Source organism: Cupriavidus lacunae, assembly GCF_003353055.1.
GTDB lineage: Bacteria > Pseudomonadota > Gammaproteobacteria > Burkholderiales > Burkholderiaceae > Cupriavidus > Cupriavidus lacunae.
In genome coordinates this window covers 1-56,860 of record NZ_QKWJ01000029.1, presented here as the reverse complement: position 1 = coordinate 56,860, position 56,860 = coordinate 1, and the positions used below count along the sequence as shown (strand labels likewise).

51 protein-coding genes (1 of these 51 cut by a window edge) are annotated in these 56,860 nt (G+C 63.9%); 25 read left to right on the top strand and 26 right to left on the bottom strand.

Annotated elements, in window-relative coordinates; translation table 11 throughout:
* From DN412_RS22065 to DN412_RS22035, 7 genes are all read left to right on the top strand, one after another.
* Positions 1 to 1,220, top strand: partial view of a trifunctional serine/threonine-protein kinase/ATP-binding protein/sensor histidine kinase gene (locus DN412_RS22065; RefSeq protein WP_161564027.1) — the final stretch only. Its footprint begins 4,336 nt before the window's first position; only the last 1,220 of its 5,556 coding nucleotides appear in the window; its start codon lies beyond the left edge, outside the window; the stop codon is at positions 1,218 to 1,220.
* 189 nt (positions 1,221 to 1,409) lie between these two features.
* Positions 1,410 to 2,690 carry a c-type cytochrome gene (locus DN412_RS22060; RefSeq protein ID WP_115213524.1) on the top strand — a complete coding sequence of 427 codons (1,281 nt, stop codon included), beginning with the start codon at positions 1,410 to 1,412 and terminating at the stop codon, positions 2,688 to 2,690.
* Positions 2,687 to 3,178, top strand: coding sequence for a (2Fe-2S)-binding protein (locus tag DN412_RS22055; RefSeq protein WP_115213523.1), 492 nt, complete (start codon positions 2,687 to 2,689; stop codon positions 3,176 to 3,178). Before DN412_RS22060 ends, DN412_RS22055 begins: the two co-directional genes overlap by 4 nt.
* Positions 3,175 to 5,445: a xanthine dehydrogenase family protein molybdopterin-binding subunit gene (locus DN412_RS22050; protein WP_115213522.1), complete on the top strand. Its 2,271-nt coding sequence runs from the start codon at positions 3,175 to 3,177 to the stop codon at positions 5,443 to 5,445. The genes DN412_RS22055 and DN412_RS22050 overlap by 4 nt, the downstream gene beginning before the upstream one ends.
* Positions 5,446 to 5,489: 44 nt before the next feature.
* Entirely contained in the window at positions 5,490 to 6,635 is a 1,146-nt protein-coding gene (locus DN412_RS22045; protein ID WP_115213521.1) for an FAD binding domain-containing protein, read from the top strand.
* A 208-nt stretch (positions 6,636 to 6,843) separates the two neighbouring features.
* On the top strand, positions 6,844 to 8,046 hold the full coding sequence (locus tag DN412_RS22040) for an MFS transporter (protein ID WP_208647631.1): 1,203 nt from the start codon (positions 6,844 to 6,846) through the stop codon (positions 8,044 to 8,046).
* A 40-nt stretch (positions 8,047 to 8,086) separates the two neighbouring features.
* Positions 8,087 to 9,199, top strand: a complete 1,113-nt coding sequence (locus DN412_RS22035; RefSeq protein ID WP_115213520.1) for an alkene reductase — start codon at positions 8,087 to 8,089, stop codon at positions 9,197 to 9,199.
* 221 nt (positions 9,200 to 9,420) lie between these two features.
* Here DN412_RS22035 and DN412_RS22030 read toward each other — a convergent pair whose 3' ends face one another.
* Together DN412_RS22030 and DN412_RS22025 are read right to left on the bottom strand one after the other, a co-directional pair.
* On the bottom strand, positions 9,421 to 9,645 hold the full coding sequence (locus DN412_RS22030) for a hypothetical protein (protein ID WP_115213519.1): 225 nt from the start codon (positions 9,643 to 9,645) through the stop codon (positions 9,421 to 9,423).
* A 138-nt stretch (positions 9,646 to 9,783) separates the two neighbouring features.
* A complete protein-coding gene (locus tag DN412_RS22025) occupies positions 9,784 to 10,983 on the bottom strand; it encodes an FAD binding domain-containing protein (protein ID WP_115213518.1) in 1,200 nt (399 codons plus the stop codon).
* 256 nt (positions 10,984 to 11,239) lie between these two features.
* Between DN412_RS22025 and DN412_RS22020 the strand changes: the two genes are divergently transcribed.
* Entirely contained in the window at positions 11,240 to 11,899 is a 660-nt protein-coding gene (locus DN412_RS22020; protein ID WP_115213517.1) for a DsbA family protein, read from the top strand.
* 62 nt (positions 11,900 to 11,961) lie between these two features.
* Here the strand turns inward: DN412_RS22020 and DN412_RS22015 are convergent, their stop codons facing one another.
* Together DN412_RS22015 and DN412_RS22010 are read right to left on the bottom strand one after the other, a co-directional pair.
* On the bottom strand, positions 11,962 to 12,876 hold the full coding sequence (locus DN412_RS22015; protein WP_115213516.1) for a LysR family transcriptional regulator: 915 nt from the start codon (positions 12,874 to 12,876) through the stop codon (positions 11,962 to 11,964).
* 146 nt (positions 12,877 to 13,022) lie between these two features.
* Complete coding sequence (locus DN412_RS22010; RefSeq protein WP_115213548.1) at positions 13,023 to 13,988, bottom strand: TIGR03571 family LLM class oxidoreductase; 966 nt, start codon at positions 13,986 to 13,988, stop codon at positions 13,023 to 13,025.
* 236 nt (positions 13,989 to 14,224) lie between these two features.
* Between DN412_RS22010 and DN412_RS22005 the strand changes: the two genes are divergently transcribed.
* The 6 genes from DN412_RS22005 (at position 14,225) to DN412_RS21980 (ending at position 20,054) form a co-directional block, all read left to right on the top strand.
* Entirely contained in the window at positions 14,225 to 14,704 is a 480-nt protein-coding gene (locus DN412_RS22005; RefSeq protein WP_115213515.1) for a VOC family protein, read from the top strand.
* Entirely contained in the window at positions 14,701 to 15,924 is a 1,224-nt protein-coding gene (locus DN412_RS22000; RefSeq protein WP_115213514.1) for an FAD binding domain-containing protein, read from the top strand. Before DN412_RS22005 ends, DN412_RS22000 begins: the two co-directional genes overlap by 4 nt.
* Before the next feature lie 36 nt (positions 15,925 to 15,960).
* Positions 15,961 to 16,320, top strand: coding sequence for a DUF485 domain-containing protein (locus tag DN412_RS21995; protein ID WP_115213513.1), 360 nt, complete (start codon positions 15,961 to 15,963; stop codon positions 16,318 to 16,320).
* Positions 16,317 to 17,954, top strand: a complete 1,638-nt coding sequence (locus DN412_RS21990; RefSeq protein WP_115213512.1) for a cation acetate symporter — start codon at positions 16,317 to 16,319, stop codon at positions 17,952 to 17,954. The genes DN412_RS21995 and DN412_RS21990 overlap by 4 nt, the downstream gene beginning before the upstream one ends.
* A 120-nt stretch (positions 17,955 to 18,074) precedes the next feature.
* A complete protein-coding gene (locus DN412_RS21985; protein WP_078200256.1) occupies positions 18,075 to 18,749 on the top strand; it encodes a TetR/AcrR family transcriptional regulator in 675 nt (224 codons plus the stop codon).
* Positions 18,750 to 19,199: 450 nt separating this feature from the next.
* Positions 19,200 to 20,054, top strand: coding sequence for a helix-turn-helix transcriptional regulator (locus DN412_RS21980; RefSeq protein WP_115213511.1), 855 nt, complete (start codon positions 19,200 to 19,202; stop codon positions 20,052 to 20,054).
* 27 nt (positions 20,055 to 20,081) lie between these two features.
* Here the strand turns inward: DN412_RS21980 and DN412_RS21975 are convergent, their stop codons facing one another.
* The 3 genes from DN412_RS21975 to DN412_RS21965 all read right to left on the bottom strand — a co-directional run bounded on the left by DN412_RS21975 (position 20,082) and on the right by DN412_RS21965 (position 23,000).
* The gene (locus tag DN412_RS21975; RefSeq protein WP_115213510.1) at positions 20,082 to 21,230 is read right to left on the bottom strand and encodes an acetamidase/formamidase family protein; all 1,149 of its coding nucleotides are present in this window, start codon (positions 21,228 to 21,230) and stop codon (positions 20,082 to 20,084) included.
* Between the two features lie 67 nt (positions 21,231 to 21,297).
* Positions 21,298 to 21,948 carry a c-type cytochrome gene (locus DN412_RS21970; RefSeq protein WP_244222737.1) on the bottom strand — a complete coding sequence of 217 codons (651 nt, stop codon included), beginning with the start codon at positions 21,946 to 21,948 and terminating at the stop codon, positions 21,298 to 21,300.
* Between the two features lie 29 nt (positions 21,949 to 21,977).
* Positions 21,978 to 23,000 carry a Bug family tripartite tricarboxylate transporter substrate binding protein gene (locus DN412_RS21965; protein ID WP_115213509.1) on the bottom strand — a complete coding sequence of 341 codons (1,023 nt, stop codon included), beginning with the start codon at positions 22,998 to 23,000 and terminating at the stop codon, positions 21,978 to 21,980.
* Between the two features lie 244 nt (positions 23,001 to 23,244).
* On the opposite strand from DN412_RS21965, the gene DN412_RS21960 reads away from it, so the two are divergent.
* On the top strand, positions 23,245 to 24,018 hold the full coding sequence (locus DN412_RS21960; protein WP_115213508.1) for an alpha/beta fold hydrolase: 774 nt from the start codon (positions 23,245 to 23,247) through the stop codon (positions 24,016 to 24,018).
* Between the two features lie 70 nt (positions 24,019 to 24,088).
* Here DN412_RS21960 and DN412_RS21955 read toward each other — a convergent pair whose 3' ends face one another.
* From DN412_RS21955 to DN412_RS43470, 3 genes are all read right to left on the bottom strand, one after another.
* On the bottom strand, positions 24,089 to 24,595 hold the full coding sequence (locus DN412_RS21955) for a GlcG/HbpS family heme-binding protein (protein WP_115213507.1): 507 nt from the start codon (positions 24,593 to 24,595) through the stop codon (positions 24,089 to 24,091).
* A 168-nt stretch (positions 24,596 to 24,763) separates the two neighbouring features.
* Positions 24,764 to 25,816, bottom strand: coding sequence for a porin (locus DN412_RS21950; RefSeq protein WP_115213506.1), 1,053 nt, complete (start codon positions 25,814 to 25,816; stop codon positions 24,764 to 24,766).
* A gap of 325 nt (positions 25,817 to 26,141) precedes the next feature.
* Positions 26,142 to 26,282, bottom strand: a complete 141-nt coding sequence (locus tag DN412_RS43470) for a hypothetical protein (RefSeq protein WP_161564026.1) — start codon at positions 26,280 to 26,282, stop codon at positions 26,142 to 26,144.
* A 399-nt stretch (positions 26,283 to 26,681) separates the two neighbouring features.
* On the opposite strand from DN412_RS43470, the gene DN412_RS21945 reads away from it, so the two are divergent.
* The 3 genes from DN412_RS21945 to DN412_RS21935 all read left to right on the top strand — a co-directional run bounded on the left by DN412_RS21945 (position 26,682) and on the right by DN412_RS21935 (position 30,584).
* A complete protein-coding gene (locus DN412_RS21945; RefSeq protein WP_115213505.1) occupies positions 26,682 to 29,411 on the top strand; it encodes a UPF0182 family membrane protein in 2,730 nt (909 codons plus the stop codon).
* Between the two features lie 355 nt (positions 29,412 to 29,766).
* Positions 29,767 to 30,219 carry a PA2169 family four-helix-bundle protein gene (locus tag DN412_RS21940; protein WP_115213504.1) on the top strand — a complete coding sequence of 151 codons (453 nt, stop codon included), beginning with the start codon at positions 29,767 to 29,769 and terminating at the stop codon, positions 30,217 to 30,219.
* 62 nt (positions 30,220 to 30,281) lie between these two features.
* A complete protein-coding gene (locus DN412_RS21935; protein ID WP_115213503.1) occupies positions 30,282 to 30,584 on the top strand; it encodes a hypothetical protein in 303 nt (100 codons plus the stop codon).
* 152 nt (positions 30,585 to 30,736) lie between these two features.
* Here the strand turns inward: DN412_RS21935 and DN412_RS21930 are convergent, their stop codons facing one another.
* The 6 genes from DN412_RS21930 to DN412_RS21905 all read right to left on the bottom strand — a co-directional run bounded on the left by DN412_RS21930 (position 30,737) and on the right by DN412_RS21905 (position 36,069).
* Positions 30,737 to 30,964, bottom strand: coding sequence for a hypothetical protein (locus DN412_RS21930; RefSeq protein WP_115213502.1), 228 nt, complete (start codon positions 30,962 to 30,964; stop codon positions 30,737 to 30,739).
* A 158-nt stretch (positions 30,965 to 31,122) separates the two neighbouring features.
* Positions 31,123 to 31,800, bottom strand: coding sequence for an anti-sigma factor family protein (locus DN412_RS21925; RefSeq protein WP_115213501.1), 678 nt, complete (start codon positions 31,798 to 31,800; stop codon positions 31,123 to 31,125).
* Positions 31,793 to 32,413: an RNA polymerase sigma factor gene (locus DN412_RS21920; protein WP_115213500.1), complete on the bottom strand. Its 621-nt coding sequence runs from the start codon at positions 32,411 to 32,413 to the stop codon at positions 31,793 to 31,795. The genes DN412_RS21925 and DN412_RS21920 overlap by 8 nt, the downstream gene beginning before the upstream one ends.
* 144 nt (positions 32,414 to 32,557) lie before the next feature.
* Positions 32,558 to 33,079 carry a dethiobiotin synthetase gene (locus DN412_RS21915; protein WP_115213499.1) on the bottom strand — a complete coding sequence of 174 codons (522 nt, stop codon included), beginning with the start codon at positions 33,077 to 33,079 and terminating at the stop codon, positions 32,558 to 32,560.
* A 198-nt stretch (positions 33,080 to 33,277) separates the two neighbouring features.
* Complete coding sequence (locus DN412_RS21910; RefSeq protein ID WP_115213498.1) at positions 33,278 to 34,702, bottom strand: APC family permease; 1,425 nt, start codon at positions 34,700 to 34,702, stop codon at positions 33,278 to 33,280.
* Positions 34,703 to 34,908: 206 nt separating this feature from the next.
* The gene (locus tag DN412_RS21905; RefSeq protein ID WP_167471113.1) at positions 34,909 to 36,069 is read right to left on the bottom strand and encodes a hypothetical protein; all 1,161 of its coding nucleotides are present in this window, start codon (positions 36,067 to 36,069) and stop codon (positions 34,909 to 34,911) included.
* A 608-nt stretch (positions 36,070 to 36,677) separates the two neighbouring features.
* Here DN412_RS21905 and DN412_RS21900 point away from each other — a divergent pair.
* From DN412_RS21900 to DN412_RS21880, 5 genes are read left to right on the top strand one after another with little or no spacing between them, the layout of a single operon-like run.
* Entirely contained in the window at positions 36,678 to 37,931 is a 1,254-nt protein-coding gene (locus tag DN412_RS21900; RefSeq protein ID WP_115213497.1) for an aromatic ring-hydroxylating dioxygenase subunit alpha, read from the top strand.
* A 4-nt stretch (positions 37,932 to 37,935) separates the two neighbouring features.
* Positions 37,936 to 38,406, top strand: a complete 471-nt coding sequence (locus DN412_RS21895) for an aromatic-ring-hydroxylating dioxygenase subunit beta (RefSeq protein WP_078200272.1) — start codon at positions 37,936 to 37,938, stop codon at positions 38,404 to 38,406.
* 13 nt (positions 38,407 to 38,419) lie between these two features.
* On the top strand, positions 38,420 to 38,734 hold the full coding sequence (locus DN412_RS21890) for a non-heme iron oxygenase ferredoxin subunit (RefSeq protein WP_115213496.1): 315 nt from the start codon (positions 38,420 to 38,422) through the stop codon (positions 38,732 to 38,734).
* A gap of 19 nt (positions 38,735 to 38,753) precedes the next feature.
* Complete coding sequence (locus DN412_RS21885) at positions 38,754 to 40,007, top strand: NAD(P)/FAD-dependent oxidoreductase (protein ID WP_115213495.1); 1,254 nt, start codon at positions 38,754 to 38,756, stop codon at positions 40,005 to 40,007.
* Between the two features lie 36 nt (positions 40,008 to 40,043).
* Positions 40,044 to 41,423 carry an MFS transporter gene (locus DN412_RS21880; RefSeq protein WP_115213494.1) on the top strand — a complete coding sequence of 460 codons (1,380 nt, stop codon included), beginning with the start codon at positions 40,044 to 40,046 and terminating at the stop codon, positions 41,421 to 41,423.
* Positions 41,424 to 41,496: 73 nt separating this feature from the next.
* Here DN412_RS21880 and DN412_RS21875 read toward each other — a convergent pair whose 3' ends face one another.
* The 9 genes from DN412_RS21875 to DN412_RS21835 form a co-directional block, all read right to left on the bottom strand.
* Positions 41,497 to 42,399 (bottom strand): LysR family transcriptional regulator, encoded by a 903-nt coding sequence (locus tag DN412_RS21875; protein WP_115213493.1) that lies wholly within the window; start codon positions 42,397 to 42,399, stop codon positions 41,497 to 41,499.
* A 76-nt stretch (positions 42,400 to 42,475) separates the two neighbouring features.
* Positions 42,476 to 43,291: a TetR/AcrR family transcriptional regulator gene (locus DN412_RS21870; RefSeq protein WP_115213545.1), complete on the bottom strand. Its 816-nt coding sequence runs from the start codon at positions 43,289 to 43,291 to the stop codon at positions 42,476 to 42,478.
* 81 nt (positions 43,292 to 43,372) lie between these two features.
* A complete protein-coding gene (locus tag DN412_RS21865) occupies positions 43,373 to 44,635 on the bottom strand; it encodes an MFS transporter (protein ID WP_115213492.1) in 1,263 nt (420 codons plus the stop codon).
* An 81-nt stretch (positions 44,636 to 44,716) separates the two neighbouring features.
* On the bottom strand, positions 44,717 to 45,472 hold the full coding sequence (locus DN412_RS21860; RefSeq protein ID WP_115213491.1) for a maleate cis-trans isomerase family protein: 756 nt from the start codon (positions 45,470 to 45,472) through the stop codon (positions 44,717 to 44,719).
* A 23-nt stretch (positions 45,473 to 45,495) separates the two neighbouring features.
* Complete coding sequence (locus DN412_RS21855; protein WP_115213490.1) at positions 45,496 to 45,945, bottom strand: acyl-CoA thioesterase; 450 nt, start codon at positions 45,943 to 45,945, stop codon at positions 45,496 to 45,498.
* Positions 45,942 to 47,099 carry an FAD-dependent monooxygenase gene (locus DN412_RS21850; protein ID WP_115213489.1) on the bottom strand — a complete coding sequence of 386 codons (1,158 nt, stop codon included), beginning with the start codon at positions 47,097 to 47,099 and terminating at the stop codon, positions 45,942 to 45,944. Before DN412_RS21850 ends, DN412_RS21855 begins: the two co-directional genes overlap by 4 nt.
* Complete coding sequence (locus tag DN412_RS21845; RefSeq protein ID WP_115213488.1) at positions 47,096 to 47,965, bottom strand: VOC family protein; 870 nt, start codon at positions 47,963 to 47,965, stop codon at positions 47,096 to 47,098. Before DN412_RS21845 ends, DN412_RS21850 begins: the two co-directional genes overlap by 4 nt.
* 1 nt (position 47,966) lies before the next feature.
* Positions 47,967 to 49,667: an AMP-binding protein gene (locus tag DN412_RS21840; RefSeq protein ID WP_115213487.1), complete on the bottom strand. Its 1,701-nt coding sequence runs from the start codon at positions 49,665 to 49,667 to the stop codon at positions 47,967 to 47,969.
* Between the two features lie 86 nt (positions 49,668 to 49,753).
* Positions 49,754 to 50,941: an alpha/beta fold hydrolase gene (locus DN412_RS21835; protein ID WP_115213544.1), complete on the bottom strand. Its 1,188-nt coding sequence runs from the start codon at positions 50,939 to 50,941 to the stop codon at positions 49,754 to 49,756.
* A 485-nt stretch (positions 50,942 to 51,426) separates the two neighbouring features.
* Between DN412_RS21835 and DN412_RS21830 the strand changes: the two genes are divergently transcribed.
* Positions 51,427 to 52,650 (top strand): polysaccharide pyruvyl transferase family protein, encoded by a 1,224-nt coding sequence (locus tag DN412_RS21830; RefSeq protein ID WP_115213486.1) that lies wholly within the window; start codon positions 51,427 to 51,429, stop codon positions 52,648 to 52,650.
* 149 nt (positions 52,651 to 52,799) lie between these two features.
* Here the strand turns inward: DN412_RS21830 and oxlT are convergent, their stop codons facing one another.
* Positions 52,800 to 54,122 (bottom strand): oxalate/formate MFS antiporter, encoded by a 1,323-nt coding sequence (gene oxlT / locus DN412_RS21825; protein ID WP_115213485.1) that lies wholly within the window; start codon positions 54,120 to 54,122, stop codon positions 52,800 to 52,802.
* A 1,066-nt stretch (positions 54,123 to 55,188) separates the two neighbouring features.
* Between oxlT and DN412_RS21820 the strand changes: the two genes are divergently transcribed.
* Positions 55,189 to 56,712, top strand: a complete 1,524-nt coding sequence (locus DN412_RS21820) for a Fic family protein (protein ID WP_115213484.1) — start codon at positions 55,189 to 55,191, stop codon at positions 56,710 to 56,712.
* Positions 56,713 to 56,860 lie beyond the last annotated feature (148 nt).

Sequence of the window (56,860 nt, the reverse complement as noted above, 5' to 3'; positions counted from 1 at the left end):
AAACGCGCCTGCTGGAGCTGATCGCCGCGCAAGCCGCGATTTCGCTGCGCACTGCCCGTCTCTATGACGACCTGCTTACCGAAAACGAACGGCGGAAAAATATGGAGCGTGAATTGCGCGCCAGCGAGGCTTCGCTGGTCATGGGCGAGCGTGTGAGCCACACCGGCAGCTGGCGCTGGGACTTGCGCCAGGACCGTTTCTATTGCTCGGAAGAGCTACGGCGCATCTTTGAACTCGACCCCGCGCAGTGCGAGATCGCGTTCGAAGACTTCGTCGCACGCATGCATCCCGAAGACAGGGCCGCGGTACGCAAGGTGGTGGCGAACCATGTCGAACAGTGGCTGCCGATCCGCGTCGAGCATCGGATCATTCGAACCGATGGCTCCATACGCCACCTGGCAGCCGTGGGCGAGCCCATGCCAGCGGAAGACGGCACGCTCGAGTATGTCGGGACCGTCACCGATATCACTACGCGGCGCGAGGCGGAAGACGCGGTGCGCAGCGCACAGGCCGACCTGGCCCGCGTGACGCGTGCCACCACCGTGGGACAGCTTACCGCATCGATCGCGCACGAGATCAACCAGCCGCTGATGTCGATCGTCTCGAACGCCGGCGCCGGACTACGATGGCTGACGCGCCCCAACCCCGATCTTGCCAACGCCCGCGAAAGCCTGGAGGCCATTGCCAGCGACGGCCAGCGTGCCGGTGACATGATCCGCAGCTTGCAGTCGCTGACGCGCAATACGGCGCCCGTGCTTGGGCCGGTGGATATCCACGAGGCGGTGCGGCATATCCTGGTCATTTCGCGCAGCGAGATCGAACGCCGCCACATTGCCGTCAAGCTGGCGCTTCATGCCGAACACCCCACGGTGTTCGGCGACGGCATCCAGCTCCAGCAGGTGATCCTGAACCTGGTGGTAAATGCCCTGGAAGCGATGAGCGAGGGGAACGACCGCCCGCGTGAGATGCATATCGTCACGCGCATCGTCGACGGAGCCGCGCTGGAGCTGAGCGTGGCCGACACCGGCGTGGGAATCGGCGGAAACCTGCTCGAACAGGTCTTCCAACCGTTCTACACGACCAAGGCCAACGGCATGGGCATGGGGCTGGCGATCTGCCGGTCGATCATCGAAGGCCACAAGGGACAACTGCGAGCCGCGCCGCTGGTGCCGTACGGCAGCATGTTCGCGTTCACCATACCGATCCACGGCGGGGCCTAGCACGTCTGCGCCGCCCGTGGCGGAATCCACCAGCTAACGTGGTGCCACGTCGCCGGGGCTGCTAGTCGCCGGTCATCCAACTCATACCAAGGTGTGAAGGAGCACCCACCACCCGGCAATTGCTGACACCCCGCCCCGCCTCCTACGCTTCCCATCAACAAGGGTGCGAATTCACGGGAGGCCCGTACCATGAAGCTTCGATATCGATGGGCCCCCATGCTGGCCGTCGCCGGCGTCGTGGTCGCGGGCGTTGCGCTGACCCTGATGTGGGAGCGGGCGACTGCCCCCATCAAGCCACCCGCGCCGTCCTCATTCGACGGCCAGCTCACGCTGCGCGGTGCGCGTGTGGTAGCCCTGGGAGACTGCGCGGTCTGCCATACCGCCCGCAATGGCAAGCCCTATGCCGGCGGGCTGCCATTGTCGACGCCGTTCGGCACGCTCTACTCCACCAACATCACGCCCGATCCTGAAACCGGCATCGGCACGTGGTCGCTGGAAGCTTTTACGCGCGCCATGCGCCGCGGCATCTCGCGCGATGGCCATCAGCTCTATCCCGCCTTCCCGTATATCCATTACACGCGCATGTCCGACGCGGACATCGCTGCAGCCTACGCGTACCTGATGCGCCGCGACCCGGTGGTGGCCAAGGCGCCGCCCAACGATCTCGTCTTTCCGCTGAACTTCCGGCCGCTCGTGGCGTTCTGGAATGTACTGTTCCTGCGCACCGGCCCCGAAACCCCGGACAGCTCGCGCAGCGCGCAGTGGCATCGCGGACGCGAACTCGTGAATGGCCTCGGCCACTGCGCCGCGTGCCATACGCCGCTGAACCTCATCGGCGGCGAAACATGGGGCAAGGCCTTCGAGGGCGGTGTGATCGACGGCTGGGAGGCACCGCCCTTGACGCGCCTGGCGCATGGGCCGGTGCCGTGGACAGAGGCGCAGCTTGTCACATACCTGCGCACGGGCATTTCGTCCGCGCATGGCGCAGCCGCCGGGCCAATGCTTCCGGTCACGCAGGAGCTGGCCACGGTACCGCAGGCCGACGTGGAAGCGATGGTCGCCTATCTGTTCTCGCGGCAGACGCCGGCGTCGGCGGACAGCGGCGTTTCTAGCGTGCCGCCGGGGGACCAGGCGGCGATCCGGCGCGGCAGCGTGCTGTTTGCCGGCGCCTGTGCATCGTGCCATGGCGACAAGGCACCGATGCAGAGCATAGGCGACCGTCCCGGCCTGGCGACGAGCAGTGCCATCCATGCCGCCACACCGCGCAATGCGATCCGGATGATGCTCGAAGGCGTGCCCTGGCAAGGCGAGCAGGCGCTGCATTACATGCCCGCATTCGAAGAAGCCATGGACGACGCGCAGATGGGCGACCTGGCGGCCTACCTCAGGGCCACCTATTCCCGTTTGCCGCCGTGGGATGGCGTCGCGCAAGCAGTGGCCGATCTTCGCAAGGGAGACGCAGCAAAATGATCCAGCTCACAGTCAATGGCGTCAGCCACTCGCTCGACATCGATCCTTCGACCCCTCTGCTGTACGCGCTGCGCGAGGACCTGAACCTGCATGGCGCCAAGTTCGGCTGCGGGCTGGGTCAATGCGGCGCCTGCACCGTGCTGGTGGCTGGCAAGCCCACCTTCTCATGCCTGATGCCGGTGTCCGCGTTGGGCAAGCGGCCCGTGCGCACGATCGAAAGCCTGGGCACGGCTGAGCGGCCAGGCCCGCTTCAGAAAGCGTTCATCGAACACCAGGCGGCCCAGTGCGGCTACTGCATCGCCGGCATGATCATGCGTGCGCAGGCGTTGCTCGAAGCCAATCCTCATCCCACCGACGCCGAAATCCGCAAGCATATGGAGCCGAACCTGTGCCGCTGCGGCACCCACATGCGCATCCTTGCCGCGATCCGCGCAGTCAGCGGCCGCTCCGCCGGCACAGGCAAACCTGCGACGGAGACCGTGCGATGAGCCCCGACGACAAGAGCCTCCCGGACAGCCCAGCGCGCCGTGCCTTCATGGTTTCCGGCTCGATCGTGGTGGGTTTCACCTTGCTGCCGGGCAGGAAGGCGCTGGCAGAAGTCGTCCTGGCCGATGAGGGCGCCGCCGTGCGCGTGGCCAGGGATTTCGAGAAGCTGGCTGGCAGCCTGAAGACAAATCCCTATCTGGATGCGTGGATCAAGGTGGCACCAGACAACCGCGTCACGGTCTGCACCGGCAAGGTGGAACTGGGCACGGGCGTGCGTACCGCGTTGCTGCAGGTGGCCGCCGAGGAACTGCAGATCGACCCCGGGCAGATCACCTTCCTGACCGCGGACACGGGGCGCTCCCCTGATGAGGGCCTGACCGCGGGCAGCCATACGATGGCGGACAGCGGCAGTGCACTGCTCAATGCCGCCGCCCAGGTGCGCGGCCTGCTCACCGATGCCGCCGCGCGTACGCTCCGTACGGACCCTGCCACGCTTACCCTGCGTAATGCGCGTGTGCATGCGGCCGACGGACGCTCGAAGTCTTTCGCCGAGTTGCTTGCCGACGTCGACTTGCACGTCGTGGCGAGGCCCACGTCTGCGCTGCGGGACCCGGCTTCGTTCACGGTGATCGGCACCGCGCTGCCTCGGCTCGACATCCCGGGCAAGGTCACTGGCGGTCCCAGCTATGTGCAGGACCTGAAGATGCCTGGGATGGTGCACGCACGCGTCGTGCTGCCGCCCGCCTATGACGCGCCGCTGCAGTCCGTCGACGAAGCGGGCGCGCGGGCCACGCCGGGCTTTTTCGCCATCGTGCGCGATGGCAACCTGCTGGCCGTGGTGGCGCAGCGCGAATGGCAGGCCGTGCAGGCCCAGCGCGCACTGTCGGCCGGATGCCGCTGGGGAAGGGGCCGTGCTTTGCCGCAGCCCGGGCAGGTGACCACGCAGCTCAGGCAGATTGCCACCGAGCGCATCGTCATCGCCGATACACGCGCGCCGATGGCCACGCCGGTCAAGACCCTCGATGCCACCTATACCAAGCCATACCTGATGCATGGGTCGATCGGTCCGTCATGCGCGGTGGGTCATATGCAGGACGGCGTGCTGACCGTGTGGACGCATTCGCAGGGGGTCTATCCGCTACGCGACGGACTGGCCGGGATGCTGTCGATGCCCAGGGACAAGATCCGCTGCATCCACATGGAAGGGTCCGGCTGCTATGGCCACAACGGCGCCGACGATGCGGCGGCACACGCCGCCTTTCTGGCGCGCGCGCTGCCGGGCCGGCCGGTGCGCGTGCAATGGATGCGCGACCAGGAAAACCTCTGGGACCACTTCACCCCGGCGATGGTCGCGCAGGTCAAGGCCTCGCTGGCTGCCGACGGCACCATCGTGAACTGGGACTACGCGCTCTGGAGCAGCTCGCACAATGAGCGCGTGGTCAACGCCGGCCGCCTGTTGCCCGCCACGCATCTGGCCAGGCCCTTCACGCCAGCGCCGTCGGTGCCGATGACGCAGCCCGAGGGCGGCGGCGACCGCAATGCGATTCCCCTCTACCGTCTGCCGAACCGCCATATCGTCAACAACTTTTCGCCGACGATGCCGCTGCGGACCTCGGCCATGCGTTCGCTGGGCGCGCATCTAAACGTGTTCGCGATCGAAACATTCATGGACGACCTGGCCCATGCCGCCGGCGTGGACCCGGTGCAGTTCCGCCTGCGCCATATGGACGATCCGCGCGCGCTGGACGTGATCCGGCTGGCGGCGCAGGAGTTCGGTTGGCCGCAGCGCGCCCGCAAGCCGGGGCACGGCGCCGGCTTTGCGTTCGCCAGGTACAAGAATCTGATGGGCTACGTGGCGATGGCGATGGAGATCTCGGTGGAGCGCGACACGGGCCAGGTGCGTCTGGAACACGCAGAGGTGGCTGTCGACTGCGGGCAGATCGTGAATCCCGATGGTGTCCGCAACCAGCTCGAGGGCGGCATCCTGCAATCGGCCAGCTGGACACTCTACGAACAGCTGCACTTCGACGAGGCCGGGATTCGCAGTTTCGATTGGGGAACCTACCCGATCATGCGGTTCTCCACGGTTCCCACGCAGATCAACGTGCATCTGATCGACCGGCCGGGTGCGCCATTCCTGGGCGTGGCGGAAGCCGCCATGGGCCCGACGGCCGGCGCCATCGGCAACGCTCTGTTCGACGCCACCGGCGTGCGCTTGCGCGATATGCCGCTGGGCGGCGAACGGCTGCGGGCCAGGATCGCGCCCTGAGCAACCAGCCGGCGCACCTCAATCCACCCCTTGCAGGAGCTCCTATGACCTCACCGCAACGACCTCGCGCCCTTGTCATCGGCGCCTCGCTCGGCGGGCTGTTCAGTGCCGTCTGCCTGCGCGCGATCGGCTGGGACGTCGAAATCTTCGAACGCTCGCCCCGGGAGCTGGACAGCCGTGGCGGCGGGCTGGTGCTGCAGCCCGCCGTGGTGGAGGCGCTGGACTTTGCCGGGGTGCCGCACGGCGACGATTTCGGCGTGCCGTCGCGCGACCGCATCTTTATCGAACGCGATGGCACGTTCCGGCGCGTGTATATGCCACAGACGCAGATTGCGTGGAACGGCCTGTACCAGCGTATGCGGCACCACATCGACGATTCGATGCTCCATGCGGGCGAGACGTTTGCCGGCTTCGAGCCGGACGGCAGCCGTGTCACTGCGCATTTTGCTTCCGGACGCACGGCGCAAGGCGACTTGCTGATCGGCGCCGACGGCCCGGTATCAGCCGTGCGCGCCCAGCTGCTCCCCGGCGAGGTGCCAGCCTATGCCGGCTATGCCGCGTGGCGCGGTGTGCTGCCCGAACGTACGCTGTTCGAATCCACTCGCCAGTTCCTGCAGGACGCGTTCGTCTTTCAGGATGGCAATGCCCACCAGTTCCTGACCTACCGGATCCCGGGCGAAGACGGCAGCGTCCGCGAGGACGAGCGGCGCCAGAACTGGGTCTGGTACCGCAAGATCGCGTCGGGCCCTGCCCTCGATGCCTTGCTGCAGGACCGCGCCGGCAACCGGCACAGCTACTCTCTGCCGCCGGGCGCGATGCAGGACACCGAGATCCGCGCGCTGAAGGTTGCCGCGCTCGATGTGCTGGCGCCAGCCCTGGCTGGCCTGGTCACCGCGACGCCCAACCCCTTTGTTCAGTTGATTCACGACTATGAAGCGCCGCAGATGGTATTCGGCCGCGTGCTGTTGCTCGGCGACGCGGCCTTTGTGGCGCGCCCGCACACCGGCGCGGGAGCCGGCAAGGCTGCCGCCAATGCCCTGGCGCTGGCCCGCGCGCTGCAGGACCACGCCACCGATATCGACGCCGCGCTGCTGCGCTGGGAACGCGATCAACTGCCGGCGGACCGTCGGCTGGTGCGCTGGGGCATCGCGCTTGGCCGCCGGATCATGGACGTGGCTCCTGCCCTTTGATTGCATGCCGGAGCGTGGTGGCGCACGGATCATATGGAGGATTTTTAAGTGGAGATTAATCCACATCCGGAGAAATTTCTGCCGTGCGCAGCACTCCGCCGCACCGGAGGCGTTGCGCGCCACGCAACGCTGACTTGCTTCCCGTTGTGATTCAAATAGCGCTTTCGCGCGCCTAAGCTTTGAGCACCCCAACCTGACACCCGAAGCCATGAAAACCACCGTCTCTCCCACCGCCAACAGCGTTGGCCATGCGGCCGCGCCAATGTCCAGTGCGCTGGTCGCACTGTTTTCCCTGTGCGCCGGCGTACTGGTCGCCAATCTCTACTACGCCCAGCCCATCATCGAGTTGATCGCGCCGGCCGTGGGCCTGTCCGCCCAAAGCGCCAGCGTGATCGTGTCGCTGACCCAGATCGGTTATGCCGTCGGCCTGTTCTTCCTGGTACCGCTGGCCGACCTGCTCGAAAACCGGCGCCTGCTGATGATCAGCGGCGCGGCCGCCGCCATCAGCCTCGTGGGCGCAGCCACCTCGTCGCAGCCAGGCCTGTTCCTGCTGGTCTCGCTCCTGCTGGGCCTGAGCTCGGTCAGCGTGCAGATCCTGATTCCCCTGGCGGCGCACCTGGCGCCCGAAGCGCTACGTGGCCGCACGGTGGGCACGATCATGGGCGGCCTGCTCTCGGGCATCCTGCTGTCGCGGCCGCTGTCGAGCATGCTGGCGCATTATTTCGGCTGGCGCGCAGTGTTCTATATTGCCTCCGCGATGACGCTGGCCACGGTGGCGATCATCGCAACGACGCTGCCGCGTCGCGTGCCGGAGCATCGCGCCACCTATGCCAGCCTGCTGAGTTCGCTGTGGCATCTGTTCACGCGCTACGCGGTGCTGCGCCAGCGATCGCTGTACCAGGCGCTGCTGTTTGCCGCGTTCAGCCTGTTCTGGACTGCCGCACCGCTGGAACTGGCCAGGCACTATGGCCTGTCGCAATCGCAGATCGGCATCTTTGCCCTGGTAGGCGCACTGGGCGCGGTAGCGGCGCCAATCGCCGGCCGGCTGGCAGACGCGGGCCGCACGCACATTGCCTCTTACGTTGCGATGATCGCGGCAGCCCTTAGCTTTATGCCCGGACTTGTCGGCGGCACGGGCGGTCTGTACCTGCTCGCACTGACCGGTATCGTGCTCGACTTTGCCGTGCAAATGAACATGGTGCTGGGCCAACGCGAGATCTATGCGCTGGATGCTGCCAGCCGCGCACGCCTGAACGCGCTCTACATGACCGCCATCTTTGCCGGCGGCGCGGTGGGATCCGCACTGGCCAGCGCGCTCTACACGCACTTTGGCTGGTCCGGCATCGTCGCTACCGGCAGCGGCCTTGCCCTGGTCTCGTTTGTGGCACTCGTGCTCGCTTCGCGACGCTGAGCCAGTTCCTCTTCAAATTCCGTCATCAGGAGTCTTTGTCATGACATCCCATCTTTTCAGGCCTATCATGATCGGGCCATTGCATCTGAACCACCGGGTCGCCATGGCGCCGCTGACGCGTTCGCGCGCAGGCCAGCCAGGCAATGTGCCCAGCGCCATGAACGTGGAGTACTACCGGCAACGTGCGTCGGCGGCGCTGATCATTTCCGAGGCCACGCAGATTTCCCAGCAAGGCCAGGGATACGCCTGGACGCCCGGCATCCACACCGCCGAACAGATCGAAGGCTGGCGTGCCGTGGCCGACGCCGTGCATGCCGAAGGTGGCCGGATCTTCCTGCAGTTGTGGCATGTCGGCCGTGTTTCGCACCCGTCGTTCCAGCCCGGCGGCGCGCTGCCGGTGGCGCCCAGCGCGCTGCCGGTGCCCGGCAAGACGTTCATCGTCGACGCCGAGGGCAATGGCGTGTGGAGCGAAATCCCGACACCGCAGGCACTGACCGTCGAGGGTATCGCTGCGATCGTGCACGACTACCGCCAGGCCGCGCGCAATGCCATCGAAGCGGGCATGGACGGCGTGGAGATCCACGCCGGCAATGGCTACCTGCTCGATCAGTTCATCAACTCGGAAAGCAACCACCGCGCGGACGCCTATGGCGGCAGTATCGAGAACCGCGCGCGCTTTCTGCTCGAAGTGGTGGATGCCGTGACGGCGGAGATCGGCGCAGGACGCGTGGGCGTGCGGCTCACGCCGATGGGCCGCTTCATGGGTATGGGCGATGCCACGCCCGAAGCCACCTTCGGCTACATCGCACACAGCCTCGATGCCTGGCACCTGGCCTATCTGCACCTGGTGGAGCCGGCGATGGTCGGCACGGTCAAGGACGAAGTTGCCGACCCGCGCTGGGACAGCATGATCCGCACGATGCGTGCCGAGTACCGCGGCGTGCTGATGCTGGCGGGCGGCTACGATGGCGTGACCGCGGAGCAGGCGATTGCCGACGGGCGTGCCGATATGATCGCGTTCGGACGGCCGTTCATTGCCAATCCCGACCTGCCGCAGCGCCTCAAGACCTCGGCTGCGCTCAATACACCGGATCCGGCCACGTTCTTCGGCGGCACGGCAACGGGCTACACGGACTATCCTGCGCTCGGCTGAGCGCGGAGGCTGGCTTGCCCGGACTGCCGTGGCATTGTTCCTGGGGGCGCACCGCGCCGGGCGTCATGAGTCATGACGATCGGCGTGGTGCGCCCTTGCTGCTTGCGCATGGCCTGGCCCCGGTGGATCTTTCCCGGTGCCAGGCTTCGTCGCCTGCAGTGCAGGCCATACAGATGGCCGATCAACGCGGCGAGGGCCCGCCGAGCAAATGGGCCGCTTCGCTAAGCACCGTACCGGAAGCGGTTGGCGAGTTCTTCGACGATCGATGCCTGCAGGCTGTCGCGAGAATCGTTGAGCGGATCGCGATCCGCAGTCGATCCCATCCAGCGCTTGACCTCGACGAACGCGGCCGGGCAATACGATCCAGGGATCCATCTGGTTTCAGTAGAAAACAGCAATTTGCCTATTTGATACTGAAACTCTAAGGTGTGTTTCAGGCGGCGCATCCAGCGCGAGTCCGCTCGCACGCCAGGCAACGCAAGCGGGCGGCGCCTGTGGCGCCGCCCGACTGTCGAACATGAGACCGGGCAGTTTCCATTGCCCGATCCAGCGTCAGGATCAAGCCTGCCCCTGAGTGTCCCGATTCAGGACTGCTGGATACCCATGATGCGATTGCCCATGCCGATGCCCCACTGAGTCATCTGCATGCCTTGCGCCAGGCGTTCCTGCTGCCAGCTCGCCAGTGCGCCATCGAGGTCCTGTGCGCCTGCCACGGCCCTGGCGAGAGACACTGCGTCGGCAGCCGCCTTGGCCGTACTGCCGGCAGTATGGGGGCGGGGAATGAACGCGGCGTCGCCGGTCAGCAGAATACGCCCGAAACGCATCCGGGGAACCTGCAGGTCCAGGATCTGCTGGACAAAGATATCGTCGGTGTTCTCGATCAACGCCTGGAACGCTGGGTTGGCGTGCGCCGCCCCCATCTGGCGAATCCAGCCGTCCTGCCCGACAGCAAGCGAGCCGGGCGGAACGGAATGGCTGCGCCGCTTGCCGTCGCGGTCTGTCAGCACGCGGTCAAGCTCGGCGCCGGGCGCTGCCTTCAGGTACCAGAGCCAGTTGAAGCGGCGTTGACCCGGGGTCGTCGAGCCATCGGCGCCAGGGACCATGTACTGGAGCATCAGGGACTCCGGTTCCTGCTGGAACACGAAGTTCTCATAGAGCAGCGGCCTGGCGGCATCGGGCAATTGATGCTCTTCGAGCAGCCCGCGCCAGACCACGTAGCCTGCATAGGTCGGCGAGACATCGGGGAGCATCAGCTTTCGTACCGTGGAGTTCCCCCCATCGGCACCGATCAGCAAGTCGCCGTGTACCCGTCTGCCATCGGAGAACGTGGCACTGACGCCGTGATCTTCCTGTTCCACCCCGATCAGCCGCGCATCCCGATGATAGCGCTCCATCGGAAAGCTCTTGAGCAGAGCGGAATAGAGCGTATTCCAGGATGTCTGGGTCTGCGGCACATGTTCCCGGTGGCGTACGTCTCCGCTGCGGTCGAGATACAGCCTGTCGTGCGAGCGCACGCCAAGGGCGCCGCCCGGTTCGATCCCGGCAAAAGAGAAGGCGCGGATGACCTCCGGCTGCAGAACAATGCCACCACCACGGCTGGTGAGGTTGGAAGGCGAACGCTCGAACACCTCCACCTCCCACCCGACCGCGCGCAGCGCGGTGGCCGCAAACAGTCCGCCCAGCGAACCCCCGACGACCAGTGCCTTGCCCGGGCCTGCAGAGGCAGGCCGGGCGCCTGCGACGGGGGCCATCGATCGGGCATCGAGGGCTTGACTCGCTTCCATGTCGTGCTCCTGTAGACGAATAGATGGAGCAATCGTAGAAGGCCCCGTGCGATAGCTGAATGGGGCGGCCATGCAACACCGCGTTGCGGAGAAGGCAACGGGAATGCGCAGGCGAGCCGACCCGTGATCCCTCCCCCTCACACCACTTTGCGTCAGGCGCAACGCAGGGTTGCGGGGGCATGCCATTCAGTTTCTGCGCGGTTCAACCTAACCTTTCTGCATCGCAAACGCATTGCGTTGAACCTGGAGAACCAACATGGACAAGCAAGCGACCCTCCACTACGTCTATGACCCATATTGCGGGTGGTGCTACGGCCTGGCACCGCTGGTATCGGTCGCCGACGAGATGGAAGGCCTGAAGGTGGTAGCGCACAGCGGCGGCATGCTGGCCGGCGCGCAGGCGCAGATGATGTCCGCCGAGTGGCGCGACTTCGTCCGTCCGCATGAGGAGCGCATTACCGCGCTCAGTGGCCAGACGTTCAGCGAGGCGTACCAGGAAGGTACGCAGTTCGACTATGACGTGAAGCTTGATTCCGGGCCGCCAACGGCGGCGATGCTCGCAGCGGAGTCATTGGCCGGCGCGGGCCTGGACATGCTCAAACGGCTTCAGACAGCGTACTACGTCGAAGGCCGGCACATCTCCGAGCGCGAGGAACTGGTCAGCATTGCCGTCGAGCTCGGGATGGATGCGGAGGCATTTTCGAAGGCCTATGACCAGGCCGTGCTCAATCTCGGGGAACACCTCCGGAATACGCAGGGGGTTCTCGAGGCATTAGGCGGCCGGGGCTACCCGACGTTGGCCATTGAACAGGATGGCAAGCTGTCCCGGCTACCCCTGGGGCGATACTTCGGGAAGCCCGAGCTCTTCCGCCAGGCACTCGCGGACCTGCTGGCACCAGCGCAGGCCGCGCAGTGAGGTTGCAGACGTCGGCAGTGGCGGATGCGGGTGGTTCATCGCCCGCATCCGCCGCCAGCGGGTCAGCCCTGGCGCCGTGTCGGCCCCGGCAGCGTGGCCAGGAATTCCAGGAACGCCGCGATCCGCCGTGAGCCGCGCTGGTTCGGCAGGTACAGCGCAGAGATCGCGGAGCTTGCCTGATCAGGATTAACCGACCACGCATCAAACAACGCAGTCAGCCGGCCACTGTCGATATCGTCATCGACAAGCCAGTCGGGCAACAGGCCAACGCCACCGCCCGCCAGCGCGATATCACGCAATACCTCAGCGTTGTTGCTGCGGAAACGACCGCCGACCGGAACCGTTGTCTCGTTGTCGCCCTGGCGAAAGGTCCATATCTGGTCCCGCGCGCCATAGCTGAATCGCAGGCAATGATGATTGACCAGTTCAACCGGATCGTCAGGGATACCCTGGCTGTCCAGATACGCCGGACTGGCGACTACACGACGGCGGAAGCGGCCGATCTCCCGCGCCACGACGTTGTCATAGGATGCGGGGCTGCCCAGCCGGACGGAGAGGTCGATGCGCTCGCCGATCAGGTCGACGATGTCGTCGGTCAGCGTGACTTCGACCTCGAGTTGGGGATACTTCGCGAGCCAGTTGCCGAGATAGGGGGCAATGCAGCGGCGCCCGAAAGCCACGGGCAATGACACCCGTAGTTGCCCGACCGGCACCTCGCCCCGATCCGCGATCAACGCGTCGGCCTCTTCCACTGCATCCAGGATCTTGCGGGCCTGCTGATAGTAGGTTGCCCCGGCTTCCGTGACGGTGATGAGCCGTGTCGAGCGATTCAGCAGGACCGCCCCAAGCGAAGTCTCGAGGCCGTCGAGCGCGCGCGTGACTGACGATGTGGCCAGGTCCAGGCGTCTCGCCGCGGCAGAGAAACCCTTCGCATCCACGGTCTCCACGAACATCTTCAGTGCAAGCAGCTTGTCCATCTTTGCCGTAACCCTTGGTTCCCCGGATCGTGCTCATGACCGCGCGAATGCGGCGCTCAGGAACGTGTCCCCTGCTTCCGGTTGGAGGTCCGTGTCGGACGACACATTATGCCCGCGAACCCGCTTGCGGTGTCCTGAAATGGGCGTCATGCGGGCGCGTGAAAGGCGGGCAGAACCGTGGCGGCGAGTTCGTCGAGCACGTCCGGCACCGGCCGCTGCGAATCCGTGATATTGAAGGCCACGTGATGGACGCCGGCGGCGCGCATCTCTTCGAGGATCGCCACCAGAGGCTGCGCCCCAGTCCTGTATCCGAGGTTCAGCGCCGTGGGCGGTTCCGATGCGCGCTCACTCAGCTCCAGGCGCACAGCCACGCCAAACGCGCGGAAGCTGCCCGGCGCCGCACGATCGCAAGCTGCGCGCCACATGCTGTGCCGGTCGTGCTGGGTTGCCGGATCCCGGTGATAAGTCATCCATCCGATGGCGTGTCGCGCAATCCAGTCGACGCTCTGCCCGGCCGAGCCAACGGCCAGCAACGGCACCGCGGTCCGCTGGCGCGGCAGCATGTAGAACTCGGTCCCGTCGTCGGGCTGCCGATCCGCGATGACACGCGACGGAACGCCTACGGCTGCACTCACGACTTCCCAATGGTTGCGGAACAGGTCTCGGCGCGCGTTGCCGTCCTGCCCGAACGCGGCATATTCCGGAGGCCTGTCGCCCGAGCCCATGCCCAGCACGAAGCGTCCTCCGGAAAGCTCATGCGTGGAAATGGCCGCCTTGGCGATATGCAAGGGATGGCGCAGGGTGAGGACCACCGCCCCACTCACCAGTGCGGCGTGCCGTGTGCGCACGGCAAGTCCGCCCAGCAACACCCACGGGTCGAGATGGCCGACAGGGTCGGGATAGCCGGCACTGTTGAGCGGGACGTCACGTACCCACAGGGCCCGGAAGCCGGCCGCGTCCGCGCGCTGGGCCAGGTCGAGCTGCGCGGCATAGTCCACCACCGTCTGGCCGGCACCGAGCAGCGGCAATACCAGACCGATGGAAAGTTCATGCTCGCGAAAAAGCGCGGGAGCCGCGCTGGCCTGTGGCCGTGGAGTGCTGAAGTTCGACATGGTCCATTCGACACGATTGTGTTCCGGCAGATGATGCCATTCCTCGTTCCGTGCTGCTTTGTGCAGCCAGGAGCGATGCATGCCGCCCTTGTATCCGCTGCGTCACTTTCCATGGGCCCGGCGCCAGAAGCTGGATCAGGGTAAATACCACCCTTCACCACCCTTGGCCTGCCGAAGCTTCCGCCCTATTATTTATCAACCGATCACTGATCGATCGATAATTTAAGGAGGCAGCGATGGCACTGACCAAGCTTGCACATTTTTCCATACGCACCACCGACCTGGAGCGGTCCTGCGCGTTCTACGAACGCATCATGGGCATGCGGCGCGGTTACCGGCCACCGTTCGACTTTCCCGGCGCCTGGCTCTATATGGGCGACGACGAGCGTGACTACGGAACGGTGCACATCATCGGCGTCGATCCCGGCAACCCTGCGGGCCTGTCCGCCTACCTGGGCGACAAGTCCCCGCCCGCGTCCGGCACCGGGACGCTCGACCACATCGCTTTCCTGGCCACCGGCGTCCGGCAGATGTGGGAAACCCTGCGCGCCGAGGGCATCCCCTGGCGCGACCGCACCGTCCCGAGCCTGGGCCTCCACCAGGTATTCATCGAGGACCCCTCGGGCGTCACGATCGAACTCAACTACCCCGCCACCGAAGTTGCAGGCCTGGAACTGCCGAACGGGGCGCAAGCAAGCACCGGAGTGATGGCATGAAAACCGTACTGCATCAGCAACCGAAGGCGATCATCGTGGGCGGCTCGCTCGGCGGGCTATTTGCCGCCAGCATGCTCAGGCGCAATGGCTGGGACGTCGAGATCTTCGAGCGCACGCCCGAAGCATTGACCGGTCGCGGTGCCGGCATCGTCACGCACCCGGAACTGTTCGACGCGATGGCCGCCGCCGGCGTAGTGGTCGACGACAGCATTGGCGTGCACGTCAATACGCGGATTACGCTTTCGCGCGACGGCTCGGCAGTATCCGATCGCGAGATGCCGCAAACACTGACGGGCTGGGGAAAGATGTATGACGTGCTGGGCAAGGCGTTCACCGGCACCTATCGCACCGGCGCCACAGTGACTGCAGTCGATTCGCATGCCGACCACGCGGTCGTCACGCTCCAGGACGGCTCGACGCACCGCGCCGATCTGGTCATCGCCGCCGACGGCTTCCGGTCGGGCGTGCGCGAACGGTTGCTGCCTTCGGTCGGCCTGGAGTACGCCGGCTATATCGCCTGGCGCGGCCTGGTTGATGAATCGCAGGTGTCATCCGCCACGCACGCGGCGATCTTCGACAAATTCGCCTTCTGCCTGCCCCCTCGCGAGCAGATCCTCGGCTATCCGGTGGCGGGAGATGGCAATCGCACCGAGCCCGGCCACCGCCGCTACAACTTCGTCTGGTATCGCGCCACGCGCGAGGACGACGAACTCCCCGATCTGCTGACCGACGCCACCGGCAAGTATTGGGCCAACGGCATCCCGCCCGCCCTGATCCGTCCCGACGTGCTTGCCAACATGGAAGCCGCCGCAACGGAACTGCTTGCGCCGCAGTTCGCCGAGATCGTCGCAAAAACCGCCCAACCGCTGTTCCAGCCGATTTTCGACCTGACCGTGCCGCGCATGGCCTTCGGCCGGATCGCGCTGCTCGGCGATGCCGCCTTTGTCGCGCGCCCGCATTGCGGCATGGGCGTGACGAAAGCCGCCGGAGATGCCATCGCGCTTGCCCGGGCGCTTGCCGGACATCAGTCTGTCGAAACAGCGCTCGAAGCGTACAGCACCGAACGCGTTCAGGTAGGCCAGGCAATCGTCGAGCACGCACGTCATCTTGGCGCCTATATGCAGGCGCAGCTGAAAGGCGAGCAGGATCGCGAGATGGCCGAACGCTACCGCACGCCCGAGGCGGTCATGCGCGAGACCGCAGTGTCTCGCCGGTTCTGACCCACCCCCGGGAAACAACCACACGGAGACAACATCATGCCCCAAGCCGCCCCCTGCCCAGCGAACCTCGGCCTTGCCGAGATCGACGCACCAGTGGTTCCACACCCGATGCTCAGCCAGCCAGGCTTCGAGCGCCTGCAACGCATGCGCCGCCGCTTCTCGTGGTGGCTCACCGCCGCCATGCTGCTGGTCTACTTCGGCTTTATTCTCACCCTGGCCTTCCGCCCGGATCTGCTTGCCCTGCCCCTGACACCGGGGCAGCCAATGAGCATCGGCATACCCATCGGGTTCGGCATGTTCGCCTTCACCTTCGCGCTGGTGGCCATCTATGTGCATCGCAGCAACACCGTCTACGACAAGATGATCGCGGAGATCCGCAAGGGAGAGCAGTCATGAAGCGCGTACTGACCGGGGTTGCCCCCCTTGTGGCCGCCACCCCCGCCCTGGCTGCCACGCCGCTGGTCGGCCAGGGCCTGAACCTGATCGCCATCGCCATGTTCGTGGTGTTCGTCGCCGCCACGCTCGTCGTGACACGCTGGGCAGCCAAGCGCAACCACAGCGTGGCCGACCACTATGCCGCCGGCGGCAAGATCACGGCCCTGCAGAATGGGTGGGCGATAGCCGGCGATTACATGTCCGCAGCGTCGCTGCTCGGCATTTCGGCACTGGTCTTCACCAGTGGCTACGACGGCCTGATCTACTCGATCGGCTTCCTGGCCAGCTGGCCGATCATCCTGTTCCTGATCGCCGAGCCGCTGCGCAACCTGGGTCGCTATACCCTGGCCGACGTGCTGTCATACCGCCTCAGGCAACGTCCCATCCGGGGCTTTTCGGCATCGAGCTCGATCGTGATCGTGCTGCTGTACCTGGTCTCGCAGATGGTCGGCGCCGGCAAGCTGGTGGAGCTCCTGTTCGGCTTCAACTACACATCTGCCGTGGTCCTGGTCGGCGTGCTGATGGTCGTGTACGTGTTCTTTGGCGGCATGCTGGCTACCACGTGGATCCAGATCATCAAGGCGGTCATGCTGCTGGCCGGTTGTGCGTTCATGGCCTTCATGGTCATGAGCCACTTCGGCTTCAGCCTGAACAGCCTGTTCGAGCACGCCATCGCCGCGCACGGCAAGCACGACGCGATCATGCGCCCCGGCGGCCTGGTTTCCGATCCGGTGTCGGCCGTTTCGCTGGGCCTGGCGCTGATCTTCGGCACCGCTGGCCTGCCGCACATCCTGATGCGCTTCTTTACCGTCAGTAATGTCAAGGCCGCACGCAAGAGCGTGCTCTATGCCACCGGCATCGTCGGCGCAGGCTACGCCATGATCATCGTGATCGGATTCGGCACGATCGCACTGGTGGCGCAGGATCCGCTCTACCACAACGGCGCCGGCGCCGTGATCGGCGGGGTCAACATGGTTGCCGTGCACCTCGCACATGCGGTTGGCGGCAACGTGTTCCTCGGCTTTATCTGTGCCGTGGCATTCTCGACCATCCTCGCCGTCGTCGCCGGGCTGACCCTGGCGGGCTCTTCCGCCATCTCGCACGACCTGTATGCGACGGTGATTCGCCAGGGCAAGGCTTCCGACAAGGACGAGATGCGGGTCTCGCGCATTACTACGCTGGTGCTGGGCGTGCTGTCGATCCTGCTCGGCGTCCTGTTCGAGAAGCAGACCATCGCCTTCATCGTCAGCCTGACCTTCTCGATCGCGGCCAGCTCCAACTTCCCCGTGCTGCTGCTCTCGATCTACTGGCGCGGGCTGACCACGCGCGGCGCGGTGCTTGGCGGCACGATGGGGCTCGTTACGGCCGTCGTGCTCACGATCCTGAGCCCCACGGTCTGGGTGCAGGTGCTGGGACACTCCTCGGCGATCTATCCGTACGAGTATCCGGCCCTGTTTTCGATGCTGGTGGCCTTTGCCGGGATTTATGTGTTCTCGGTGACGGACCGTTCGGCACGGGGTGCGTGGGAGCGCGCGGCGTATCAGAACCAGCGCGTGGCTTGCGAACTGGGGATCGGCAACAAGACCGCCAGCTAGGCTTGCAGGCGCCTTCGGGGACGGGCGACGCAGACGCTCTGCAGGCGCCCGTCTTCTCATTTATCGGGCGATTGGTAGAATCCGGACATTATCCGCATCGCAACTGCGAGAGAGAACGTCATGGAGTCAGGCACTGCACCGGCACAAGAGGACGCCGCCGTCAAGGGCACCAGACGGCTGCTGCCCGAAGAACGCGAGCAACAGATCGTCGACAAGGCGATCGAACACTTCACCCGGAATGGTTTTGGCGGCAGTACCCGGGAGCTGGCCCGGCAGATCGGTGTCACGCAACCCCTGCTCTATCGCTATTTCGAGAGCAAGGAAGCACTCATCGAGCGCGTGTACAACGAGGTCTTCCAATGGCGCCCTGACTGGGACCGGCAGATCACTGACCGCTCCATGCCTCTGACGGAGCGGCTCTATGCCTTTTACCTCGACTACTCGTCGGTGATCCTCCGCGAAGAATGGATCCGGCTGTTTATCTTTGCCGGCCTGACCCACGAGGGCATCAACAACAAGTATCTCAGCAAGCTGCGCAGCAAGGTCTTCCTGCCGGTGATGGCCGAGGTCAGGGACGCATTCGGCATCGAAGCGCCGCGCAATGCGGCAGAGACCGAGGCCGAGATCGAGATGATCTGGAGCCTGCACGCGGCCATCTTCTATATCGGCATGCGCAAATGGGTCTATGGGCTCAAGGTGCCGACCGACATGGAAGCCGCTATCCGCCAGAAGGTCGACATGTTCCTGCATGGCGCACCGGCGGCGATACGCGCCATGCGCGCAAGCGCCCGGTAAGCCACCGGCCCGCGCGATCCGGTCAGCCTGGCTCGCTCGATTCGCCATCGTACGCTCGGCTCATGCAATTTGACCAATACGAACCAACGGCATAGCGCGAGCATTGCCCGGCTGAGCGGCACGGCAGGCGAGGCGGAAGTCGTAGCGCAGGAACTTCGCCTACCCGCCACGGGGTGCCCTATATGGCACCTGGTAGCCAGAAAGTTGGCAGCGGATCCCCAACGCGCCGAGACAGCGCTTCCGATGCTGGTCGGCGCAGTGTCGACGGCTTCACAAACGTGCCTGCAACTAGTGCTTACCCCAGAGCACTCTACCGAATCCGGAGGTATCATCACCCTTGTGCAAACGTTTGCAATGTAAAGGCAACCGCCTTATGAGTGAGTCCACATACAGAGCGCATCCGGTTACCCAATGCAAAGGCGCACCAACGAGGATTCAGGAGACCCACCAATGGCCAAGGACCGGCTTATTCGCATCGTTCACGGCAGTTTCGGACGCGCCACGCTTCATCTGATCGAAGGGGCGCTTGTCGCACATGCTCATGCCGAGTTTCATCTGATTTTCAAGCTGGGCGGCTCGGACGCTCTCTTCAAGGTGGACGACAGTACGGTCACGGTGTCTGACGACCGCGCACTGCTGATCAATCCATGGTCGACACACGCCAAACTGGATCAAGGCCCGGAACGGTCCCTGCTGCTGGCGCTGCTGCTCGACCCCGGCTGGCTTGGAACCACCCTGGATATTGAGAACGCGGCAACCGGCCTGCAATTCCAGGAGCTCACCGCCGGAGTGGATGGCGAGATCGCGACGGCACTCACGGCGCTCAGCGGCTGCCTCGCGCACGGTGAAACCAATGCGACCACAAGCTGCGAGGAGGCCGTGGCCCAACTGGTAAGAGCGACCGCGGCACGATATGCCAAGCTTCGTTCCATGACCGAAGTCCTGGCCACCTCAAAGCCGCTTGACTATCGAATCAAACGCGCGGCGGAGTTCATTCGGAACCATGCATGGGACAACCCGAACGTAGAAACCGTAGCGAATGCAGTGGGCATGTCGCGAAGCCGTCTGTTCGATCAGTTCAAGGCTTGCATGGGGACCTCGCCCCAGCAGTACCTCGACTGGGTTCGTGTGAGTATTGCTACTCGACTGCTGACAGAGCGTCACACCAGCATCGGCGAAGTTTCTCACCAGTTGGGCTTCAGCGCGCAGAGTCACTTCACGCGCTTCTTCGTTCAGCATCTGGGGATCAGCCCATCGGAATTCCGTCGTACTGGCATAGTCGCTGGCGTGCAATCCGAGCAGTAGTGCGCGCCAGCCATCTGCAACAGGCTGTCAGGATCGCAGCGAATCCGAGATCTTCTGCCTGATTCGGGGTTCGAACACTGATTTCGGCAGCATCCCGTGCACGGTCTTGGCCGGAATGGAAGAGTAATTGCTGGCCGTCTGGTTCGAATATTGGGTAATACGGAAGTTCGCGGCGATGCTGGCAAGCGAGTAGACATCCTGCGTGTCCATGCCGGAGGCTTCGCTCAACCAGCTGATCATGTGCCGCAAACACGCCGTCAGGGCATCGTCCAGGTTCTTGCCGAATCCCAGCGCAATCCAATGGGAAGGCGTCTCTGCCATTGGCAGGGCGAGGGCATTCCGCTTGTGCAGGAAGTATTGGATCTGCATGTCCTCCATCGCGGTTTCAATCGCAGTCTGATTGACTACGCCATCGCCTTGCGCCGCATGAGAGTCTCCGGTCCAGACCATCCCGCCCGGGCGCTGCACCGGCAGAAACAACGAGGTGCCCTCGACGAGTTCCCGCAACACCAGGTTGCCGCCATACGGTCCGCTGAGGATACCGCTGACGGGCTCGTCTGAAGCGGGCTGGACTGCCATGACGCCCTGAAACGGGGCGAGCCTGATGCGAATGCCCGGCGCGAATTCGGTGTACTTGCGCGACTCGTCAAACTGGAAGTAGCGCAGGTAAGGTTTGTCAAAGTCGTTCGGCAGCGCGCCGACTCCCTTGGGCGCCGAGTTCCAGCCCCAACCAATCGGGCGCAGCCGGACCATGTGACATTCGATCACGTCTCCAGGCATGGCATCCTTGACCTCGACCGGACCAATGTTCGAGTAGGGCCCTTGCGGAAACCGCTTGCGCACGGGTTCCCGCTCCGCATAGCTCATGCCGTATGTGGCCCCGTTGGCCCAGTTCACCCAGGTATTCGGATATGCGACCAGGTCACCCGATTCGATGGTTGCGACTGGCGCGACCTTCGGATCGAGTATGCCGACCCTCACGGTGTCTGATGTCGAAACGATGCGATGAATCCGCCCGGGCTTGCGTACGGGAAGGGGGGAACCCGCCGCATTGTCCCCTGCCCCTTTTTCCACTGACGACGCGGTGGCTGGCACTTTGGCCAATGCCCTTGCCGATCCCGCACCGATTCCGGCGAGGGCGGCTGCCTTCAGTATTTGCCTTCTGTCGATCAACATCTTTTATGCTCCTCCTAATGGATACCCGAACCTTCGGCTCTTTTTTCTTAACAACCGGCTTTCCGCCTCATTGCAGTTGCGCAACGTACTGGGCAACCGCCTCGATCTCGCCATCGCTCATCAACGGCACAATCAGGCTCATCAACTTCCCCGGCCCGCCTCGCAAGCCTGTCCTCCATGCGCGCAGTTGCTTCGCCACGTACTCGGACTGCTGGCCACCGATCCTCGGGAAATCGGGAGCAATACCCTCACCCGCAGGCCGATGGCAGGAGACACATGCCGGCAATCCATGGGCTGGATTCCCCTTCCAATAGATCGCGCGACCAGGCTCGACCAGGTCTGCTGAGACGGGTTGACTCCGTGCCGGCGGCCGATGACTGAAATAGCGGGCGAGATTCTGCATTTCATTGTCCTTGAAGGGTTCCATCACCGCGCGCATCACTTCGTTGTCACGTAACGGCTTCTCACCAGGGGTCCCTTTGAATTGCCGCATCTGCTTATGCAGGTAGTCCGCATTCTGTCCCGCAAGGCTGGGATACGCCCCCTGCTTGCTTTGACCGCCGACGCCATGGCACGCCGCACATACCTGCTCGGCAACACGCTGCGCATCCGACAGGTCCGGTGCGCCGGATTCAGGTTCACCCCGGGCCGGCGAGGCGAGCACAAGCAAGGCGCCGATCAAGGCAGCGTGGATTCGGCGTGTCGGACGGCGTCTCACGATGATGTCCCCTCGGTGGATTGACTGGCTCAATTCAGATAGGCGCCCGTTTTGGCGACAATTCCCCTGGCGCGCTCGGTCTCGCTGGACAAGCGACTGGACAAGGCGCCGGAGCCAGACTGGCTGAAGGCGATATCCACACTCAGTTCAGCCATGTGCTTGCGAACTTCAGGATCATTCATGATGGTCCTGGTGGCTTCGCGCAACCGTTCTACGACCGGCCCCGGAGTCCCCTTGGGCGCGAACAATCCATACCAGACCGTGATGTCGTAACCCGGGATGGCTTCGGCAATCGTTGGCACATCGGGCAAGGACTTGAGACGGCCCGTGGTCCCGACTGCGAGCAGCCGCAACTTGCCTGACTTCACATGAGGCATGTACTCCAGCAGCGGGCCGGTCGCCAGATCGATGTGGCCTGCAATCATGTCATTGATGGTTGGGCCGCTACCCTTGTACGGGATATTGGTGATGTCAACGGCAGCCATCGTCTTGATCATCTCGAGCGGGTAGCTCGTGGGTCCTCCGTAGTTCACCTTGCCCGGATTTGCCTTGGCAAACGCAATCAGCTCGGGAACAGACTTGTATGGCGTGCGTGGATTGGTCACCAGTACCAGCGGAGATTCCCCAAGCGGGGCCACCGGTGTCAGATCGCGCGTGACGCTATATGGAAGCTTCCTGTAGAAGGCAGCGTTGACTGCATGAATGCTGTTGAGAATTCCAATCGTCTGCCCGTCTGGTGTGGCTCGCACAATCGCCTCGGCACCGATGTTTCCAGTTGCGCCGGGCCTGTTCTCGACCACGACGGGTTGGCCGAGCATATTCGACATGCGCTGCGCCAGCGTTCTGGCCAGCACGTCATTGATGCCGGCGGGAGGGAACGGAACGATGAAGGTAATGGGCTTTGAAGGCTTCCAGTTTGCCGATGCAGGTTCGGCTGCCGAGGCCGCGCGCCCACTGCCGGGCAAGACGCCGAGCATCGCGGCTGCCAGACCTGCCAGTAAGGCCAGCCTGGCTGATGCTACCCGCGGCGCCGGGATATTAAGACTCAACATATGATCATGTCTCCTTGATTGCTTGATGCCAGTACGCACCGGTTACGTCTTGCTCCACACTTTACCGATCTGACGGAAAGGCGTTTTCCTAACCGGCTAGCCGTTTACCAGGAAGTCCATCATTTTTGCCCGGGAGGTTATCCCGGACATTTACCGAATCCTCCGCAAAATGTGCCGGGTGCGATCGCATCCAACCGCTCCTGGTGCAGGATTGAGCTCCGTCCATCAAGAAAGGGGAAGATAAATGGATACGAAAGACCTTGTGTTGGTTGGCCATGGACCCATACATGTCATCGCCCTGCATGGCTGGTTTGGTCATGCGCGAAACTGGGGGCACTTTACCAGTGAGATCGACACGAACACCTTCACCTATGCCTTCCTGGACTATCGGGGTTATGGATCCCGCCGCGATCAGGAAGGCACATTCAGCATTGGCGAAATCGCCAGGGACACGCTGACCCTTGCCGATCAGCTTGGATGGCAGCGCTTCGCCTTGCTCGGCCATTCGATGGGTGGGAAGGCGATGCAGGCAGTCTCCCTCCTGGCCCCCGAGCGCATTACGGCAATGGTGGGTATCACGCCTGTACCACCGACACCGGTCGAGTTCGATGCAACCACGCGCGCGCTGTTCGAGAGCGCCGCAGCCGACATCGAAGCCAGGATCGGGATTATCGACACCACCACGGGTAACCGGCATGGGCGGGCCTGGCTCGCGCGAATGGCGCTGGATTCCTTCGAGCACTCCGAGGCCACGGCATTTTCCGCCTACTTTCGGGCATGGGCAGACACGGACTTGTCAAGGCGCATTGCGGGCATCGACATTCCCACACTCTTGCTGGTCGGAGAGCATGACCCCTCGCTGACGGAGGCGGTAATGGAGGAGACCTATGGCAGGCTGTTCCTGAACGCGGATATCCAGGTCATTGATAACGCGGGCCACTACCCCATGAATGAAGCGCCGGTGGATCTGGCTACGCGAGTCGAGAGCTTTCTTGCCTGTTCGGCTGGCAGGAACTAAGCGCCAGAAGCGCCGGCCGCATACAATACGGCCGGCGGCTTAGCCGAAGACGGGCTTCGCAATGTCTACCCTATGGCGTTTCGGTGGCACCGATCGCAGCGATGCCACGTCTTCCCGCCTCCTCGTCCATTTCCGACGGCCCCCCACTGACGCCAACCGCGCCAGCGAGTTTCCCGCCGATATAGATTCCGAGCGAGCCTTGCGACGGAAACAGGGGACCGCCGTAGACGAGGGAACTCATCTGCCCGAAGACAATGGGATTGGCGCGATAGCGCTGGGCCAGCTCAGCGCCAGATGCGCCGCCTGTGGCCGCCGTCGCCAACGCCTTGCCGCGAGCGACATCGAATGTCGCGAACGGGGCTCCGTCCATACGCGCGCCAGTCACAAAGTGGCCCGCGGCATCCACCACGACAATGCTGACCGGTGTTTTCTTTTGCTCGGCGAACTGCGCCGCGGCACTGACGAGTTGACTGGCTGTTTCCAGGCCCAATCCCCTTCCTTGTACGGCTTGCTGCGCGGAAGCCGGAAGGGAGCAGCACAGCTGCAATGCAGCCGCCGCCAGCACTAGGTATCGCATCGTTCTTCTTCCCCAACGGGCAAGGCTGCAGAATGGAGCAGCCGATCAGCATAAGAACTCGCAAAGGCCGAATGGGCGGCTGTAGGAGGTATCGCCCAGTCGGCCACGCCAGGGCAGACTATCGCCCCGGCTGCGAGAAACGTTTTATCGGATCGTCCAATCTTTGCATCAGAACAGTTGGCGCATGCCAAACATCACGCCCTGCGGGTTGGATGCGCCAGAGGGTGAAACCTCATTGGGGAAGTTTGAGAACGTGTAGTTGGCCTGACCCTTGTTCCAGATCTTGCTGGCGTTTGCATAGAGCGTCGTGCGCTTGGACAGATTATGTTGGTAGCCCAGCGATGCCTGGTCGCCGCGGTTCGACGTACCAACTGTGCGCTGCATGCCATACGCCACCAGCACCTGCCCGCTTGAGCCCACAGGCACGGAAACGCCGACATGGTAGCCGCGGTCCTTGATCGTGGCCTGTCCTGGATTCCAGCGTGTTGCCTGACGTCCGTTGACGAATACCTTCAGCCACGGGAACTCATACGTTCCGCCGATTGCACGCTCGTCCCGATCGGCGTCCGCGACACCGCCAATGCTGTAGGTTCTCTCATAGGCCAGGCCGAGCCAGAGCGGCCCTCTGCCATAGGTGAGGCCGACGGCCTTCAGCCAGTCGGCGTCTCGAGGTGGCGCCGTGCGCTCGGCCCCGAGCGAGAAGAGCAGGCTGCCCTGAAAGCCCGCCAGCTCCGGGCTCTCATACCGAACGGAATTGTCCGCCCGGGCTGTAAGGCTGCTGCCGGCGGGGCCGCTGTTCTGCAATCGCCCAAGTGGGCCATACGGCGAGAAGCCAAAGGCCGATGCCTGCCCTTCGATGTAGTAGATGGGAGTATTCTGCCGGCCAAATGTCATGGCGCCCCACTGAGCGCTACTCAAACCTACCCAGGCCTGCCGGCCAAACAGCCGGCCACCCTGCTGGACCGTACCGGTGTCCAGCGCGAGGCCAGTTTCAAGGGTAAATACGGCAGACAGGCCGGAACCCAGATCCTCCTTGCCGCGCAGGCCCCAGCGGGATTGGTAGAGGCCACCGTCCTCCACGCGCGTGGCGTGCTTGTTACCGGACTTGACATACTCCATGTACTGATCAGCCACGCCATAGAGCGTGACCCCGCTCTGTGCACTTGCCAACCCCGGCGCGGCGGCTGCTCCCGCCAACAAAAATGCTCCCAGCTTCTTCATGCTTTCTCCTTGTCCCTTCCACCGTGCGCAGCGGTGTAGTAGTTCGCGCGGTGAATTGCCGCGCTGCAAGGGTACGAGCCAGAGCAAAGGAGGTATTAACCCAATCGTCCCGTCAATTGCAGTCAAGTCCGGAAAGGCGCCGGGGCTGGCAAGAAGCCCGGCGAAGAGGCTGGTCGCGTGTTTCGCAAGCAGTTGACAGCGGCAGGTGAACCGCCAGTTTCGACTTCGGCTCTGCGGCGGCGCCTGGCATTTTTGGCAAACAAGCGCCTCCCGCAGGCGGCCAGTCCCGCTAACAGCAAGAGGGTGCGGCCCTCAGGGCCGCACGCTAGAGATTCTTGCTCAGCTCATAGTTATACGGATCGCTCGTGAATCGTTGCGATCGTTCGGCGCTTACAACATGACTTGCACAGCCCAGCAGGCCAAGAGTCAGTGCGCTGAGAATCGCTGCCGCGAGAATTCTTTTCATGATTTTCCTCGGCCGGAGAGTGCCCTTGCGGGCGGGAGTTCCGTACTTAATTCTAGTTGTTGCCCTTCCTTGATGCGCCGCCTTCTGTCCTGAGGCCACGCTTTCTGATTAATCAAATTTTTTGAACGATATTTACAATAGCTGCCGACTGCCCCTGATTACTCAACGGTCGTCATCAGCGCAGGTAGAAAGCGCGCCAGCAGGCGCAGGGCGCGCTGCCTCCTGATTGGCTCGCCTACAATTATTCAGGCTGCATGATTTGACCCCGACCCACGCATTGCTGCGCAGCAGCTATCGTGCACGGGCAGCCCGTTCAGTCGCGCTTGCGGCTGACCCGCGGTGCACCAAGGCCGGGTCAAGGCGGGTCACGGACGACAGTGTGGCAAGGGAGCATGATCGATGCGCTCGCCAGGGAGGGACGCCATGCGCCTGAGACGCCTTGCGACCTGGGTCGCGGCCGTCATCGTCGCGCTGATCGCCGCTGGGCGCGTCACCGGCCTCATTGTTGACTGGCTGTGGTTTGCCTCGGTTGGCTACGCCGGGGTTTTTCGCACGATATTCTCCACCCAGGCGCTTCTGTTCCTTGCCGTATTCGCTGTTTCGGCAGGCGCGCTCTGGGTATCGGGCTGGCTGGCGCACCGCTGCGCGAGGCAGGCGCAGGGCCGGACGCCGGAGGTCCTGGGCGATGTGGTCGGCGAGATGGCGACGCGCCTGCCCTGGGGCGCCGCCATTGCCGGCGCTGCCGTCCTCGTGGGGCTGCTCATGGCCGTCGGGGAACTGTCGAGCTGGGACATTGCGCTGCGCTATATCAATCAGGTGCCTTTCGGCAAGACCGACCCGATCTTCGGCAAGGACATCGGCTTCTACTTTTTCTCGCTGCCAGCGTATCTTGCACTCAGGAACTGGCTGCTCCTGCTGCTGTGCTGCAGCGCAGTGATTGCAGGAGTGGTCTACGGGCTGCGCGGCGACATCGCGCTGATCCAGCCCCCGCGCGGGCTTTCACCGGCGGCCGCCACCCATGGTTCGGCCTTGCTCGGCCTGTTCTTCGCGCTGCAGGCGTGGTCCTACTGGCTCGATCGCTTCCTTCTGCTCTACGGCAACAACGGCGTCGTGGTCGGCGCGAGCTATACCGACGTGCATGTCGGGCTGCCGGTCCTGTGGCTGCAGTTCGGCCTGGCGCTCGCGGCTGCCGCCGTCTCATGGGCCACTATGCGCCGGCGGGACTATCGGATGCCTGCGGCCGCGGCACTCCTGGTGGTCGGCAGCGCATTGCTGCTCGGCACGATCTGGCCGGCACTGTTCCAGCGTTTCTATGTCAAGCCGAACGAGCTGCAACTGGAGACGCCGTATCTGGAACACAATATTGCGCTGACGCGGGAGGCCTATGGCGTGACGCAGATCGAGGCCAGGCCGTTTCCGGTCGAACAGAGCCTGAATCTGGCCGCGCTCCAGGCCAATCGCCCGACCATCGACAACATCCGCCTGTGGGACCTGCAGCCGCTGCGCGATACCTATGCGCAGTTGCAGGAGATCAGGACCTATTACAAGTTCCTCGCGACGGACATCGACCGCTACCGGCTCGACGCAGGCTACCAGCAGGTCATGCTGTCGGCGCGGGAGCTGGAGCCAGCGCTGATTCCGGCCAATGCCCAGACCTGGGTGAACCTGCATCTCTTGTTCACCCATGGCAATGGCGTGGTGATGTCGCCGGTCACCGAGAAATCCGCCGAAGGCCTGCCGACGCTCTATCTGCATGACATTCCCCCGCTCTCCAGCGGCGGCCCGGTCATCCAGGAGCCGCGCCTTTACTTCGGTGAAGGCGGCAAAGGCTATGTCATCGTCAAAGGCAGCATGCCCGAGTTCGACTACCCCAAGGGCAAGGACAACGTCTATACGGCCTACCGCGGCCGCGACGGCATCGAAATCGGCGACATGGCGCGCCGCGCCCTGTTCGCCTGGCAGCTCGACGATCCCAATATCCTGCTGAGCGGCTACATCACCCAGGAAAGCCGCATCCTGCTCCATCGCAACATCCAGGACCGCGTGCGCACGATTGCCCCGTTCCTCATCCTCGACCATGACCCCTATGTTGTCGCGAGCGACGGGCGCATCTACTGGATCCAGGACGCCTACACCACCAGCCCCTGGTTCCCTTATTCGCAGCCCGGCACCGGTGACGGCGACAACTACATCCGCAACGCAGTCAAAGTGGTGGTCGATGCGTACAACGGTACGGTCGACTTCTACGTCAGCGACCCGGCCGATCCGATCCTGCAGGTGTACCAGCGCATCTTCCCGGGCATGTTCAGACCGCTGGGAGCCATGCCGCAGGACCTGCAACGGCATATCCGCTACCCGGAAGACCTTTTCCTGATCCAGGCGCAGATCTACCGCGCCTACCACATGGAAGCGGCAGAAGTCTTCTATAACCGCGAGGATCTCTGGGAGTTCCCACGCCAGGTGTCGGGCGTGAACGCAGCGAACATGCCCGGCGGGCGGATGATGCCCTACTACATGATCCTGCGGCTGCCAGGGGAGGCGCGCGCCGAGTTCGTCCTCATGCTGCCGATGGTGCCCAGCCAGCGCGAGAACATGATTGCCTGGCTGGCGGCGCGCTCGGATCCCCCCAACTACGGCAAGCTCGTCGCCTACACCTTCCCCAAGGAAAAGCTGGTCTACGGGCCGTTCCAGATCGAGGCGCGCATTCAGCAGAATACCGAGATCTCGCAGCAGATTTCCCTGTGGAACCAGATGGGTTCGCGCGTCATCCGCGGCCATCTCCAGGTCGTGCCCATCGAGAACTCTATCCTCTATGTTTCCCCGCTCTACCTGCGCGCGGAGTCCGGCCAGTTGCCCGAACTCAAGCGCGTGATCGCCGCCTATGGCGATCGCGTGGTCATGGAGGACACCCTGGGCGCGGCGCTTGCAGCCCTCTTCAAGGAATCCGCGCCGGCGGCGATACCGGCGCAGGGCGCAGCGAACGCCCGCGCCCGCGAGGCACTCACGCACTATGACCGTGCCATCGAGCGCTTGAAGGCCGGGGACTGGAGCGGCTTCGGCGCGGAGCTCGATGCCTTGCGGCCGCTGCTTGAGGCGCTCGGTGCCGGGGGTGCCGATGAGCGCAAGTGAGTGGTTGGCTTAGAGTGCCGCATGATCCGCTTGCCCCCCTTCCCCCATGGAGCCGCCGGCTGGAGCGCTCAACGCCGAGTGCAGATCGAGACTCCTGATCTTGCAGATCAACCTGTAGCGAGCCCATCGGCATGAGACGCCTTCCCGCCGGGGTTCGGCCATCTCCTATCATGGAATCACGCCTTGCCTCTTAACGAGCAGGCAGATGGGGCCCGGCGCGACCCGGCTGGCTCAGTTTGATGGCGTCTCCGACGACCTTCTCACGGCCGGTTGCGCCGTGGCGCTTCCTCCTTTGACGATCCTGGCGATTTGCGCCGAAACCGCGCGTCGCCGGCATGCATGTTGGGAGACTTCCATGGGCGACAACCAGCAACAAACTGTCCTCGCGCTCAACCAGTTGATCGAGGCTGGCAAGGACAGCGAACTGGCCTGCATGAGCGGTGCCAGCGAAGTGCACGATGCGCAGATTCGCGACATTCTGACCAGCACCGCGGAATCCTGTCGGGCGTCGGTGAAGGAATTGCAGTCGCTGGTCAGTGCCATGGGTGGCGCGCCAACTGATCGGGGCAGCATGAATGGCACACTGTTCCGCGGCTGGATGGCGTTCCGCCACATGCTGTCGCCGAACAACGACGATGCAGTGCTGGGAATGTGCGAGCACGAGGAAGATGCCGCCCGGCGCGAGTATCAGTCCGTGATGACGAAGCCAATGCCACCCGAGGCCAGCGCAGCGCTGCAGCGCCAGTATGAGGCGTTGACGCAGCATCATGGCCGGATTCATGCCATGCGCGGTATGCAGATTCACTGAGGACTCGGCCGCTCGCAATGGTGACTTGCACGCCACGATCGACCGGGCGATAGGGGAAAGACATGGCAACCTACGAGTTCAAGGACAAGGATCTCCAGTTCCTGGCCCAGGGCGCTGACTCCTGTTTTCCGTCCCCTGACACTGCCTTCGTTGAATGCGCGGACAGCCATCCGGCGTTCGTGGTGACATGGCCAGAGAGCGGACCGACGACAATGCATCTCAAGGTGCAGATTCGGGCAAGCCAGTACGCCAGTTACCTGACGGATCCGTTCAGGGGGCGCGAAGTCCTGCGCAAGGCAGTCGAAGATCGTCTTGCACTGATCCACACCGCGAAAAGCGGGCTCCTGGTCGCCCCCGACATCTAGGGGTTTTGTCATCGGCTTGCGCGCCAAAGGGGGCAGTCTTGAATGCTCCCCAGCCATGAGCGCATGCCAGGCCGCCATTGTGAAAGAACGCGACCGTTCGGCACGCCGCACAGCAACCCAAGCCAGCGGTTACCGTGCGGCGGCGCTGCATGTCAGGCGTGAGCGCCGTCGGTGAACGGATCGCGCGGGTCCGTGACTTTTTCTCCGTCAGTGAAGACGTCGAATTTCCCTGTCTTCGCGCCATCGGTGAACGGATCACGAGGCCCGGCAACGTGGGTATTGCAGTCGGTGCAGGTAGTGTCGGTGCGACCGGCGAAGGCATAGGATTGGGCTGCAAAGGACGCCAGCGCAGCAGCAGCCAGCGGAATCAGGATTTTCATGACAATCTCCAGATGCGGTAAGTCCGGGGTCCGAGGCACAGTGCGTGTCGCCACGTGGGCTGTGCCTTGGTGCTGCACGACGCTTTGTTTCCGTGGCGATCCAGGATCCTGCGGAAACTAGCGCGCCGTGCACCAGTAAGACGCTGGCTGCGCGCGGTTTATTCCTGCTTGGCTTGCGCCGCCCGGAGCGTTTGTACAAAGGCATGCAGGTGCGCGGGCTCCGCATCGGTGATGGCCCAGAAGTTCATGCCGTCCTGGTACCAGCGGGCAATCGCGTATCCGTCAGTGGAATAGCTTGCCGGCGCCGATGCACCGTTCGTTGCCGGCAGGATGTAGAGATCGATCGGATGCTTCTGGTAGCGGTAAACCAGTACGCCTACGGTGCGGCGGTCGATATAGTCCACCCGACCGCCTGCCAGCGGAAAGCCCTGCGCCGCGAGATCGGTGACCGGCGGCGCATAGTCGAGCCGGCCGTTGAACCACGGTTTGACTGTGTGCTGGTCGGTCGATACCACATCGATCGGGTGCTGCGACAACAGCGCGCGAACGTGGCTCGATACAATGGTCTGCCCCAGTGCATCGACCTGCGGCGGCCGCACCAGGATAAGCGCGCCGAACACCAGCGCCGAGGCCACCACCCCGGCAAGACCGCCGCCGGCCCACGCCAGCGCGCCGCCAGAGGCAAGCGTGGGCCAGGTGAAGCGGGCCATGCGGGGCCGCGGCTGGCGCGGCAGTGCGGCCAGCACACGCGCAGGCAGATGCGCCGGCGCGCGGTGATAGAGCGATCCGTCGTGCAGCATGCCGTGCAGCGAGTTTTCCATCGCATCATCATTCATGATTCGCTCCCGTCGAATGATCGCGCACCGGGCGGAGCGCGATGCCGCCATTGCCGCCATTGCCGCCGCGCACCCTCGCCTGCTCTGCGCGCACCGCCGCGCAGAGCAGCTGACGTGCGCGCGCCAGGCGCGACATCACGGTGCCGATCGGAATGTCGGCAACCAAAGCAATATCGCGATAGCTCATGTCTTCGAGCTCGCGCAGGACCAGCGCTTCGCGAAAGACGACCGGCAACCGTTCGAGTGCGCGGTGGACCAGTTCTACCTCGTCGTGGCGCACCGCCAGCGTTTCGGGATTGCTGCCGATATCGTCGATCCAGCCCGGCAATCGCTCATCGCCATGCAGTGTTTCGTCGTACGGCGTGCCATCCGCGGCATCGGACCGCCTGCGCCATTCGCTGAACCAGGTGTTCCTGACGATGGCCAGCAGCCACGCGCGCGCGTTGTCGCCGTGAAAGCCTTCAAAGAACCGGAATGCACGCAAGTAGGCTTCCTGCACGATATCGTCCGCATCGTTTGCACTGCCGCTCAGCCAGCGCGCCAGGTTATAGGCCGCGTCCAGATGCGGCAACGCCACTTCGGCGAAGCGGCTCGACTTGTCGGTTGCGATCACGGTGCTCTCCTGTCCCTGGCCCATGTAAAACCGGCTGACACCGCGATTTATTCCCGGCGAGCGACTTTTTTCGGAGGCACCGGGCGAAATACGGGACAACAGGGTACATCGCCAGGGCGAGCCCATGGCGCACGTCGGCCTGGTCTACGAGTCGGTCAGGAAATCCGGCACCACCTGGGTGAGGCGCAGGACGCCGGCAGGATCAAAGTAGAAGTTCATCGTCGCGTACTCCAGGCCATCTTGTGCGAACCGGTAGCCCCAGACCTCGCGGTGCATGCGCGGAAAGCGACTTATCTCAGCAGGCTTCCCAAAGCGAGTCAGGACATCGCGCGTGGTCCATTCGCCGATCCTGGCCCGGCCAAACTCGTCCGCGCTCAGCACCTGCCGGACGCTGATGAGGCGCCCGTCTGGACCGATGTCGGCGGCCCATTTAGTCTCGCCCGGCGCGGGATAGAGCCAGCGCCGGGAGCCATCGGGAAATGGATAGATCTCGCGCGGCGCACCCAGCCGGGCCTGAAGCTCGGCCTCGCTGGCACCGGGCGGCACAGATTGCCATGCCGGGCTCGCGCAACCAGCAGCCAGGGCAACGGCCGCCAGCATCAGGAGGCGCCCTGCAAGGCGCGGGTGTGGCCGCCGGGCGGACCTTATCGGAAGAAGGGGAATCATGATGGGTCTCCGTCGGAGATTAAGGGGAGAGCTGCCAGCCTGGATCGGCAAGCGCATCACGGGGATCCCGCTCCGACCGTCCGCCACTGCGTGCCGGCACCTGTATAACTGCAACGCGAGGGAATTTATTCAAGCGGACTCGGCCCGCATCGCAACCTGGAGGTTCCCTGCGAGCCGGAGGTGGGAAGCGTAGCGGTGTTACTCGTTCATGCTTGTCGCATCATCTGCTCCATCCCTGCTGAGCGGAGCTTCCAGCGACGCTTTGGTCTTCCAGATCTTCTTGCGATTAATGAGAAGCGGCACTACACCGATGGCAATACCGCCGATGCCGACAACGTTAGTGATCACGTCAAACGTTGGGATACTGTAAATCGCGATAAAGAACAGAAAGATACCGCTCAATGCCGGCCATGCCACATGGGTGATCGCGCCCAATACCGTGCTTCGGAGCATTGCACGGTAGTACCATGCGCAGGCCAGCGCAGTGAGCCCCAGGTAGAAACAGATCTGGAAGCCGATCGCCGCGATCGAATCTTGCAAGATAACGTTGATGGTAGGGAGATAAGATGAAGCAAAGAGCAAGGCGAGGCCGGTAATCCATATGAACAGGATTGCAACGTGGGGCGTCCGCCATCTTTGGTGAAGCTTCGAGTAACGTGGATGAATCGCTCCGTCGCGCGCCTTGGCAAAAAGCGTGCGCGTAAACTGGAGCATCTGGGTTTCAACGGTGCCAACCGTACTGAGCAGCACCGCAATGATGGCGACATACCCCCACGTTGCACCGAACAGCTTCTCTGCGATCGCGAAAATGATATTGGTGTTGTAGTGTCTGATCTCTTCGCCGGAAAGTCCGAAGAGCGTGATCACGATAAACATCGTGAAGAAAGTAATCAGGAAGATCATCGTCCAGAATGCGCCCCTGCCCGGGATACGATGTGGGTCCTTTGTCTCCTCGCTCAGATTCATGGTCACATCCCATCCGTAGTAAAAAAATATCGCCACCAGTGCTCCGTTGGCAAAGGATTTCGGTGAAAAATTGAAGGGGGAGAACCAATTCCACGAGAACACACGCTCAGGCGCATGCGGGAAAACAATGAAACCGCCTATGAGGATCGTCACGAGGATAAGCCCCTCGATGGTCGTCATGACCACCTGCGCATAGCTGGTTAGCTTGATGCCCTTCAGCACGATTGCACTGACCGCCGTAAGCCAGAGTGCCGCAATGATGGTTACGTATTGCACGTTGTTCATCAGCTCCGGCCTGAAGATGAGCAGGGTAGCGTTTGCAGCGGGGATCATCGCCGACACCATGAAAACGCAGCAAAGGACGAGAAGCGCCCATCCGGCGAAGAAGCCCAACGTTCTGCCGAAGATGGTGCTCACCCATGCATAGGAAGTTCCCGCGCTTGCGATGGCTTTATTGAGGTTGATGAACGCAAACGCAATGCCGAACATGATCAGCCCGCACACGACGATGCTTGCTGGCGAGAAGGTTCCGGATGTCGCAATGACCGTGGACGCAGCGATCTCAATGCTGTAGGCGGGCGCAGTGCCCGCGATGCCCATGATGAGGGACTCACCGAAGCCGAGAGAATCGGCTTGCAGACCGCCTTGCGCTTTCATGACAGGCTCGCTCCAATCGGCGACAGCAATCGCTATACGATCGCTCTCGAGTTGGTTACGGCGCGTAGGGCCTGTTGGATGCGGTGGGCCGTCGGGTTGCAGGCTTGCCGGCCAGTACCTACATGTTAGGTCAGACTGCACGGCTGCAGAGGTCCCCTATGCAGCACTTGACCTGCAGCTGGCCTCATTTCGCCTTCCGAATGCCTTCAGGACGTCAGCCCTTTCGCCCGAAGCCAGCTCAGCCATGCCTGGTCTTCAATCTCGTATGAGCCACGCGATTCTTTCCACACGATCTCGCGCTCACGAAGGGCGTCAATTGCATTTTGAACGGTCCCGGCACTGACGCTCACATGGTCGGGCACAAGGGCCTTGTATGCGGACATGGTGCTCTCGCCGAACGGAGAGAACTGACCATCCTTGCCAGCCATCACACGTATCACCGCCTGCTGAAGTGGTGACAGCGATGAGAAGTCGCTCTCGACGTCGTGCCACAAGCGCTCCTGGATGAGCGTCGCGTCATCCTTGAGCCGGCTACTGAGGTTAGGCGATTCGTTCGCCAGTGCGATCGTGCCGATCAGGTGCCGCAACATCTCCGGGCGATGCCCGACGCTCACGAAGGCTTCGTAGACGGCATCCGGTTCAAACTGGTTGCCAGCAGCGAGCGCCCGGTTCACGCTCCTGGTGAATTCGTCGGTGAAGTTTCGGTCCAGCAGCGGAAATGGCGTCACCTGGGAGCCGTAGAAAGGCATGCGGGAATTCATGACCAGGTGCGCGAGTTTGTCACGGCTTGAGCCGGTGAAGACCAGCATGACGTCCGGGGCCTTGCCCGAAACGTTCATTGCGTCGCGCGCGGCCTTCAGGCCGAACATCGCCTCCACGCCCTTCTCGGTGCTCAGTGCATGTTGCGCTTCATCAACGATCAGGAGAACCGGCTTCCTGGCGGCCTTGTGCAACGCCTCAAGGGTCTGTGTGAGCGTGACACCCGCTGGCAAGCCGGTGGGGGTGAGGTCCAGCCCAAGGGTGCCCATGACAGAGACCCTGGTGAGGCCGACAGCCTTTGCGGCTTTGCTCACGACACCGGCGTGATCCGCAATCTTGTGCTTGATGGCGTCGGCGATGAGCTCGCCCGGATCGTGCGCCTTGTTCGACCATAGGTCGACATACACCGTGACCCATCCGCGCTGCTCGGCGGCCGGCAGAAGGTCTTCGCGCAGGAACGTGGACTTCCCTACCCGACGCGGCGCCGCGAGGAACAGGCCCGAGCGGGCATCCTGGATTCCCTCGCCAGCCAAGGCTGCGCAGAAGCTTGCAGCCAACGCGGGGCGGCGAAAGGTATAGCGTTCGGAGGCGGCGGACGGCTCGGACATGGTGGCTTCCTGATGCGATTATCCGCATTTATCCTATCTGGATAATTTATCCTTGGCAAATAAATGATGATAAATGCCTACTTGAGCACATGACCCAAGAACGGGGAAGCCTGCCCCCGGAGACAGCCACTTTCAGGCAGCGACCACGGAACGCGTTACACCGGACAAGTCCGGCAATCTGGCAGATCGTGCCGATCGTCGATACCGGCTGACGCTCGCAGCCTTATTGATTTGGTGAATATGCGATATCCACCAAATTCTATTGGCCAATTCTTTCGCATCCACCATCATTCAGCCCATACCAAAGCCCCCACGGAGACAACATGACAGTACTCGCCCGCCTCCACGCGGAGCGTTCCCACGCTCCCAATAGCGAGACTCTCGATTGCCGACCGATGCATCCGGGCAATACGGACGTTCTCGCGTCCCGGTCGCGCCGACACTCCTCGCAGATTTCGACGTCACTCAGCTGATTGATATCGCGGCGGTATTGCCCGTCCGCGAGCGATCTTCATCAGCAAAGCGAACGCTGCCTGGCGGGTACCCACACGCAGCGCGGTGATGACGCGCGTCTGCACGCTGCGCAACAGATTCCCCTGGAGACAAGCATGGAAAACCCCTCCGCCCAAGGCGGCCCGGTCTGGGCCGACGACAGCATCAGCCGCATCCCGTTCCGCGTTTATACGGACGAGCAGCTGTACAAGCGTGAACTCGATCGCTGCTTCTATCACAGTCATTGGAACTACGTCGGCCTGGAAGCTGAGATCCCGGATCCCGGCGATTTCAAGCGCACCACGCTGGGCGAACGCTCCGTCATCATGGTGCGCGACCAGGAGGGCCAGATCAACGTCGTGGAGAACGTGTGCGCGCACCGCGGCATGCAGTTCTGCCGGGAGCGTAGCGGCAATCGCAAGGATTTCCACTGCCCGTACCACCAGTGGAACTATGACCTCAAAGGCAACCTGCAAGGGGTGCCGTTCCGCCGCGGGGTCAAGCAGGACGGCAAGGTCAACGGTGGCATGCCTGCCGACTTCAGGCCCCAGGACCATGGCCTGACCCAGCTGAAAGTGGCAACCCGCGGCGGTGTCGTGTTTGCCTCGTTCGACCACGCGGTGCAGCCGCTGGAAGATTACCTCGGGCCGGACATCCTCGCCTACTTTGACCGGCTGTTCAACGGCCGCAAACTGAAGGTGCTTGGCTATAACAAGCAGCGTATTCCGGGCAACTGGAAGCTGATGCAAGAGAACATCAAGGACCCTTACCACCCCGGCCTGCTGCATACGTGGTTTGTCACCTTCGGTCTCTGGCGCGCGGATAACAAGTCGCGGCTGGTGATGGATTCGCAGTTCCGGCACGCCGCCATGGTGTCAACGCGCGGCCAGGGCGGCAAAGCCGAGGTCACCTCCGGCGTCTCCAGCTTCAAGGACCAGATGGCGCTGCACGATGACCGGATTCTCGACATCGTCCATGAGCCCTGGTGGGGGGAGCCGACTGCCGTGATGATGACCGTGTTCCCGAGCGTGATCTTCCAGCAACAGGTCAACTCGGTTTCCACGCGGCATATCCAGCCCAACGGGCCCGACTCCTTCGATTTCGTCTGGACGCATTTTGGCTTCGAGGACGACAGCGAAGAGATGACTCGCCGCCGCCTGCGCCAGGCCAACCTCTTCGGCCCCGCCGGCTTCGTGTCGGCCGACGATGGCGAAGTCATCGAGTGCTCGCAGGAAGGATTCGCACAGAAGCCCTGGCACCGCGTGATCGCGGAGCTTGGCGGCAAGTCCGCCGAGAACACCGAGCACATGGTCACCGAGACGCTGATCCGGGGCATGTATGACTACTGGCGCAAGGTGATGGAGGTCTGACGCCATGAATTTCGCTGACTATCACGCCCTGCTCTCCCTGTACGCCGATTACACGTCCGTCGTGGACAACGGCGACTGGGACCGCTGGCCCGAATTCTTTACCGACGACTGCGTCTACCGGGTCCAGCCGCGCGAGAACCACGAGCGTGGATTGCCGCTGGCAACGCTGTCCCTCGAGAGCAAGGGGATGCTGAAGGACCGCATCTATGGCATCCGCGAGACGCTGTTCCACGATCCCTACTACCAGCGCCATATCGTCGGCACGCCGCTGATCCGCGCCGCGGATGACGACAGGATCGTGGCCGAGGCGAACTACGCGGTGTTGCGCACCAAGCCGGACCAGATGACCGAGGTGTTCAACGTTGGCCGCTACCTCGACACCGTGGTGCGGACGCCCGAGGGCTTGCGCTTTGCCTCGCGCGTCTGCGTCTTCGACAGCGAGATGATTCCGAACTCCCTTATCTATCCCATCTAGCAGGAGAAGCACCATGACCGAAACCTGGATCGAGGCCGCGCTGCTGGCCAGCGTCCCGCAGGATGACGTGGTCGCCATCGAGGTGCAAGGCAAGGATATTGCCCTGTACAGCGTCGAAGGCGAGGTCTATGCCACCGACAATCTCTGTACGCATGGTCACGCCCGACTCTGCGACGGATTTCTCGACGGTCACGAAATCGAGTGTCCGCTCCACCAGGGCAAGTTCGACGTCCGCAGCGGTGCCGCGGTTTGCGCTCCGGTAACCGAGGGCATTCGTACCTATCCGGTCCGAATCGAAGGGGACAAGGTTTTCCTTGATCTGAGTTAGCCAGACAGCGGAGAGACGCATGAATTCCGACCAACCGGCAGGCACGGCTGCCGCGACAAAGGCAGAAACGATCATCATCATCGGCGCCGGCCAGGCGGGTGGCTGGGCCGCCCAGACGCTGCGCAAGGAAGGTTTCACCGGCCGGCTCGTGCTGATCGGCGACGAGTCTCACCCGCCGCATGAGCGGCCGCCGCTGTCAAAGGCAGTCCTGGCCGGCGAAGCCGCTCCCGAAAGCCTGACGCTGCTCAAGCCTGACGCCTTCCACGCGCTGGCCCTTGAGTGGCGCCATGCGACATATGTCACCCGGATCGACCGGCCGTCGAAGTGCATCGAAACCGCCAACGGTGAGGCGATTCCCTACGACAAGCTGATTCTCTGCACCGGCGGCAAGGCCCGTCAGCTTGCAGTCCCCGGGTCCGACTCGGCGCCCGTCTACACCTTGCGCAGGATCGAGGACGCCCTGGCACTGGCTCCCGCGCTCGGACCGGGCCGTGCCATTGTCGTCATCGGCGGCGGATGGATCGGCCTGGAAGTCGCGGCGACGGCACGGAAGAAAGGCGCCGAAGTGACGGTGGTCGAAGCCCAGGGCCGCTTGTGCGAACGCACGGTCCCGGCCCAGGTCTCCGAACATTTGCTGGCGCTGCACCATTCGCATGGCACCCGCGTGCTGCTGGGCGCCGGCGTCGAGCAAGTCTTCCGCAGCGCCGACGGACGGTCCGTTGTCGGGCTCACTAATGGCGGCGAGCTGCCGTGCGACGCCATCGTCGTCGGTGTGGGCCTGGTCCCGAACGACCAGCTCGCGCGGGATTCCGGGCTGGCGTGCGACGGCGGCGTGATTGTCGACGCGCGCTGCCGGACGTCCGACCCCGACATCTTCGCGGCCGGAGATGTCGCGGTGACGCCGAATCCATGGGCCGGCCGCCGGCTGCGGCTCGAATCCTGGCAGAACGCCCAGGAGCAAGGCATTGCCGCCGCGCGCTCGGCGCTGGGCCTGGAGGTCAACTATCAGCCGCTGCCGTGGTTCTGGTCGGATCAGTACGACATGAATCTACAGATCTACGGTGTGCCTTCGCTCGCTCATCGCGTCGTAGCCAGAGGGAATCCGGGCGCGGACAGCTTCGTGCTGTTCTACCTCGACGGCAACGTCGTCAAGGCCGCCATCGGGCACAACGCCGCACGCGACCTGCGCTTTGCGCGCCGCCTGATTGAACAGAACAAGCCGGTCGATGCGGACCAGCTGGCCGATGCGGGAGTGCCGATGTCCAAGCTCTAGCCAGCCAGCGACCCATAACTATCAGGAGACAAGACCATGCATCAGATCGACATCCACAAGCTGGCCGACGAGGCCCGCTTCAACCGCTTCCATGTGCGCGTGCTGGTCTGGTGCGCACTCATCATCATCTTCGACGGCTATGACCTTGCTGTCGTGGGCATCGCGCTGCCATCGATCATGAAGGATCTTGGCGTCGCCCCGACCAATGCGGGCTTCATGGTGAGTTCCGCCCTGTTCGGGATGGTATTCGGCGCGATCTTCCTCGGCACGATCGCGGACAAGATCGGCCGCCGTTGGGCGATTGCGATCTGCGTGGTGCTGTTCAGTGTGTTCACCGCCGCGGCGGGACTGGCCAGGGATCCGGTGACGTTCGGCATCGTACGCTTTCTGGCGGGGCTTGGCATCGGGGGCGTGATGCCGAACGTGGTGGCCGAGATGACGGAGTACGCACCTAAGAAGATCCGGGCCACCCTGGTCACGGCCATGTTCAGTGGCTATGCTGTCGGCGGCATCGTGGCCGCGGTGCTGGGCAAGGGGCTGATCGAAACCTATGGCTGGCAGTCCGTGTTCTTCGCCGCCGGCGCGCCGGTGCTGCTGGTCCCGCTGATCCTCAGGTCGCTGCCGGAATCGATGCCGTTCCTGCTGGCCAAGGGCAGGCACGAGGCGCTGCAGCAGATCGCCTCGAAGCTGGAGCCGGGCTACCAGCCGGGGCCGACCGACCGCTTCGCCGTGCCGTCCCATGACAAGGCCGGCAGCGCACCGGTGCGGCACCTGTTCAGCGATGGCCGCAGCTTCAGCACGCTGATGTTCTGGGTCGCATTCTTCATGTGCCTGTTCATGGTCTATGCACTGAGCTCGTGGCTGACCAAGCTGATGGCCGCGGCCGGTTACAGTCTCGGCTCGGCGCTGACGTTCGTGCTGGTGCTGAACGTCGGGGCAATGATCGGCGCGGTCGGCGGCGGCTGGCTCGCCGACCGGTTTCACATCAAGTACGTGCTGGCGGCAATGTATGGCCTCGCTGCGATCTCGATCACGCTGCTCGGCTTCAAGATGCCGACTGAGGCGCTGTTCTTCGTGGTGGGTCTCGCGGGCGCGTCGACCATCGGCACGCAGATCGTTGCCAACGCGTACACGGGCCAGTTCTACCCCATGGCGATCCGCTCCACCGGCCTCGGCTGGGCGCTTGGCATCGGGCGCAGCGGCGCCATTCTCGCCCCGATCGTGATCGGGGTGCTGGTCGGCATGAACCTGCCGCTGCAGCAGAACTTCATGGCAATTGCCATACCCGCCGTCATCGGCATGATTGCGGTCTTGCTGATCGATCACCGGCGCTCGGCATCGGCGCAACGCGCAGACGCGACCTCACCACTTCCCGATGCCGCCGGTCTGCTCCCCGGCCGTGCACGGCCGCGATGAGCCACCCCAAGCCGAACGAGCCAGCGCGCACATGTGGCGCTGGCCGCCCGAGAGCGCCTGACGACGCGCGCACCTATTCCGAGAACAGATCGAACACCTGAGTGCGCAGCCACTGGTTGGCCGGATCGCGATGATAGCGAGAATGCCAGAACAGGTTGATCTGGATCTCCGGCAGGTCTACCGGATGCTTGACGTATTTGAGGCCAAAGTACTTGGCGCTGCGTTCGGCAAACTTATGCGTGACCGTTGCAATCAGGTCTGTACTGGCAACGATGTCAGCAAGCGCGGCAAAATGCGGAACGCGCAGGCGGATACGGCGTTGCACGCCCTGCCTGGCGAGAATTTCGTCGGCTCGCGCATGGCCGGTGCCCGCGGCTGTGACGACGACGTGGTCGGCTTCCAGGAAGTCGCGCAACCGGATGGTGCGCTTGTCCAGCGCGTGCCCCGGCCGGAACATGCAGACATAGCGCTGACGGAACAGCCGGCGCTGAAAGAACTCTGAGGTCAGCTCGGGCAGGTGTCCTACCGCCAGGTCCACCTTGCCCTGACTCATCTCCTCCGCGAGGTTCACGGCTGTATTGCGAACTGTCGCTACGGAGACACCAGGCGCAAGCTCGCGCAGCGTCCCCATCAGTCTGGGGATGAAATGGATTTCGCCGATATCGGTCATCGCAAGACGGAAGTCCCGATCGCTATGCCTGGGGTCGAAGGACACTTTGCGATTCAACGCGTTTTGCAGGGCTTCCAGGGCGTATGACACCGGCTCGGCCAGCTCCTGCGCCAGGGGCGTCGGCAACATGCCTTTCGCACTCCGCACAAAAAGGTCATCGTCAAAGATGCGACGCAGCCTGGCGAGCGCGTTGCTCACGGCGGGCTGGCTCAGGCCTAGGGCCTTGGCGGCGCCAGAGACGGTGCGAAGTCGCAGCAAATGGTCGAACACCACCAGCAGGTTCAGGTCAACGTTATGCAGCTCCATGCCGGGCTCCGACGATTATTGGCAATGTGAATAGGTCGTTGCTGGCAGATTGCGCGCCGCAGATAAGAAATTGGCCTCAGGCGGCCTTGCTGCGAGGCTTGCGCGCGGGCTGGCGCTTGTCCTGCTTCCACGTCTCGATGCCATCCAGCGTGATGCGCAGGCCCTCTTCGAACGCGGTATCGGAAGACAGCCTGGAGAAGGCCTTGCTGACAAAGCGCGCGCCGGGATACTGGAGCTCGGACGCGGACTCCAGCTTCTTTTCGATAAAGCTCTGGTGGTAGGCCGGCAACTGGCGCGAAGCTTCCGCCATGCTGGCGGAAACCAGGTACTGGGCAATCAAGTGGTAGCCCAGCGCCACCTGCTCAGCGGTGAAGCCACCCTGCATGATCGCCGACGTCATGCGGTTGAAGAACTCCATGCCATAGTCGGTCTCGCCCGGCTCGACATCCTGGAACAGGCGGAACCGGTTGTGTGACGCGACATAGATGCTGACGCCGGGGTTCTCCACCGCCACTTCGAAGCTCAGCCGGGCGATGCCCTCCACGTCGTTGCGCCAGTCGCCCGTCAGCGAAGGCAGGCGCCCCACGCGCTGGCGGTAATAGTCATTGAGCACGCCGGAGACAAGCTGGTCGCGGCCGCCAAGGTAATAGTGGATCAACCCCGGCGCAACGCCGAAATCCTTGGCAAGCTGCACCATGGAGATCTGGTCGAGCGGCACGCTCTTGGTCAGCGTGATCGCGTGCTGGAGGATGGCCACGCGGCTGAGCATCGGCTCGGCGCCGATCGGCGAATCGCTCTTGGGCGGCCGCCCACGGCGGCGCGGCGCACTTGGTGTCGCAGGCGTTGTAGGCGTCTTGCTGGCGGCGGCTGGGGATTTGCGGGCGGCAGGCATCTTGGGTTGACCGTTCGAAGGCATGGCCGCAAGAAAATTGCGGCCATGGGAATTCTACTCTGCCGCCCCCCGTTCGGAAAATCAGGCCCCCGCCGGCTCCGGCAGGCTGGCGGCGCTGGCGCCATGCCGCCGGTAGCGGCCCAGCGACAAGGTCAGCGCACCGGCCACCAGCAGCATGCACGGCAGCACCAGCAGCGGCGCGCCGTAGCTGCCGTAGCGGTCGAACCACACGCCCAGCCCCACCGGCCCGATCACCGCGCCAAAGCCGTAGCCCGAGAAGGCGATGCCGAACAGCGCGCCGAACGAGCGCAACCCGAAATAGGACCGGACCAGGAAGGAGATCAGGTCGCCTTCCGCGCCGATGGTCAGGCCGATCAGGGTGGTGGCGACCAGCAGCACCTGGTAGTCACTGGTGACGCCAAGCAGGTAGATCCCCACCGCACCGCCGATGAAGAACACACAGGCCACGAACGGCGCATGGATGCGGTCGATCAGCACGCCTGTCAGGATTCGACCGATCAGCAGCCCGACACCGACCATCGAGGCACTGCGGGCCGCGTCCGCGGGGCTGAATCCCTTGTCCACGAACATCGCCGGCAGGTGCGGGCCGAGCGACAGCGTGGCCGAGGACCCCAGCACAAACACCGCCCAGATTGCCCACAGGCGATAGCTGCGCACAGCCTGCCTGACCGGAACGCCCTCCGCGGCCGGCGCCTGCTCCCTGGCCTGGGCCGCACCGGGCCTGCCCCGCTCGCGCAGCAGCGCGCAGGCCAGCAGCGACAGCACGATCGAGCCGATCCCCAGGGCCACATACGCGGTGCGCCAGCCGTAGCCGGTCACCAGATGCTGCGCGGTCGCGGGCATCAGCACCGTGCCGGCGCCCAGCCCGCACATGGCGATGCCAAGCGCCAGGCCCAGGCGGCGGTCGAACCATTGCGGCAGCACGGCAAGATAGCCAAGCACGGAGGTCGCCGCGCCGAACACTCCGACCACCACCGACAGGCTGACCCAGAGCGCCTTGCTGCCGTTCTGCAGCGCCATGCACGCCGTCGCAAGCCCGAACACCAGCGCCGACACGGCAATCACGCGGCGGATGCCGAAGCAGTCCATCATGGTCCCGACCACCGGGCTCACGATCGCCAGCCCGAACATCGAAGCCGCATAGGACAGCGACGCCTCCGAGCGCCCCCAGCCGAACTCCGCGGCCAGCGGCCTCGCGAACACGCCCGCGGTGGCATTGAACAGCGGGGCATAGCCCGCCAGCATTCCCAGCGCCGCGCCGAGGATGACGGCGGCATAGGTCCATCTGCCGGCGGGGGCCACCGGTTGGAGGGCTTGTTGCATGGGTTGTCTCCGTTCCAGGATTCAAGCCGCCTCTGCGGGCAGCAGTCATGATGCCGATGGCCTGCGCCGCCGGCGTTACGCTCAGGCCAGTCCGGTCCTGCTCCCGAGCAGCGCGCCGGCATTGGGCGCCTCGGCCCGGATGCCGAGGCGGCGCATCATCTGGCGCGCGGTGCAGACCGCGGTCGAGGTCACGGGAAGGCCCAGTGCCAGCTGGGCCTGCTCGATCGCCGGCAGCGACGGCATCTGCACGCAGGCGGACAGCACCACCACGTCCACGCCGGCGGTATCCAGCTGTTTGACGTCTTCCAGCAGTTGCATCGGGTCGCGTGCGCCGACGTCGAGGTTGTCGAGGATCGAGAAGTTGATCGCGTCCCGGACCGCAATGCCTTCGCTTTCGATGTACTCGACCACGGTCCGCGTCAGCGCGTCGCTGTACGGCGCGAGCAGCGCGATGCGCCTGGCGCCGAAGTGCCTGAGTTCTTCCACCAGCGCGCCGGCCGAGGTCATGATTGCCGGCTGGTTAGGCACCCCGTCGATGGCTGCGTTCAGGTCCTCGATCACCTGGCGGTGGTAGCCCTTGCCCATGCACATGGTGGCCACCAGGCACGCCGTGCTCATGAGGTCGACGCGCGCATCGGCCAACTCCTGCGCGCAGCGGCCCATGTCGCGGTTCATCCTCTCAAGCTCCTCCGCCACCACCCGGTGCATGCGCACACGGCTGGAGTGGAAGGAAAAGCGTTCAGGCAGCACCTGCATGCGGCCGGCAAAGATGGCCGGCACCTCGCGCTCCATGGTGATGTTGGAGCTGGGAACGATCTGTCCGATTCTGTATTGCATGATGATTGGCGGGATAAGCCGCGCTACGCGGCGGGACGCAGGAAGGCCGACAGCGCCGTGCGCAGCGAGTCCGGGATCGGGGTGCCGACGCGCTCGTCCAGCCGCACGCAGACGGGAGAAAACATGGCGTCGAACACCGGCGAGCCGTCCGGGCGCCGCGCCATGCAGCGGATATCGTAGGAGCGCGTACGGATGGCCTGCACCCAGCATTCGATGTCGATCACGTCATCCGGCCACAGCGTGCCGATGAATTCGAAGCGCATGGCCTTGCATGGCGTGCCCACGCCGTGCAAGGCGCCAAGGCGACCGGCGCCGCCGGCGATATGGTCCGAGAGCAGGCCGACCGCGCCCAGCAGGTAGTCGGTGAAGCGGCCCGTGTAGACCACGCCGGCCGGGTCGCAGTCGCCCCAGCGCACCGTGCGGCGCACCACGAACGGGTCGTTGCTCAGCACGTACTCGGTCGCGCGGATCATGGCTGCTGCCCCGCCGCCACCGGCACGCCGGCCGCCGTCAGTTCGGCCAGCAGGTTCGGGTACTGCTCCTTGAGCCGGTTCAGGTCGACGCGGCCGGTGCGGGTCATGAAGCGGAACACAAACTCATGCGCCGTGGGCAGCTCCATCCATTCGCGGATGCGCTCGTACCAGTTGTAAGAGGCCTCCGAGGCGCGGATCAGCTTCGCCTTCTCGGGGCGGCGCACGGTGTCGTAGCGGTGCAGCGCGGCCTGCACGTCGTCCGGGAAGGCGACGATGGCGTCGGCCAGCGCAATCGCATCCTCCATGGCGATGCGCGTGCCGGAGCCGATCGAGAAGTGCGCGCTGGTCAGCGCATCGCCGATCAGCACCTGGTTGCCGACATGCCAGGTGTCGTTGACGATCACCGGGAACTGGCGCCACACCGAGTTGTTCGACACCAGCCGGTAGCCGCCCAGCTCGGGAGCAAAGATCTGCTCGAACAGCGCCTGGCGCTGTTCCTGCGTCATCGCCTCCATGCCGAAGTCGATCCAGGTCTGGTGGTCGCACTCGGCCACGAAGGTGCTCATCGAGTCCGAGTACGGATAGTAGTGCGCAACGAAGTACCCGCCACCGTGCTTGCGGAACACCAGCGCCGGATTCGGGAAGGCCTTCTCCACCCCATACCAGGCGAAATGGTTGGTCAGGCTGTGGCGCCGGGTGCCGAAGCCGGCTTCATTGGCACCGCGCAGCAGCGAGTTGACCCCATCCGCCCCCACCACCAGGTCCGCGTCGATCGTGGAGAAATCGCTGATGCGCTGGTTGTACGCGACCCGCACCCCCAGCTCGCGCGCACGGGCCTGCAGGATCTGCAGCAGGCGGATGCGCGGGATGGCGCCACCGCCCGCGCCGGGCCGCTTCATCGTGAGCGGGAACTCGTGGCTGACGATGGAGTGGCGGTCGCTGAAGCGCATCGCTTTGGCAAGATCGTCAATCACCGTCGGCGAGGCCGCGCGCAGACTGGACAGTCCGGTATCCGCAAGCACCACGCCGAAGCCGAAGGTGGCGTCTTCCGGGTTCTGCTCATGGATGTCGATGTCGACCCCGGCCAGCCGCTCCTTGAGCAGGATCGACAGGAACAGGCCCGACGGCCCGCCCCCGATGATGGCGATCTTCATTTTGCGTCTCCGGGGGCGATGACCAATGCATCCATGTCGAACTGCTCGATGCGTCCGGCCAGGCCCCCGGTGAGCGCGCCATACCAGACCGCCGGCTTGAAGCCCAGCGCCTTGCGCCGGAAGCTGATGCCCGGGTTGCCGTCGATGCGCACGTAGCCGTTGCCCAGCGCCGTGGTGGTGTAGCTCTCGGTCTTGCCCGCCGCGTCGATCAGCGCTGCAAACTCGGGCACGTCCAGGACGAACACGGATGCCTTGCCGGCCTGCGTGTCGGTGTCGATGGAGGTGGCCTTGCGCTGCCACACCGGCTCGATCGAGCCGAACGGCGTGCCGTCCTCGGACTCGCTCTCCAGCGCGATGGCAGCGTCGATGGTCAGCTTCGCGTCGAGGGCATCGGCCTCGCTGAACGGACGCACCTGCCATGTGATCTCGATCGGATAGCCGTTCGGGTCGTTGAAGTAGATCGACTCGATCACCTCGTGGCGGATCTGGTAGCGCAGCGGGATACCCACCGCCTCCACGCGCTGGCGCCACTGCAGCAGCTCAGTCTCGTCGCGCACGCGCCAGGCGGTATGGGTGGCGCGGTCCTGGTAGTGCTCGCGCACGGTCAGCCAGTCAGGACGCTCGGTGCCGATGTAGTAGAAAAAGGCGATGGTGCTGCCGTTGCCGCTGTCGAAGAAGAAGTGCAGGAAATCGGCATGGTTGTCCGGGCCCCAGCCCTTGGCCGAGATCGCATGCACCAGCGGCAGGCCGAGCAGGTCGCGGTAGAAATGCACGGTTTCGGCCAGCTTCCAGGTCGGTCGCGCGGTGTGGTGGACACCATGCAGCTGCACGGACGGCACTGCGCCGGGATTCGTCGCTTCGGTCATATCACTTCCCTTCGGTGGTAGTGCTGCGAGCCGCTTCGGTCTCCAGCAGCTGGATGATCTGCTGGCGCAGCAGCGCCTTGCTGAGCTTGCCGGAGGCGGTCAGCGGGAACTCGCTGACGACTTCGAGCCGCTCCGGCCATTTGAATTTCGCCAGGCCGGCTTCCTGCAGGTATTGGGAGAGCTGCGGCAACGTCAGGCCGGTGGCCGGCGGCTTGGGCACGATGAAGGCGCAGACGCGCTCGCCGTAGACCCGGTCCGGCATGCCCACGACGGCAGCGCCCAGCACCGCGGGATGCAGGTTGATGACGTTCTCCAGCTCTTCGGCGTTGATCTTCTCGCCGCCGCGGTCGACCACGTCCTTGATGCGCCCGGAGAAGAAGTAATAGCGCTTGCCATCGACCACGCGCGACGACATCAAATCGCCGGAGCGGTAGAAGCCGTCGGCGGTGAAGCGCGTGGCGTCTTCCTGCTCTGACTTGTAGTAGCCGCGGATCGTGTAGGGGCCACGGAACAGCGCTTCGCCCGCCTCGCCGTCGGCAACCGGCTCTTCCGTGCCGGGATGGACGATCTTGACCTCATCCCAGGCCGAGACCGGGCTGCCGACCGAGGTGTCGCGGATCTCCTGCGGGTCGTCGCGGCGGGCAAACATGATCACCCCTTCGGTCATGCCGAAAATATGGTGTGCCGGCGATCCGGTCAGCCGGGTCAGGCCGGCCGCGTTCTTGGGCACAACGAAGTTGCGGCGGGCGCGCCCGGCGGCATCGGCCCTGGCCAGTTCCGGCGCAATGCGCGTGAGGATGGGGCCGGCCACGCCGAACCAGGTCGGGCGGTAGTCCCGCACCAGTCCTTGCAGGTTTTCCTCGCCGATATCGGGCGTCACCGTCACCGTGGCGCCGCCCAGCAGGAACGGTCCGAAGAAGCAGCCCATGTTGAGGTTGTGCATGTACGGCGTGGGGAAAAACAGCACGTCGTCCTGCGTGTAGCCGTTGCACGCCGCGACCGCGCGCATGTTGTACAGGTACTCGTTCTGGAAGCGCGGGATGATCTTGGGCACGCCGGTGGTGCCGCCGGACAGTTGGAACACCGCCGCCTGGAACGGATCGTGGCTGACCTCGGCCAGCAGTGCGCGTGCTTGCGCCAGCGGCATGTCGCCGATCAGGTCCGCCAGCAGCACGGCGTTGCCGCGCCGCTCGCCGCGCGCCTGCAGGATGTAAGCAAAGCTCGGGACTTCGGCCTGCATCTCCTGCGCAAACGCCACATCGTCGAACCTGGGGTCGTCGCCCTGCACGAAATGCAGGCGCGCCTCGCACAGCTTGCCCAGGTAGCCGATCTCCAGCTTGCGGAACGCCTGCAGCGAGCACAGCGGGATGATGCCGGCCTTCAGGCAGGCGAAGAAGGCCAGCAGCAACTCATTGCAGTTGCCGCACTGGAACACCGCGCGGTCCAGCGGCTTCATGCCCAGCGCCAGCAGCGCCGCGCCCAGGCGGTCGGTCTGCTCGTCGAGTTCGCGATAGGTCAGCTCACCTTCCGGCCCCGCCAGCGCCAGACGGTCGGCATGACGGCGGAAAGACGCCTGGAACGCGCCGGCCAGCGTCTCGCCGGTCAGCACCCCTTCGGCCACATACTGGCGCAGGCGGTCTTCATCGGGATATCGGACGCCGGCCAGCAACTGCGGGGGGCGCACGGTGTGGTTCTGCAACATGTCTGTCTACCCTTGTCTGTCATGGAGCAGCGCGCGGCGATGTCGGGGGGGACGGCGCCCTGCTCTGTTGCTTCGTTTCGGCGCGCTTACACCATGTTCGCGCGCAGCCATTCGACGATGTGGCGGCCGGCGATGCGCTGGCCGGGCTCTTCGTCCCGGCTCAGGGCCATGCCGTGGTGATTGCCGCGCACGCGGATATGTTGCTTCCGTTCGCTGGGGATCTGGCGGTAGATCGCCTCGATATCGGCCGGGAACGTGCATTGGTCCCCGGTATATTCCAGCAGCAGCGTCGGCTGGTGCAGCGCACCGAGGGTCTTGTCCAGCGCCGCGTTGGACGACAAACCCGACCAGGTCGACAGCCACGATTCCGGTGTCACCACGCGCCCGAAGCCCACGCTGCCCCAGTTCGACACGATCGGGTCCTTGCCCCACAGCGAGCCGGTCTTGCGGTCGGACGGATCGAGCGAGATATCCCAGGAGCGCAGGTCCGCATCGGTGCGCCAGACCTGGAAGACCGGCGCATGCGCAGCAATGCGGCGGTCCGCATCGGAGCCGGTACCGGCCTTGATACGCTGCCGCGCCTCATGCTTTGACTTGAGCATCTGCCTGGCGCGCGCATCGATGCGGGCCACGCGCTCGATCTGCGCCGCGCGGTAGCGCTCGATGAACGCCGGCGCGTACTGGCCGCGTCCGCTGGCGACATCAAAGCCATTGGCCGCGGAGAACGGGTCCAGCGACGCATCGGTCTGCATGGGATCGTCCTCGTCGGTCACCGAAGGATCGACGCCGCTCATCAGCAGCTTGCCCTGGCCGGGATGGGGTGAAACCAGGATCATGCCGTCCATCTCCGGCATCTGTGCTTCGGCAAGGCTGGTCGGGCGGCCGCCCGGGGTCCGCGCGATCCGCTGTCCGGGCGGCGTCAGTGCCTGCTGGTTATAGAAGGTATAGAGCCCCGCGCCGCCGGAGTTGCCCAGCAATACGATACGCTCGTAGCCCAGCTCGCGCAGGTGCGTCATGCCGGCCGCCACGTCGAGCAGCGCAAGCTCATGCTCCAGGCGCAGGTCATTGCCGATCGAGCGCGGGCCCTGCACCCAGCAGGCGCAGCCCGCATCCAGCACGAACGGCACCAGGTAGTGCGTGATCGCCATCTCGCGCGGATGCATCAGCGAGACCACGGTCTTTTCCTTGCCGGTCACCGTGAACAGGAAGCCAAGCGTGCGCTGCCCGTCTGCCGTGCCGAGTGCATAAGGCTCCATCTGGTAAGGGCGGGACATCAGGCGCGCATCCCACGATGCGCCCTGCATCCCTGCCGTTACCTGCCCCTTGTCTTGTTCTGCCACGATGCCTCCTGTGATAAATGCCACCGTCTCAATAATGTAGGTTTTATTTGATAGTGTGTCAAATAATGGTAAACCTTGCCCCGCCTCGGCGCTGCCGGAAAGGAAGGGGCAGCGCCGCCACGATAGCGGCGACTGGCAAGGTGCGGGGACGGCCAATATGGTGGCAAGCGGCCGATCCGGATCGACCGCCCCTTCTCTTGGGCGCACAACCGGCCCACTGCCCGGTGGCCGAAGCCACTTGCGATGGACGGCTTTGGGGAATCTAATCCTACGATGGAAGCGTCCCGAGGAGCCTCCCATGGCGCAATGCAAAAAATGCGGATCTGAGAATGCCGCAGGCGCCAATTTTTGCGCTGGATTCACCGAAGGCTTCAACTGCGCGGACATGCGGGACCTGGTGCTTGCCTGACGCTGACGCCATGCCAGCCTCCCGGTCAGGAATCGCCGACATCCCCACGATCCTGTTTGGGGCTTTCGATCGCCACAACTTCGGCGACCTGCTGCTACCGCATGCGATACGAAGCCTGATCGGGCAGGCCAACCCGTTCTACGGGGGCCTGGCCGAGCGCAACCTGAGAATGCATGGCGGCCATCGGGTCCACACCCTGGCGCGGCTGGCGGCCACCGTGGGGGACAGCGCCGTCGATATCATCCATGTGGGTGGCGAAACCCTGACCTGCTCGCTCTGGGAGGCGGCCGTGATGCTGCAGCGTCCCGAGCAGGCCCGGGCGGCGGTGGCGCTGCTCGATGCCCGGCCGCACGAACGGACGGCCTGGGCCCAGGCGCAGTTGGGCGTGCGGGACCTTGCCCCCTACCTGTTGCCTGCCGGCATGTTTGCCAACGTCAGGCGTGTCATTGTCCACGCCGTCGGCGGCATTGAACTTGGATCGGTTGAGCCGGCCATGCGGGCCGAGGTGGTAGCCAAGCTCGGGGCCGCCACCAGCGTCGGGGTACGGGACCAGCAGACCCGGGCCATGCTCGCGGAGAACGGCATTGCCTGCCGCCTGGAGCCGGATCCGGCCGTGCTGGTGGCCGAGCTGTTCGGCGACCGCATCCGCCGGCGCGCCCGCCAGGGCGAGTGCGCCCGCATCGTGTCAGGGTTCCCTGGCGGATACCTCGCCGTGCAGTTCAGCGCGGATTTTGGCGACGACGAGACCCTTTCACAGCTGGCGGCCCAACTCGGACGTATCGCCCAAGCCAGGAACCTGGGCGTGGTGCTGTTTCGTGCCGGCGCCGCACCCTGGCACGACGACCTGGCCTGCTACCAGCGCCTGGCGGCACGACTACGCGGCACGACTGCTGTCCTGTTTGACTCGCTCAATCTATGGGATATCTGTGCGCTGATTGCGCACAGCCAGGGCTTCGTCGGCAGCAGCCTGCACGGCGGCATTGTCGCCGGCGCCTTTTTCCTGCCATGGCTGGGCCTGCTCCGGGCCGCACAACACCCTGGGACCAGCAAGCAAGTCGCCTTTGCCGCGACTTGGGGCGCGACCGGGGCGCCAGCCGCGGTCACCGTGCAGGATCTTGCGGCCGGCCTGGACGAAGCGATGGCGCCCCAGGCCGCTCAGCGCAGGGAATTGGCCTGGGAATGGGCCAAGGCGTGCAGGTCCGCATTCCAGTTGGTTCACCGCCACGCGTGGTGAAACGGCCGTCGCCGAGGCGCTGGCCCGGCACCGGATCGCAGGGGCATCGGTCGCGCCCGCTGAAGGCGCTGCCTGAGCCGGCAAACGAAAAAGCGGGCTTCCGAAGAAGCCCGCCCGCGTTGCGACTGAACGGCTGCGTTGCAGCCGCGTCAGGCTGGCACCTGCGTGCCCGCCGCCGCTGCCTCCTTCGAGAACAGGCTCCTGGAGGTGGCAACGTGGTTCTTCAGCACCGGCCGCAGCACCATGATCGCCAGGAAGGCCGCGGTCAGGTCCATGCCCGCAACCGTATAGAGCACGGTGGACCACGTGCCGGTCGCCTCCATCATCAGGTTGCCGATCGGCACGAACAGTGCGCCGATGCCCTTGGCCGTGTAAAGCACGCCGTAGATCTTGCCGATGTGCTTGGTGCCGAAGGCATCGCCGGCCAGCGCCGAGAACAGCGAGTAGACCTCGCCCCAGGCCAGGAACACCACACCCGACAGGATCAGGAAGGCGTACGGATTGCTGCCGAAGTAGCCAAGCGCGATGATGCCCAGGCCTTCCAGCGTGAAGGCGATGACCATGGTCTTCTCGCGGCCGATATTGTCCGAGATCCAGCCGAACAACGGTCGCGAGATGCCGTTCATGATCCGGTCCAGCATCAGCGCCAGCGGCAGCGCGGCCATCACGAAGAAGTGCAGGTCGACCTTGAACTCCTTCACGCCCAGGTCCTTGGCGATCACGCCGAGCTGGGCCACAGCCATCATGCCACCCGTGACGACCAGGATGAACATGATCAGCATCAGCCAGAACAGCTTGGTGCTCATCGCTTCCTTGAGCGTGTAGTCGCGCGTCGCCTGGACCAGCTTCTGCGACGCCTTCACTTCATGCGCCTTGGGCGAGCGCAGGAACCAGGCCGCGACGAAGGCGAGCGAGCCTTGCAGCAGGCCGAAGAACAGGAAGGTGTGCTGGAAGCCCTGCGACTCGATCATGGCCGCGATCGGCAGGATGGTCGCGGCGGAGCCCGCGCCGTAGCCACCGGCGGTGAGGCCAACGGCAAGGCCACGACGGTCCGGGAACCACTTGAGTGCGTTGTTGATACAGGTGGCGTAGATCGAGCCAACGCCGAGGCCGCCAACGGCCGCGCCGATGTAGAAGCCCATCAGGGTGGTGGCCTGGGAGTTGATGCACCATGCCGCCCCGATAAACACAGCGCCGAAGGCGACCATCATGCGCGGGCCGAACTTGTCGATGAAGTAGCCTTCGATCGGCGCTAGCCAGGTCTGGACCAGCACGAAGACCGTGAATGCGATCTGGATGCTGGCGCGCGACCAGCCGTAGGTGTCCTGGATCTCGGGGACGAACAGGGTCCAGGCGTACTGGATATTCGCGGTGGCGATCATGCAGACCACCCCGACGATCAGCTGCATCCAGCGTGTGCGTTCCGGGATCTGGTGATTCGCGCCCAGCCCCGCTGCCGTTGGATTACTCATTGCGCGCTCCTTGAATGATTTGGCCATTTATCGGCAACAGGGCAGCTGAATACTTGGACGGGTATTCGGACGGACGTGCGGACGCGCTGCGCCTCAGCTTAGGGGTGGCTGCTGGCATTTCAATGTCTCCTGTGTCATTGGCATTTATTTGCCTCTTATAACGACGCCGACCTGAGGTCTCCGCCCTCACCTCTCTCAACTTAGGAGTGGCGATGGGATACACAGTATGTGATATATCAAGTAAGTCAAGCGAAAGGCATGGCAGGGTTTTCACTGAATTTATGAAGGGAAAGGATTGGCACCAGATATTCACGCCGAATCTGCATCTGAGGCCCTGTGAAAATGCTCCGTCTGCTACTGGAAAACTCCCGTAATCCCTTTATTGGCGCGGGAACATGCACCCTGGCAGTTATAGATGAGTCCTTTTTCTGAATGAAGGACCAGGAAGACTGAGCCATTATCGTTACGAAATTGTCATGATTACAAAAACGTCATCATTACAGAAATGTCATGATTATGTTTGCATGCAATGGCAAACCGGAATAGATGGAACTGATTAATTCATGATTGACACTCACCCCCCAAAAAAAAATGCCCGCAGGCAAGCCTGTCGGGCTGAGGCATGATGCGGGACATCGGCCGCAACATGTAGTTGCAGTTATAGTCGATTATCCGGGCCAGGAAAATATAAACAGACAGTTTGACGTGGATTATCACCGGGAATTCGCGAAAACCCTGACCGGATTTTCAGAAAGGTGCCTAAATTCCTTCCGCCTGAATCAGGTAAATGACAATAATGTCATGCGCTGTATCGGCTCACGAGGAGCAGAGGTATGTGTCCGGGATTTAACATACCTGTAGACAAGATTGTCACAGCCCCCCTCGGGAGTAGATAAAAAGGTAAGTGCTGTAGAGCGCCTGGGAAGTCAGGGGCCGGGCTATCCCAACTCCCCCTACTCTGTAGATAGAACGAAAACAAAATTTCCCACCAGTAGATGTTTTGGTAAGCTCCATAGAAGCTATGGTAAGCTCCGAGTGAACTGGCACACACACCCTGCAACGCCGTATGCCTCATGCACCACTAGGCTATGACGCTCTGATCCGGAAGTTCGGGTTACGCGTCCCGCCCCTGCGCTCGACGTCCGCGCTCGCCGACAAGACCGGCGTCCTCAGCACGCACACCGGACCGGACGGCACCACGCGCTCCGTGTACCCAAGAAACCGCTACCGGGGCGGCGACACGACGGTGGACCACCTCACGTTCGCGCTGAAGAAAGAGCAGCTGGACCTGACCGTGCTCGCGGCCCTGTTCGAGCACGCGGAAGCGGTGCAGGCAGTACGGGAATGGCTGGCGGCCACCCCAAGCTCGCGCTACGCAAGGCTCAGCGCGTTCTATGCCAAATGGCTTGCCGGGGCGCAGTTCGACTACAGGCTGCCGGCCGGCGCGCCCAGAGTACTGGCGCTTGACGAGGCGGAGTACCTGACCGGCCCGGCAACGCCGGACCAGCAGTTCGGCATCCAGAACAATCACCTTGGGCCCGCGGCGTTTTGCCCGGTGGTGCGCAGGACCGAAAAGCTGGCGCGCTTCATTGCCGCCGACCTCCCCGGCCGCGTGTCCACCGCCATCAGGCGGCTCGAGCCGGAATTGCTCGCGCGGGCGGTGGACTACCTCTACCTCGCGGAAACACGATCGACCTATTCGATCGAGCATGAGATCCCTGATAACCAGCGCGTCGCCAAGTTCAGGCGGCTGCTGGAATACGCCGGCAATCCCGCACCGCTGACCGAAGAGCAACTGTGCGAGTGGCAGAACGAGATCATCTCCGGGCTGCGCGCCGAATTCGCCTACCGCGGCAAGCAAAACTGGCTGTCTCGCGGCGGGCGCCTGCGCAATATCGCGGACTATGTGCCCCCGCCGCCCGATCAGCTGGGCGCGATGATGGAAGGGATTGGCGCGGTGGCAGGCCTGATCGAGGCACAGGCGGCAAACCCGATCGTGGTGGCGGCCTGCGTGTCGTTTGGCTTTGTCTTTGCCCACCCGTTCTACGACGGGAATGGCCGCCTGCACCGGTTCCTCATCCACCATTTGCTGCGCCAGGCCGGCGTCACGCCCGAAGGCGTGGTGCTGCCGGTGTCCGCACGGATGCAAAAGCAGATCGATATCTATGCGGCCCTGCTGAAGTCCTATTCCGCTCCGCGCACGGCCCTGCTCAATTACGCGCTGGATGCGGACAGCGACACCATCCTGATCAAGTCGCCGCAACCCTGGTGGCTCTACGCATCCTTTGATGCCACCTCGCTGTGCGAATTCGTGTTCGAGTGCATCGAGCAGTGCGTCGAGCAAGACCTCGCGCAGGAGATCCAGTACCTGCGCGCGTACGACGCCAGTGTCACACGCCTGGAAAGCTGGCTCGACCTGCGCCAGTCACGCCTGTCGAACCTGATCGACCTCATCGTGCAGAACCACGGCGAGCTGTCCAGGCGCAAGCGCAAGCTGTTCGAAGACATTACGGACGACGAGCTCGCCCGCATCGAGGCCGTCGTGCACGACGAATTCGCGGATTATCTCGAACTCGACGGCAACCGCTGAAGCACCAGGTCATGCGCGCGAACGCCCTAGACAAAATGTATTGACCTGCCGCACCTCAAGCGACGTGGATTAGGCTTGAGGTGTGTTGAACCAGCGGCCCAGAGCCACAATTGAGGGGGCAGGTCATGAACAAGTTTAGCAAGTACGT

Excerpts from the sequence above, each read along its gene's own strand:
- DN412_RS21925 (WP_115213501.1), bottom strand. The coding sequence starts at position 31,800 with ATGAATGATGATGCGATGGAAAACTCGCTGCACGGCATGCTGCACGAC.
- DN412_RS21990 (WP_115213512.1), top strand. The coding sequence starts at position 16,317 with ATGAAGCGCGTACTGACCGGGGTTGCCCCCCTTGTGGCCGCCACCCCC.
- DN412_RS21865 (WP_115213492.1), bottom strand. The coding sequence starts at position 44,635 with ATGCAACAAGCCCTCCAACCGGTGGCCCCCGCCGGCAGATGGACCTAT.
- DN412_RS21955 (WP_115213507.1), bottom strand. The coding sequence starts at position 24,595 with ATGCGATACCTAGTGCTGGCGGCGGCTGCATTGCAGCTGTGCTGCTCC.
- DN412_RS21935 (WP_115213503.1), top strand. The coding sequence starts at position 30,282 with ATGGCAACCTACGAGTTCAAGGACAAGGATCTCCAGTTCCTGGCCCAG.
- DN412_RS21960 (WP_115213508.1), top strand. The coding sequence starts at position 23,245 with ATGGATACGAAAGACCTTGTGTTGGTTGGCCATGGACCCATACATGTC.
- DN412_RS43470 (WP_161564026.1), bottom strand. The coding sequence starts at position 26,282 with ATGAAAAGAATTCTCGCGGCAGCGATTCTCAGCGCACTGACTCTTGGC.
- DN412_RS21880 (WP_115213494.1), top strand. The coding sequence starts at position 40,044 with ATGCATCAGATCGACATCCACAAGCTGGCCGACGAGGCCCGCTTCAAC.
- DN412_RS21870 (WP_115213545.1), bottom strand. The coding sequence starts at position 43,291 with ATGCCTGCCGCCCGCAAATCCCCAGCCGCCGCCAGCAAGACGCCTACA.
- DN412_RS21890 (WP_115213496.1), top strand. The coding sequence starts at position 38,420 with ATGACCGAAACCTGGATCGAGGCCGCGCTGCTGGCCAGCGTCCCGCAG.
- DN412_RS21965 (WP_115213509.1), bottom strand. The coding sequence starts at position 23,000 with ATGTTGAGTCTTAATATCCCGGCGCCGCGGGTAGCATCAGCCAGGCTG.
- DN412_RS21980 (WP_115213511.1), top strand. The coding sequence starts at position 19,200 with ATGGCCAAGGACCGGCTTATTCGCATCGTTCACGGCAGTTTCGGACGC.
- DN412_RS21820 (WP_115213484.1), top strand. The coding sequence starts at position 55,189 with ATGCCTCATGCACCACTAGGCTATGACGCTCTGATCCGGAAGTTCGGG.
- DN412_RS21905 (WP_167471113.1), bottom strand. The coding sequence starts at position 36,069 with ATGTCCGAGCCGTCCGCCGCCTCCGAACGCTATACCTTTCGCCGCCCC.
- DN412_RS21915 (WP_115213499.1), bottom strand. The coding sequence starts at position 33,079 with ATGATTCCCCTTCTTCCGATAAGGTCCGCCCGGCGGCCACACCCGCGC.
- DN412_RS21985 (WP_078200256.1), top strand. The coding sequence starts at position 18,075 with ATGGAGTCAGGCACTGCACCGGCACAAGAGGACGCCGCCGTCAAGGGC.
- DN412_RS22015 (WP_115213516.1), bottom strand. The coding sequence starts at position 12,876 with ATGGACAAGCTGCTTGCACTGAAGATGTTCGTGGAGACCGTGGATGCG.
- DN412_RS21835 (WP_115213544.1), bottom strand. The coding sequence starts at position 50,941 with ATGTCCCGCCCTTACCAGATGGAGCCTTATGCACTCGGCACGGCAGAC.
- DN412_RS22000 (WP_115213514.1), top strand. The coding sequence starts at position 14,701 with ATGAAAACCGTACTGCATCAGCAACCGAAGGCGATCATCGTGGGCGGC.
- DN412_RS21995 (WP_115213513.1), top strand. The coding sequence starts at position 15,961 with ATGCCCCAAGCCGCCCCCTGCCCAGCGAACCTCGGCCTTGCCGAGATC.
- DN412_RS21860 (WP_115213491.1), bottom strand. The coding sequence starts at position 45,472 with ATGCAATACAGAATCGGACAGATCGTTCCCAGCTCCAACATCACCATG.
- DN412_RS22045 (WP_115213521.1), top strand. The coding sequence starts at position 5,490 with ATGACCTCACCGCAACGACCTCGCGCCCTTGTCATCGGCGCCTCGCTC.
- DN412_RS21900 (WP_115213497.1), top strand. The coding sequence starts at position 36,678 with ATGGAAAACCCCTCCGCCCAAGGCGGCCCGGTCTGGGCCGACGACAGC.
- DN412_RS22005 (WP_115213515.1), top strand. The coding sequence starts at position 14,225 with ATGGCACTGACCAAGCTTGCACATTTTTCCATACGCACCACCGACCTG.
- DN412_RS21885 (WP_115213495.1), top strand. The coding sequence starts at position 38,754 with ATGAATTCCGACCAACCGGCAGGCACGGCTGCCGCGACAAAGGCAGAA.
- DN412_RS21930 (WP_115213502.1), bottom strand. The coding sequence starts at position 30,964 with ATGAAAATCCTGATTCCGCTGGCTGCTGCTGCGCTGGCGTCCTTTGCA.
- DN412_RS22025 (WP_115213518.1), bottom strand. The coding sequence starts at position 10,983 with ATGGAAGCGAGTCAAGCCCTCGATGCCCGATCGATGGCCCCCGTCGCA.
- DN412_RS21830 (WP_115213486.1), top strand. The coding sequence starts at position 51,427 with ATGCCAGCCTCCCGGTCAGGAATCGCCGACATCCCCACGATCCTGTTT.
- DN412_RS22040 (WP_208647631.1), top strand. The coding sequence starts at position 6,844 with ATGAAAACCACCGTCTCTCCCACCGCCAACAGCGTTGGCCATGCGGCC.
- DN412_RS22055 (WP_115213523.1), top strand. The coding sequence starts at position 2,687 with ATGATCCAGCTCACAGTCAATGGCGTCAGCCACTCGCTCGACATCGAT.
- DN412_RS22010 (WP_115213548.1), bottom strand. The coding sequence starts at position 13,988 with ATGTCGAACTTCAGCACTCCACGGCCACAGGCCAGCGCGGCTCCCGCG.
- DN412_RS21910 (WP_115213498.1), bottom strand. The coding sequence starts at position 34,702 with ATGAAAGCGCAAGGCGGTCTGCAAGCCGATTCTCTCGGCTTCGGTGAG.
- DN412_RS22035 (WP_115213520.1), top strand. The coding sequence starts at position 8,087 with ATGACATCCCATCTTTTCAGGCCTATCATGATCGGGCCATTGCATCTG.
- DN412_RS21975 (WP_115213510.1), bottom strand. The coding sequence starts at position 21,230 with ATGTTGATCGACAGAAGGCAAATACTGAAGGCAGCCGCCCTCGCCGGA.
- DN412_RS21875 (WP_115213493.1), bottom strand. The coding sequence starts at position 42,399 with ATGGAGCTGCATAACGTTGACCTGAACCTGCTGGTGGTGTTCGACCAT.
- DN412_RS21950 (WP_115213506.1), bottom strand. The coding sequence starts at position 25,816 with ATGAAGAAGCTGGGAGCATTTTTGTTGGCGGGAGCAGCCGCCGCGCCG.
- DN412_RS22020 (WP_115213517.1), top strand. The coding sequence starts at position 11,240 with ATGGACAAGCAAGCGACCCTCCACTACGTCTATGACCCATATTGCGGG.
- DN412_RS21895 (WP_078200272.1), top strand. The coding sequence starts at position 37,936 with ATGAATTTCGCTGACTATCACGCCCTGCTCTCCCTGTACGCCGATTAC.
- DN412_RS21845 (WP_115213488.1), bottom strand. The coding sequence starts at position 47,965 with ATGACCGAAGCGACGAATCCCGGCGCAGTGCCGTCCGTGCAGCTGCAT.
- DN412_RS21855 (WP_115213490.1), bottom strand. The coding sequence starts at position 45,945 with ATGATCCGCGCGACCGAGTACGTGCTGAGCAACGACCCGTTCGTGGTG.
- DN412_RS21940 (WP_115213504.1), top strand. The coding sequence starts at position 29,767 with ATGGGCGACAACCAGCAACAAACTGTCCTCGCGCTCAACCAGTTGATC.
- oxlT (WP_115213485.1), bottom strand. The coding sequence starts at position 54,122 with ATGAGTAATCCAACGGCAGCGGGGCTGGGCGCGAATCACCAGATCCCG.
- DN412_RS22030 (WP_115213519.1), bottom strand. The coding sequence starts at position 9,645 with ATGCGCCGCCTGAAACACACCTTAGAGTTTCAGTATCAAATAGGCAAA.
- DN412_RS22050 (WP_115213522.1), top strand. The coding sequence starts at position 3,175 with ATGAGCCCCGACGACAAGAGCCTCCCGGACAGCCCAGCGCGCCGTGCC.
- DN412_RS21945 (WP_115213505.1), top strand. The coding sequence starts at position 26,682 with ATGCGCTCGCCAGGGAGGGACGCCATGCGCCTGAGACGCCTTGCGACC.
- DN412_RS21850 (WP_115213489.1), bottom strand. The coding sequence starts at position 47,099 with ATGAAGATCGCCATCATCGGGGGCGGGCCGTCGGGCCTGTTCCTGTCG.
- DN412_RS22060 (WP_115213524.1), top strand. The coding sequence starts at position 1,410 with ATGAAGCTTCGATATCGATGGGCCCCCATGCTGGCCGTCGCCGGCGTC.
- DN412_RS21840 (WP_115213487.1), bottom strand. The coding sequence starts at position 49,667 with ATGTTGCAGAACCACACCGTGCGCCCCCCGCAGTTGCTGGCCGGCGTC.